Annotated in this window: 48 protein-coding genes (2 of these 48 cut by a window edge); 25 read left to right on the forward strand and 23 right to left on the reverse strand. The window is 57.7% G+C overall.

Features of this window, described 5'->3' with window-relative positions:
• The 5 genes from NUW46_RS14055 to NUW46_RS14075 form a co-directional block, all read right to left on the reverse strand.
• Positions 1-1,938, reverse strand: the 5' portion of a protein-coding gene (locus tag NUW46_RS14055) for a S8 family serine peptidase (RefSeq protein WP_418140402.1). 555 nt of this gene lie to the left of the window's left edge; 1,938 of the gene's 2,493 nt are visible here — the first part of the coding sequence; the start codon lies at positions 1,936-1,938; its stop codon lies beyond the left edge, outside the window.
• Between the two features lie 274 nt (positions 1,939-2,212).
• Positions 2,213-4,264, reverse strand: a complete 2,052-nt coding sequence (locus tag NUW46_RS14060) for a TRAP transporter large permease subunit (protein WP_418140403.1) — start codon at positions 4,262-4,264, stop codon at positions 2,213-2,215.
• Between the two features lie 15 nt (positions 4,265-4,279).
• On the reverse strand, positions 4,280-5,290 hold the full coding sequence (locus NUW46_RS14065; RefSeq protein ID WP_069182999.1) for a putative solute-binding protein: 1,011 nt from the start codon (positions 5,288-5,290) through the stop codon (positions 4,280-4,282).
• Between the two features lie 58 nt (positions 5,291-5,348).
• Positions 5,349-6,413 carry a hypothetical protein gene (locus tag NUW46_RS14070; protein WP_418140404.1) on the reverse strand — a complete coding sequence of 355 codons (1,065 nt, stop codon included), beginning with the start codon at positions 6,411-6,413 and terminating at the stop codon, positions 5,349-5,351.
• A gap of 203 nt (positions 6,414-6,616) precedes the next feature.
• Positions 6,617-7,228, reverse strand: coding sequence for a TetR/AcrR family transcriptional regulator (locus tag NUW46_RS14075; RefSeq protein WP_418140405.1), 612 nt, complete (start codon positions 7,226-7,228; stop codon positions 6,617-6,619).
• A 165-nt stretch (positions 7,229-7,393) separates the two neighbouring features.
• Between NUW46_RS14075 and NUW46_RS14080 the strand changes: the two genes are divergently transcribed.
• The 8 genes from NUW46_RS14080 to NUW46_RS14115 all read left to right on the forward strand — a co-directional run bounded on the left by NUW46_RS14080 (position 7,394) and on the right by NUW46_RS14115 (position 19,309).
• Positions 7,394-9,187, forward strand: a complete 1,794-nt coding sequence (locus NUW46_RS14080) for an acyclic terpene utilization AtuA family protein (protein WP_418140406.1) — start codon at positions 7,394-7,396, stop codon at positions 9,185-9,187.
• A 152-nt stretch (positions 9,188-9,339) separates the two neighbouring features.
• On the forward strand, positions 9,340-10,206 hold the full coding sequence (locus NUW46_RS14085) for an SDR family oxidoreductase (RefSeq protein ID WP_418140407.1): 867 nt from the start codon (positions 9,340-9,342) through the stop codon (positions 10,204-10,206).
• A gap of 10 nt (positions 10,207-10,216) precedes the next feature.
• Positions 10,217-11,833, forward strand: coding sequence for an acyl-CoA carboxylase subunit beta (locus NUW46_RS14090; protein WP_153633740.1), 1,617 nt, complete (start codon positions 10,217-10,219; stop codon positions 11,831-11,833).
• 484 nt (positions 11,834-12,317) lie between these two features.
• Positions 12,318-13,478: a citronellyl-CoA dehydrogenase gene (gene atuD, locus NUW46_RS14095; RefSeq protein WP_069182993.1), complete on the forward strand. Its 1,161-nt coding sequence runs from the start codon at positions 12,318-12,320 to the stop codon at positions 13,476-13,478.
• A 160-nt stretch (positions 13,479-13,638) separates the two neighbouring features.
• Positions 13,639-14,460, forward strand: coding sequence for an enoyl-CoA hydratase/isomerase family protein (locus tag NUW46_RS14100; RefSeq protein WP_418140408.1), 822 nt, complete (start codon positions 13,639-13,641; stop codon positions 14,458-14,460).
• 152 nt (positions 14,461-14,612) lie between these two features.
• Positions 14,613-16,595 (forward strand): acetyl/propionyl/methylcrotonyl-CoA carboxylase subunit alpha, encoded by a 1,983-nt coding sequence (locus NUW46_RS14105; protein WP_222465010.1) that lies wholly within the window; start codon positions 14,613-14,615, stop codon positions 16,593-16,595.
• Positions 16,592-17,419: an SDR family oxidoreductase gene (locus NUW46_RS14110; protein ID WP_418140409.1), complete on the forward strand. Its 828-nt coding sequence runs from the start codon at positions 16,592-16,594 to the stop codon at positions 17,417-17,419. The genes NUW46_RS14105 and NUW46_RS14110 overlap by 4 nt, the downstream gene beginning before the upstream one ends.
• A 63-nt stretch (positions 17,420-17,482) precedes the next feature.
• Positions 17,483-19,309: a long-chain-acyl-CoA synthetase gene (locus NUW46_RS14115; protein WP_418140410.1), complete on the forward strand. Its 1,827-nt coding sequence runs from the start codon at positions 17,483-17,485 to the stop codon at positions 19,307-19,309.
• A gap of 347 nt (positions 19,310-19,656) precedes the next feature.
• Here NUW46_RS14115 and NUW46_RS14120 read toward each other — a convergent pair whose 3' ends face one another.
• Both NUW46_RS14120 and NUW46_RS14125 read right to left on the reverse strand, forming a co-directional pair.
• Entirely contained in the window at positions 19,657-20,637 is a 981-nt protein-coding gene (locus tag NUW46_RS14120; protein WP_418140411.1) for an NADPH:quinone oxidoreductase family protein, read from the reverse strand.
• A gap of 144 nt (positions 20,638-20,781) precedes the next feature.
• Positions 20,782-21,348 (reverse strand): BLUF domain-containing protein, encoded by a 567-nt coding sequence (locus NUW46_RS14125; protein WP_418140412.1) that lies wholly within the window; start codon positions 21,346-21,348, stop codon positions 20,782-20,784.
• 192 nt (positions 21,349-21,540) lie between these two features.
• On the opposite strand from NUW46_RS14125, the gene NUW46_RS14130 reads away from it, so the two are divergent.
• The 5 genes from NUW46_RS14130 to NUW46_RS14150 all read left to right on the forward strand — a co-directional run bounded on the left by NUW46_RS14130 (position 21,541) and on the right by NUW46_RS14150 (position 26,245).
• Positions 21,541-22,158 carry a trimeric intracellular cation channel family protein gene (locus NUW46_RS14130; RefSeq protein ID WP_069182986.1) on the forward strand — a complete coding sequence of 206 codons (618 nt, stop codon included), beginning with the start codon at positions 21,541-21,543 and terminating at the stop codon, positions 22,156-22,158.
• Between the two features lie 151 nt (positions 22,159-22,309).
• Entirely contained in the window at positions 22,310-23,608 is a 1,299-nt protein-coding gene (locus NUW46_RS14135; protein ID WP_418140413.1) for an NCS2 family permease, read from the forward strand.
• 30 nt (positions 23,609-23,638) lie between these two features.
• Complete coding sequence (locus tag NUW46_RS14140) at positions 23,639-24,181, forward strand: adenine phosphoribosyltransferase (protein ID WP_069182984.1); 543 nt, start codon at positions 23,639-23,641, stop codon at positions 24,179-24,181.
• 23 nt (positions 24,182-24,204) lie between these two features.
• A complete protein-coding gene (locus tag NUW46_RS14145) occupies positions 24,205-24,867 on the forward strand; it encodes a fumarylacetoacetate hydrolase family protein (protein ID WP_418140414.1) in 663 nt (220 codons plus the stop codon).
• 49 nt (positions 24,868-24,916) lie between these two features.
• Complete coding sequence (locus NUW46_RS14150; protein WP_418140415.1) at positions 24,917-26,245, forward strand: ABC1 kinase family protein; 1,329 nt, start codon at positions 24,917-24,919, stop codon at positions 26,243-26,245.
• Between the two features lie 18 nt (positions 26,246-26,263).
• Here the strand turns inward: NUW46_RS14150 and NUW46_RS14155 are convergent, their stop codons facing one another.
• Both NUW46_RS14155 and NUW46_RS14160 read right to left on the reverse strand, forming a co-directional pair.
• A complete protein-coding gene (locus NUW46_RS14155; protein ID WP_418140416.1) occupies positions 26,264-26,941 on the reverse strand; it encodes an SIR2 family NAD-dependent protein deacylase in 678 nt (225 codons plus the stop codon).
• Positions 26,941-28,344: an FAD-binding oxidoreductase gene (locus NUW46_RS14160; RefSeq protein WP_418140417.1), complete on the reverse strand. Its 1,404-nt coding sequence runs from the start codon at positions 28,342-28,344 to the stop codon at positions 26,941-26,943. The genes NUW46_RS14155 and NUW46_RS14160 overlap by 1 nt, the downstream gene beginning before the upstream one ends.
• A gap of 190 nt (positions 28,345-28,534) precedes the next feature.
• On the opposite strand from NUW46_RS14160, the gene serA reads away from it, so the two are divergent.
• Positions 28,535-29,764: a phosphoglycerate dehydrogenase gene (gene serA, locus NUW46_RS14165; protein WP_209400783.1), complete on the forward strand. Its 1,230-nt coding sequence runs from the start codon at positions 28,535-28,537 to the stop codon at positions 29,762-29,764.
• Between the two features lie 67 nt (positions 29,765-29,831).
• Here the strand turns inward: serA and NUW46_RS14170 are convergent, their stop codons facing one another.
• A complete protein-coding gene (locus tag NUW46_RS14170; RefSeq protein ID WP_222465019.1) occupies positions 29,832-30,488 on the reverse strand; it encodes an OmpA family protein in 657 nt (218 codons plus the stop codon).
• 38 nt (positions 30,489-30,526) lie between these two features.
• On the reverse strand, positions 30,527-31,534 hold the full coding sequence (locus NUW46_RS14175; protein ID WP_069182978.1) for an alpha/beta hydrolase: 1,008 nt from the start codon (positions 31,532-31,534) through the stop codon (positions 30,527-30,529).
• Positions 31,535-31,611: 77 nt separating this feature from the next.
• On the opposite strand from NUW46_RS14175, the gene NUW46_RS14180 reads away from it, so the two are divergent.
• Positions 31,612-32,505 (forward strand): alpha/beta hydrolase, encoded by an 894-nt coding sequence (locus tag NUW46_RS14180; RefSeq protein ID WP_418140418.1) that lies wholly within the window; start codon positions 31,612-31,614, stop codon positions 32,503-32,505.
• Here the strand turns inward: NUW46_RS14180 and NUW46_RS14185 are convergent.
• Complete coding sequence (locus tag NUW46_RS14185) at positions 32,483-32,737, reverse strand: GIY-YIG nuclease family protein (RefSeq protein ID WP_083231791.1); 255 nt, start codon at positions 32,735-32,737, stop codon at positions 32,483-32,485. The two genes, NUW46_RS14180 and NUW46_RS14185, sit on opposite strands and share 23 nt — an antisense overlap.
• A 13-nt stretch (positions 32,738-32,750) precedes the next feature.
• Positions 32,751-33,656, reverse strand: a complete 906-nt coding sequence (locus NUW46_RS14190) for a DMT family transporter (RefSeq protein WP_418140419.1) — start codon at positions 33,654-33,656, stop codon at positions 32,751-32,753.
• A 168-nt stretch (positions 33,657-33,824) separates the two neighbouring features.
• Between NUW46_RS14190 and dctP the strand changes: the two genes are divergently transcribed.
• Positions 33,825-34,904 (forward strand): TRAP transporter substrate-binding protein DctP, encoded by a 1,080-nt coding sequence (dctP, locus tag NUW46_RS14195; RefSeq protein ID WP_418140420.1) that lies wholly within the window; start codon positions 33,825-33,827, stop codon positions 34,902-34,904.
• A gap of 9 nt (positions 34,905-34,913) precedes the next feature.
• On the opposite strand, the gene NUW46_RS14200 is transcribed toward dctP, so the two are convergent.
• Positions 34,914-35,753, reverse strand: coding sequence for a 23S rRNA (adenine(2030)-N(6))-methyltransferase RlmJ (locus NUW46_RS14200; RefSeq protein ID WP_418140421.1), 840 nt, complete (start codon positions 35,751-35,753; stop codon positions 34,914-34,916).
• Between the two features lie 180 nt (positions 35,754-35,933).
• On the opposite strand from NUW46_RS14200, the gene NUW46_RS14205 reads away from it, so the two are divergent.
• The 5 genes from NUW46_RS14205 to NUW46_RS14225 all read left to right on the forward strand — a co-directional run bounded on the left by NUW46_RS14205 (position 35,934) and on the right by NUW46_RS14225 (position 42,190).
• A complete protein-coding gene (locus tag NUW46_RS14205) occupies positions 35,934-37,229 on the forward strand; it encodes an imelysin family protein (RefSeq protein WP_418140422.1) in 1,296 nt (431 codons plus the stop codon).
• Positions 37,230-37,231: 2 nt separating this feature from the next.
• Positions 37,232-38,638, forward strand: a complete 1,407-nt coding sequence (locus tag NUW46_RS14210) for a di-heme oxidoredictase family protein (RefSeq protein WP_418140423.1) — start codon at positions 37,232-37,234, stop codon at positions 38,636-38,638.
• Positions 38,639-38,647: 9 nt separating this feature from the next.
• Positions 38,648-39,682 (forward strand): imelysin family protein, encoded by a 1,035-nt coding sequence (locus NUW46_RS14215; protein ID WP_418140424.1) that lies wholly within the window; start codon positions 38,648-38,650, stop codon positions 39,680-39,682.
• 16 nt (positions 39,683-39,698) lie between these two features.
• On the forward strand, positions 39,699-40,793 hold the full coding sequence (locus NUW46_RS14220; RefSeq protein WP_418140425.1) for a DUF1513 domain-containing protein: 1,095 nt from the start codon (positions 39,699-39,701) through the stop codon (positions 40,791-40,793).
• A gap of 83 nt (positions 40,794-40,876) precedes the next feature.
• The gene (locus NUW46_RS14225; RefSeq protein ID WP_418140426.1) at positions 40,877-42,190 is read left to right on the forward strand and encodes an MFS transporter; all 1,314 of its coding nucleotides are present in this window, start codon (positions 40,877-40,879) and stop codon (positions 42,188-42,190) included.
• Positions 42,191-42,205: 15 nt separating this feature from the next.
• On the opposite strand, the gene NUW46_RS14230 is transcribed toward NUW46_RS14225, so the two are convergent.
• The 5 genes from NUW46_RS14230 to NUW46_RS14250 form a co-directional block, all read right to left on the reverse strand.
• Entirely contained in the window at positions 42,206-42,571 is a 366-nt protein-coding gene (locus NUW46_RS14230; RefSeq protein ID WP_069182968.1) for a DUF4870 family protein, read from the reverse strand.
• A 68-nt stretch (positions 42,572-42,639) separates the two neighbouring features.
• Positions 42,640-44,280, reverse strand: coding sequence for a methyl-accepting chemotaxis protein (locus tag NUW46_RS14235; RefSeq protein WP_069182967.1), 1,641 nt, complete (start codon positions 44,278-44,280; stop codon positions 42,640-42,642).
• A gap of 219 nt (positions 44,281-44,499) precedes the next feature.
• Positions 44,500-46,503, reverse strand: a complete 2,004-nt coding sequence (locus tag NUW46_RS14240) for a PhoX family protein (protein WP_418140427.1) — start codon at positions 46,501-46,503, stop codon at positions 44,500-44,502.
• A 179-nt stretch (positions 46,504-46,682) separates the two neighbouring features.
• Entirely contained in the window at positions 46,683-46,979 is a 297-nt protein-coding gene (locus tag NUW46_RS14245) for a hypothetical protein (protein WP_418140428.1), read from the reverse strand.
• Positions 46,980-47,070: 91 nt separating this feature from the next.
• A complete protein-coding gene (locus NUW46_RS14250; RefSeq protein ID WP_069182964.1) occupies positions 47,071-47,322 on the reverse strand; it encodes a hypothetical protein in 252 nt (83 codons plus the stop codon).
• Between the two features lie 183 nt (positions 47,323-47,505).
• Between NUW46_RS14250 and NUW46_RS14255 the strand changes: the two genes are divergently transcribed.
• Positions 47,506-48,774, forward strand: a complete 1,269-nt coding sequence (locus tag NUW46_RS14255; protein ID WP_136631939.1) for an alkane 1-monooxygenase — start codon at positions 47,506-47,508, stop codon at positions 48,772-48,774.
• Between the two features lie 236 nt (positions 48,775-49,010).
• Here the strand turns inward: NUW46_RS14255 and NUW46_RS14260 are convergent, their stop codons facing one another.
• The gene (locus tag NUW46_RS14260; RefSeq protein WP_418140429.1) at positions 49,011-49,790 is read right to left on the reverse strand and encodes a crotonase/enoyl-CoA hydratase family protein; all 780 of its coding nucleotides are present in this window, start codon (positions 49,788-49,790) and stop codon (positions 49,011-49,013) included.
• Between the two features lie 184 nt (positions 49,791-49,974).
• The gene (locus NUW46_RS14265; protein ID WP_418140430.1) at positions 49,975-51,777 is read right to left on the reverse strand and encodes an acyl-CoA dehydrogenase; all 1,803 of its coding nucleotides are present in this window, start codon (positions 51,775-51,777) and stop codon (positions 49,975-49,977) included.
• Positions 51,778-52,034: 257 nt separating this feature from the next.
• Here NUW46_RS14265 and NUW46_RS14270 point away from each other — a divergent pair, with 257 nt between their 5' ends.
• Positions 52,035-53,030, forward strand: coding sequence for a GlxA family transcriptional regulator (locus tag NUW46_RS14270; protein WP_418140431.1), 996 nt, complete (start codon positions 52,035-52,037; stop codon positions 53,028-53,030).
• A 110-nt stretch (positions 53,031-53,140) separates the two neighbouring features.
• Entirely contained in the window at positions 53,141-53,305 is a 165-nt protein-coding gene (locus NUW46_RS14275; RefSeq protein ID WP_167352690.1) for a hypothetical protein, read from the forward strand.
• Between the two features lie 15 nt (positions 53,306-53,320).
• On the opposite strand, the gene NUW46_RS14280 is transcribed toward NUW46_RS14275, so the two are convergent.
• Entirely contained in the window at positions 53,321-54,343 is a 1,023-nt protein-coding gene (locus NUW46_RS14280; RefSeq protein WP_069182959.1) for a CNNM domain-containing protein, read from the reverse strand.
• Entirely contained in the window at positions 54,340-56,394 is a 2,055-nt protein-coding gene (locus tag NUW46_RS14285; RefSeq protein WP_418140432.1) for an FAD-dependent oxidoreductase, read from the reverse strand. Before NUW46_RS14285 ends, NUW46_RS14280 begins: the two co-directional genes overlap by 4 nt.
• Before the next feature lie 353 nt (positions 56,395-56,747).
• Here NUW46_RS14285 and NUW46_RS14290 point away from each other — a divergent pair, with 353 nt between their 5' ends.
• Positions 56,748-57,671 carry the start of a monovalent cation/H+ antiporter subunit A gene (locus NUW46_RS14290; protein ID WP_418140433.1) on the forward strand. 1,878 nt of this gene lie beyond the right edge of the window, so 924 of the gene's 2,802 nt are visible here — the first part of the coding sequence; its start codon is at positions 56,748-56,750; its stop codon lies off the right edge, out of view.

Raw genomic sequence — 57,671 nt, forward strand, 5'->3', positions numbered from 1 at the left:
CCCAGCTGAAAGTGCGGGTTCGAGACTGATCAGATCGGAATTGAAGGAAACACCGTTTACCAAAACCGATTCGCCGTCGGGATACACTGAAAAGTCGAGATCACGACTGAAACGTGCAATATCAAACTCGAGTGCTGAGGGCGAAGGCAAGACAATGGTACTGACCGAACCTTCAAGGGCGGCGTCAACTGACTTGAGAGCATTCATCAGCCCGGCGCCGTATTCAACGCTGCTTCCGACGCTTTCTGTCAGCAGACCGGCTGCGAGCCAGGCGCGAAAGTTTGAGGGGCTGACAGTTTCACTATTCGCAGCTTTCATCAAGGCATAGATACCCGCGACGTGGGGAGCAGCCATCGAAGTACCCTGCAATCCCGCGTATGAGCGGATAAATTCGCCGCCATCGTCGACACCCCAGGTGCTAATGACAAGATCGGCATTACCATCCAGATTCGCATCCCTGGTGGCATCCCCGCCAGGGGCAACAAGATCCACTGACCCGCCGAAATTAGAGTAAGAGGCTCTCACCTTGCCCGCATCAACTGCGCCGACCCCAATCACTCGTTCAAAGGCTGCCGGGTAGGTCAATTCATCGGTTCCCTGGTTGCCTGCGGCTGCGACGACCAGCTTTCCGTTTGAATCCGCCCGGTTTATGGCCGCCTCCAACACGGTGCTTGGACCAACGCCTCCCAGACTGAGATTGATGACGTCGATATCCGGATTGGTTGCAGCCCAGTTCATCGCCGCCACCAGATCATCCAGAGTTCCTGCTCCGTCCCGGCCCAGTACCCGGACTGGCCACAGAGTGACATTGGGAGCCACTCCATCTACACCCTCGCCATTTGCCAGTGCCGCAACAATGCCGGCAACGTGAGTTCCGTGGAAGTTACTGCTCTGAGGTTTTCCGTCTCCCGGATCTGCGGGATTTCTGTCTCGACCTGGATCATTATCAATGTCGAGGTCTCCTGAGACGTAATCAAGAATCTGATTTGTATACGGAATGACGTTGGCATCAATGTCCAGATGCCAGTCTCCGTATGTCGATGGCGAAGAGCTGAACAACCCCGTATCCATAACCGCAACCCCCACACTCCCCCCCAAATCTGGCGCGGCCTGCCAGGCAAGTGGAAGACTGATGAGCGGCAGATTCCATTGCAGAGATGAGAGATCCCGATCCGCCTGAGCGCGATAGATGTAATTCGGCTCAGCAACCTCAACCCCGGGCTGCGTTTTCAGGTCAGCGATCCAGCGAAGCGTCTGATCACGCAAGCCTCCCGGCGTGCTGGAAGATTGAGAAACAACGACACCGACGGGGTCGCGCCGGATTAACCAGGCGCCCCGCCCCAGTGATTTCGCGGAGGAGGCTGACAAAGCGCCGGCGAGGCCCTGCGAACTGAAACGACCCTGTTCTTCCGGCGACATCAACACAATGGCCTCGTCGGGCACAAACTCTGGCTGGCTGTATTGAGCATTCTGGAAACTGGTAACGCCGGTAGTCGAAACAGACAGAACGTATCGAAAAGGACCACCACCTGCCGTTCTGACGCTGATTTCCGCCGGTCCTTCGGCAGGCGCACTCACCATCAGAGGCGTATCGCCTGCCCCCGAGTCTGAATCTGAGACACCGCCCTGCTCAACGGAAAGTGTAATCGTAGGCTCGGCAAAACCTGCATCTTTGAAAACCTGTACGGCAATCGTGCTGCCCGCTGCCAGATCTGTGCGAAATGTATCCTGGCCGTCGATGACATACTCAAATATAAACCCGTCAGGATCCGGGTAGATGCCAGAGGTGGCACTCAGATAGCCTCCCAAAATACCGGTTGAAGGGATTAACTGCGCGGTGCTCGACGAATCATTGGATACTGCTTCGTTCAGGCGGCTGTCATCAGCAGTATCCGAGTCCACCCGTGTTCCACTTTCGATCGTAATGGTGCCACTCAACCCGGGTTCCTGAGAATCCAGGCTGTCACCGCTACCTCCTCCCCCACAACCCACCAGGGAAAGCGCAGCGAGGAAAAGCGGGACTGATTTTGAAAGTGCAAGAGAATTCATAGGTCAGGCCACTGGCAGCAGGTCAATGTTGATTCCTAGGTTATACCAAACACGCTTCTCTCAAGTGTTCGGTTTCGTTCAAACTACGTTTCCCCTTGTATTCCAGATGCAAAAAAACCGCCTGAAGTTTCCCTCAGGCGGTTCTGTTTATCTCATTGCAACGTTACAGCGCGTAGAACAGCATCGGCACGAACGCCACAAACAGCAGTGTCGGCCCCATCACGGCCAGAGGCAGCAGCAGCCGCTCATAGCGATGCCAGAAGGAACCGGTGCGCTCTGCCGCCAGCACTTCGGTCTCGCCCACCACCTGGCGGGTTAGCAGGTGGTTCAGCGCCACTGGCGGGCTCAGATAGCCGAGCTCGAATGCCACCAGGCACACAATCCAGAAGTGAAGCGGATCAATACCCAGCTGGATCGCCGGCTGGGCAATGGTGGCTGAGACCAGGATCACCGCACCGAATGGGTCCATGACCATACCAATCACCGTGAGCATCACCACAATCACCAGCATGGCGACCCAGGGACTGGTTAAATCCTCCGGAAAGAGCGAATGAACAATATCCGAGCGCTCGAGGATACCCCCCAGACAAATGGAAAACCCGATCAGCGCAAGCAGTGCTCCAATATGAACCGCTGAATCGCTGGCCGCGGCGGAGCTACGGCTCCAGAATACCTGAGAGAGGGTCTGGCCCTGCTCCTCAGTACGGCGGCCGGAATCCAGCAACACCACGGCGAGCATGACCAGCGGCAGAATCAACGGTGCGCTGTACTCGTTAAACTTCAATCCGAGAACCACCCAGATAGACACGATGACCAGGGCCGCCACTGCCACATAAGGCAGCAAAGCCCGGCTTTCAGCGAGGGCGGCGCGAAAGGCCCCCGGCGCCGGACGGGGCTTCCAGTTGCCCTGGGTCTTGCAGACAATCAGCGAAAACAGCGTCGCTGACATGATGAAAACCCAGAAGCCCCAACTGTACATTTCGGTGGTCGTGACTTCTTTATTGAGGGCTGCGACAACGACAATCAGCAGGCATGGATTGAGAACCACCCCGAGACTGCCCGACATGGCGGTCGTTGCCAGAGACAGCTGGCGCCCTGCGCCGGCGCGGCGCAGTTCGTCATAGACCACCCCACCCACGGCCAGGATGAATATACCGGATGCGCCGGTAAATGCGGTCGGAAAGGCCGTGGCGAAGATGATTACCGAAGCCAGCAGCGGTGCAGGCAGATTGAAAGGCTTAATAAGATTCAGCAGAAGTTCGGGAATCCGGGTCTGCTTGAGCATCATGCCCACCAGCACGTAAAGGCCAATGTTGATAAACATGGACGACAGGTTGGACATCATTCCGAAATAGATGGCTAGGCCCGAGGCATACCCGTCTACCAGGAAGAAGTAACTCATGGCGATCAGGCCCATGGCGCAATACAGCGGAATTACCAGGCCCGAGGAGGCGGAAAGTCCGCCGGGACGAATCCGTTCCGGGACGTTCAGAAACCGGACCGCATTGATCACCATGAACAGACCGAAGACCCCGCCCCAGGCATATTGGAGGCTCATGGTGTCTTCCGATCCGGGCGATGTCGCCAGCTTGCCCAGGTAAGCGTTCAGGGACAGCACCATCAGACCGTTAACCACAAACTGCACACACTGGCTCAACCGCCATTCGGCACGATTGCGGGGCAGGCGCAAGGCTATGTGGTCCGTGTCCAGTGCCGCAATGGCGGCGGCCATCGCGAACATTGCGATGAACAGGTACTTGGTAAGCTCAATGTTGTCCAGAAGGAAATCCGCCAGCCCCTGCTCTACCGCCTTGAAAGCGCCGAGAGCCGGCGTGGCATGGGCAAGGTTCTGCTCGTAGACATCGTATTGCTGCTGGCAGAGTTCCAGATTGCTCTGCAGCGATTTACGAATGGCTTCCGGATTGGGCGGTGAACTGAACAGGTCGTCCGGATCCGGCTTATAGTTGGCTACCCGTCGGGCCACCTCAGCATCAATGTCCATCGCCAACTGACACGATGGCTCCGTGGCATCCGGGTTGAGCAGGTAATAATTTGGCCAGGTCTGCTCACCAACCCAGAGCAGACGGGAATGGAGAGAATTGCCCATGCCCAGCAACAGGGTGAATAGCAGCAGGAGCAGCAGAACGGCCCCGTACACGCGATGTACGGGGTACAGGGTTCGTGCGGCCGGGGCGGTGATGGCTCGCCAGTTCATGATGGTTTTGCCCCGTTATTCGCGGTTGGCCGCGGTGCATTCGGCAGCAGCGGGGTTACTGGCGCAACGAATCTTGCTGAGCAGCCCCATCATCTTCGGATGATACACATCCGGGGCACCGTTCAATCCATCACGCATCTCGATCCGGTTCTCCCGAAACATTTCCTGATAACCACGGATATCTTTTTCAGGGATGCGCACCCATTTTTCTTCAGGAATCGCCGCTTCCTGGCCTTCGATCAGGCCCATGGCCTGCGGGAACATATTCCAGGCTACTTCCCGGGCTTTCTGGGCGGTTTCATCATCGAGCACGTCATCCCGGGCGACCATCTGAAGCGTCAGCTGGGCCAGCGGATAGTCCACCACACCCCCGCTCTCGCCGATGCCTTTATAAAGTTCCAGGGCCTCGTAAGCGAAGGCCGGCGCATAGGCGGTATCCACAGAACCGTTGTTAAATTTGCCGGCGAAATTGGTGATGTCGGAAGGCACCACCGTGGCCTTGACGAAGTTCACCATGTGAATGGCGTCTTTCTGGTAATCGAGAGTCGCCATCCGCTTGCCCGCCAGCTCGCCGGCGGTATCGATGCTGCGATCGTTCACAAACAGATAACCGGCACCGACCGGAATGATTCCAAGCACTTCGTAGCCATTATCCTTCATCAACGGCGCTGCTTTGGGCTGGGCCAGCGTGGCCAACAGGGTTTTCAGGTTGTCGTAGGTGGGAAGGGCTCCCACGGCACTGATGCTGCCCGTGAACTTGTTGAATGGACGAATCCGGATGTCGGTGGCGGCAACCGCATCGCACTGCCCGGCATTGAAATCGCCTATGGCTACACCCTCGTCGGTGTAAGGTTTCAGCTGGAAATCCACGCCGTGACCTTTCATCTCCAGGGCATAGTCTTTGACAAAGTTGTAGAAGTCTCCATTGGCGCCGATGACATCGAATACACACATGGAGACAGACTGCGCCGATGCCAGAGGAGCGGCAGCGACAAGAGCCATAGCAGTCAGGGATTTGCGGATCATAACGACCTCCGGGTCATTCTTGTGTTTGTCAGTTTTCAGAGGATGTCGGCCACCTGCCTTACAGCAGGTCGTCCAGATTCATGGTTTCGACGTTTTCGGTTTGCCGCTCAGGGCTCATCCTGCCGAAGTAGGATTGCGGCGTCCGATAGCCGTAGTTGGCGGTCCAGTGCTTGTCCGAAGAAAAGCGAACCACTCCGGCAGCAACTTCATCCACGAGACGGTAGTCGTCCCAGACCTCAATCGTTGCATCGGCCTCGGCGAAAGTGGCGATGGCTTCTTCAAGTTTTTCGGGCCGGCCAAAGGTTTCGGCGGCAACAGCCTGGAGCGCGTGCGGAACCCGCATGCCTTTTTCGACGCCCAGCTTCCTGCTGTGCTCCAGCACCTGCCAGGGATCCGGCGCCAGTGCCGGCCGGGTATCCGGCAGCAGCAGCCAGACCAGCGCCCGGATGGCATTGGGCATTCCGCCCCACTTTTCATTGTCCAGACAGGTAGCTGCACGCTCGGCCTGAGGCGCAATGTTCCTGGGTACGCCGGCCATAGCGCCGGAATTGGCATCGTTTACGATAGCCTGCATGCCGGTCAGCAGGCCCAGCAGGAAGGTGATTTCGTCCTGCTCGGTGAACAGGAACGGGCATTCAAGGGGTTCGGCGGCGGGATCAAACTCATAGGCTGCCATCGCTCTCTGAAAGGAGGCGTACCGGCGTTTCGCGGTCAGCGCATTCAAGCGCTTGGCGACTTCTCTGGCGTCCTTGGCCGCTGCCACATCACCCTCATAGTCTGCCCTGAGATAGGCAAGCTCAGCCTCCCAGGCTTCATACTCGGCGCAATTGCCTGCCAGGAGCATCAGCAAGGAGCCGGTGCTGTCAGGGGCGTCGGTCACCCGTGAAAAGGAATAGAGCAACGGATCAACGCCCTCACCCAACGCACAGGCCATCTGGGCATCGGACATCTGCAATACGTAAGGCGTGGCTTCGCCTTCGGAGTAATTGGAGAGTACAACGCCAGTGGTGGTGTAGATGGGATTTGCCGAGCAACCTGCGAGTGCGGCAACCGCCGCCAGCGAGAGAGTCTTGAGGCGAGCCGCGAAAAGGCGCGGTCCGAGCCTTGCCAGAGAGGAGATCATATTTCACCCTGCATCACGTTGTTTTTGTTTGCCCGATCTGAACTCGGTTTTTGTCAACGGGTGCAAGAATGCGGTGAAAACTGTCCTACAAAAATGGCTCGAATGCCGATTTTGTTATGCCGATCGGGCCAATGGCCTCCAGGGAATGGAATTGCTCTGGGTTTTATTGATTTAAAACAAAGACTTTCGAAAATGACACCGATTCAGAGAGACATCATGGCCATGACCTGATCGGTCAAACCATCCAGCGTCAGGCCTCCCCGCTCCGGCTTGTACCAGGTTACGGTCCAGCTGAGAGCACCGGTCAACATCCTTCGGACAACGAAGGGATCCGCCTTCAGAGCGCCTTCGCGTTGCAGCGATTCCAGGACATCGAGCCAGAGCTTCTCATAGATATCCCGAAGTTCCAGCACTTCCACCTGGGAGGCGGCCGATAGACTCCGCCATTCGAAGACCAATACCGCCATGGCCTCGCCGGTCTGGCCGTTGATTGACTCCAGCTCGGCACGGACAAGACCCCGCAGCTTTTCTCTGTTGGTATCTGCAGCCTCCAGCGCCGCCTGCATGAGTGCGGTGTTCAAACGGATGGTTTCAACCATCACTGCTTTGAGGATCTCTTCCTTGGTCCGGAAGTGATGGAACAGGCTGCCAGACTGAATACCGACGGCGGCGGCCAGATCGCGAACCGTGGTGCGCTCATAGCCTTTTTCCCGGAACAGGCGGGCCGCCTCTGTGAGCAGGCGGCCGCGGGCACCATTGGGATCAGACACGAGGTTCTCGGCGATCAGGGACTGGAGGATCTTGTTCTGGCTCACTGAGGCTTTCCGGTTGGCAAAAGAGGCCTTTAATTCTACCTGAAACTTGCCTATTTACAAACCAAGCGCTTGCTTGGTATTGTCAATTCCATGTTAGACAAAACCGCGATTGCCCCGGGCATCGAATCGGTAACCATAGACAGGGCTTAAACAGGGCACAGGAACATGGCTGAATCTCAAAAAACTGTTCGCATCGGATGCTCCGCCGCTTTCTGGGGCGATACCGAGACCGCCGCCGCGCAACTGGTTCATCAGGGCAACATTGACTACCTGGTGGCCGATTACCTGGCCGAAATCACCATGTCGATCATGGCCGGGCAGAAGATGAAAGATCCGTCCCAGGGCTATGCACGGGATTTCGTCCAGACGGTCATGGCTCCCCTGCTTGAGGACATCAAGAAAAAAGGCATCCGCGTACTGGCCAACGCTGGCGGCGTGAACCCGGTAGCCTGTCGCGACGCCCTTCAGGCCCTCTGCGAGAAGGCAGGCGTAGACATGAGGATCGCCCTGGTTCTGGGCGACGACCTTCAGATGAAAAAGAAAAAGCTGGCCGATATGGGCATCACCGAGATGACCTCCGGCCAGCCAATGCCTCCCATGATGGTCAGCCTGAACGCTTACCTCGGCGCGCCGGGCCTGGTTGCTGCCCTGGAACAGGGCGCCGACATTGTCATTACCGGCCGGGTTGCGGACAGCGCTCTGGTGCTGGCGCCTCTGGTCCATGAATTCGGTTGGAGCTGGCAGGATTACGACAAGCTGGCCCAGGGTAGCCTGGCCGGGCATCTGCTGGAATGCGGCGCCCAGGCTACAGGTGGCAACTTTACCGATTGGGAAGAGGTGGCCGGTGGCTACGCGAACATGGGCTTCCCGATTGCCGAAGTGAGTGCCGACGGCAGCTTTTTTATCACCAAGCCCGAGGACACCGGCGGCCTGGTGAGCCGGGGTACGGTGGCCGAACAGTTGGTCTATGAGATTGGCGACCCCAGGGCCTATCTGCTGCCGGACGTTACCTGCGATTTCACGGGCGTTGAATTGGAGGAAACGGGCAAGGACCAGGTTCAGGTTCGAGGCGCCCGGGGCCTTGCGCCCACGGACAGCTACAAGGTGTCGGGCACCTGGCCGGACGGCTTCAAGTGTACTGTCACATTCCTTCTGGCTGGTATGAACGCCAGGGCCAAAGCCCAGACCGTGGCCCAGGCCATCCTCGCCAAGACCTCTCGCATGTTCAGTGAGCGTGGTTTGCCCGATTACAGTGAAACCAGCATCGAGCTTCTGGGTACCGAAACCACTTATGGCGCTCACGGCCGGGGTGAGGATTGCCGGGAAGTCGTGGTCAAGATCAGCACGGCCCATCCCAAGAAAGAAGCGCTTGTGCTGTTTTCCCGGGAAATTGCCCAGGCGGCAACGGGCATGGCACCGGGAATTACCGGAATTGTCGGAGGGCGTCCGACCGTGTGGCCGAAAATCCGGCTGTATTCCTGCCTGGTGCCTAAAACAGAAGTCGAGGTATCCGTGGATCTGGGTGGCGAGCGGCAGGCGGTTGAAGTTGAGACCAGCGGCGGCTTCGATAGTGCCGACCTTCCGCCACAGTCGTTCACTCATGACACCAGCGCCACCGATACCACTGTTCCTCTGGTGAAACTTGCCTGGGCCCGCAGTGGCGACAAGGGCGACCACACCAACATTGGCGTGATTGCCCGCAAGCCGGAATTTTTGCCGTTCATTGAAACCGCACTGACGGAAGCGGCCGTTGCGGAATGGATGGCACATACCCTGAATCCGGAAAACGGTCGGGTCACCCGCTGGGCCATGCCCGGTTTGCAGGCCATCAATTTCCTGCTGGAGCACAGTCTTGGTGGCGGGGGTGTCGCCAGCTTGCGGATTGATCCCCAGGGGAAGGCGTTTGCGCAGCAGCTATTGGAGTTTCCGGTGCCTGTCCCTTCAAAGATCATCAACTAATGGACCATGGAGCAGGCGCTCGGGCCGTTGGCCCCTCCCGGGACACGCTGTGAATACGTCCCTGTACGCTTGATCGCAGCATCCATGCTGCTCACAGTCCCGGGAGGGGCCAACGGCCCGAACGCCCGAACATTTGGAAAGGTTTTCGAGATATGAGCTATCAGTCTGTTTTTCATCCCGACTTGTTTAAAGGCCAAGTGTTTATTGTGACCGGCGGCGGTTCTGGCATCGGCCGGTGCACCGCCCATGAACTTGCTGCCCTGGGCGCGCGGGTTGCTCTGGTGGGTCGCAAGTCCGAGAAAGTGGAATCTGTGAAAGCTGAGATCACTGAGGACGGCGGCATTGCGTCCTCCCATGTCTGCGATATCCGTGAGGAGGAATCAGTCAAAGCCACGGTGAAAGCGATCATTGCCGAACACGGCGGTCTGAACGGACTGGTAAACAATGCCGGCGGGCAGTTCCAGGCGCCCCTGACCGGGATTAACCAGAAGGGCTGGGAAACCGTCGTGCGAACCAATCTGACCGGCGGTTTTCTGATGGCTCGGGAAGCATACACTCAGGCGCTGTCGAAGACCGGGGGGGCCATCGTCAATATCGTCGCAGATATGTGGGGCGGCATGCCCGGCATGGGGCACTCCGGTGCTGCCCGGGCCGGGATGGTGAACTTTACTCAAACGGCCGCTGTTGAGTGGGGTGCATCGGGCGTTCGGGTGAATGCCGTTGCTCCGGGCTGGATTGCCTCCAGCGGCATGGACAACTACCCCGAACACATGAGGCAGTGGATTCGCAGCCTGGGCGATAACGTGCCTATCAAGCGGATGGGTACCGAATCCGAAGTCAGCTCGGCGATCTGTTTCCTTCTCAGCCCTGGCGCAGCGTTTATCAGCGGCGACTGCCTGCGGATCGATGGCGGCGCCTCCCAGGGTGGCCGGGTGTGGCCGTTGCCGAAGGCCAAGAATAACGATCCCTACAACGGCTTTCACCGGGCCGTTACCCCGAAAGTTCTGAGCGACGACTGAGGAGCCTACCATGCAGGTACTTGAATCCACCGTAAGCTCCCAGTCCGAGGATTTCCGCACCAATGCTGAGGCCATGGACGCCCACATCACCACGTTCCGGGATGTGGAACAGAAGGTGCTGGATCTGGCGGAAGCGGCCCGGGAGAAGTTCACCAAGCGGGGCAAGCTGCTTCCGAGGGACCGTATCAACCGGTTGCTGGACCGGGGAACACCCTTCCTGGAGCTCTGCTCGCTCGCCGGCTACAAGATGCACGATGACAAGGACGGGAGCATGGCCGGCGGCGGGATCATCGCTGGTATTGGTTATGTCAGTGGCATTCGTTGCCTGGTAGTAGCAAGCAACAGCGCTATCAAAGGAGGCACCATTACCCCGGCCGGCCTGGACAAGACTCTGCGGCTTCAGCAGATTGCCATGGAGAACAAACTCCCCGTAGTTTCCCTGTCCGAAAGCGGCGGCGCCAACCTGAACTACGCTACCGATATTTTCGTGCTCGGCGCCCGGGGCTTTGCCAACCAGGCGCGCATGTCCGCCGCCGGCATTCCCCAGGTTACCGTCGTCCATGGCAACGCCACCGCCGGCGGCGCCTATCAGCCGGGGCTGTCCGACTATGTGATCGTGGTGCGTGAGCAGGCCAAGATGTTCCTGGCCGGCCCCCCGCTTCTGAAAGCCGCCACCGGCGAAGTTGCCACTGACGAGGAACTCGGCGGTGCCGAAATGCACGCCACTGTGGCAGGAACCGCCGAATACCTGGCCGAAGACGACGCCGACGGCATCCGCCAGGCCAGAAATATCCTCGAGGCCTTGCCCTGGAACGAGCAACTGCCGCCGAAGCGAGAACTGAAATGGGAGGAACCACTCTACCCGGCCGAGGAACTCCTGGGCGTGATCCCGGCAGATTCTAAAAAACCCTACGACGTTCGCGAGATTCTTGCCCGAATCGCCGACGGCTCGAAGTTCATGGACTTCAAGAACGAGTTCGACGACCAGACCGTCTGCGGCACCATCCGTATCGAAGGTCACTCGGTTGGCATCATCGGCAACAACGGCCCGATCACCCCGGCCGGATCCGCCAAAGCGGCCCAGTTCATCCAGCTCTGCGACCAGGCCGGAACGCCGCTGCTGTTCCTGCATAACACAACCGGTTTCATGGTGGGCACCCACTCGGAGCAGAACGGAATCATCAAACACGGATCAAAAATGATCCAGGCCGTGGCCAATTGTCGGGTGCCAAAGGTCGCAATTGTCATCGGTGGTTCCTATGGTGCAGGTAACTACGCCATGTGCGGACGTGGTCTGGACCCACGGTTCATCTTTGCATGGCCCAACAGCCGAACAGCAGTCATGGGCCCTGCACAGGCTGGCAAGGTGATGCGTATTGTGGCCGAAGACAAGCAGCGTCGCGGCGGCATGGAGCCGGATCCGAAGACACTTGATTTTCTGGAGCAGGCGACGGCCAAAAAACTGGAGGAAGGCTCAACGGCGTTGTTCGGAACGGCCAGATTATGGGATGACGGGCTAATCGATCCGCGGGATACGCGGCGCGTTCTGGCCCTGGTTCTGGACGTTTGCCGGGAAGCCGAGGCGAGGCAGTTGCGGCCCAATACCTTTGGTGTGGCCCGCCTGTAGGCTTTTTGGGTTTGGTGGGGCCCGCCTATGGGATTGCTTGTTTTGCGGGATGAACCGGTTGGGGCACCCTGTCCAAAAACCGCTACGAGCACATCCATGTGCGCTTGGCGCCGGCCATCCTTGGCCGTCGACATTTTTGGACAGGGTGCCCCAACCGGTTCTTCGGAATTCAGAGTTAACGCTTAAAACCAGCATGCTTTTCAGCGGCAGCATGCAAAAAACAACGGTAGGTCGGATTACGCCTTCGGTTAAGCCGACCTACAAAAACAAATAGCTGCCAGCGGGCAGCAACCAGTTTGCAGACGTAAGCGGCTGTGTGGGATCGGTTTCAGAAAATGTCGGCGGCCATGGATGGCCGACGCCAAGCGCACATGGATGTGCTCGTAGCGGTTTTCTGAAACCGATCCCACACAGCCGCCACCCAAGTTAAAGAACGTGCACTAGCAAACAGAAGGCACGAACTAACAATCAGGAGAACAAGAACGTGAAATTCACAGCCGAACACGAAGCCCTTCGAAAAACCGTCCGCGATTTCGTGGAGAAGGAAATCAATCCTCATTGCGACGAATGGGAAGCCGCCGGGGAATTCCCGATTCATGAGCTTTTCAAGAAACTCGGCAACCTGGGAATTCTGGGCATTCAAAAGCCGGAAGAATATGGCGGCATGGGTTTGGATTACAGCTACAACCTGGTGGCGGCGGAAGAATTGGGCATGGCCCATTGTGGCGGCGTGCCGCTGGCCATTGGGGTTCAGACTGACATGTGTACCCCGGCGATATCCCGGTTTGGTTCCGATGAGCTGAAGCGCAGCTTCCTGGCGCCGGCCATTGCCGGTGACATGGTCGGGTGCATCGGTGTCAGTGAAGTGGGCGCAGGTTCGGATGTGGCGGGGATGAAAACCACCGCCAGAAAAGACGGTGACGACTACATCATCAACGGCTCCAAGATGTGGATCACCAACAGCCCCAAGTCCGACTTCATCTGCCTGCTGGCCAACACCTCGGACGACAAGCCCCACAAGAACAAATCCCTGATTGTGGTGCCAACAAAAACTCCGGGCATCTCCTTCAGCCCGCACCTGAATAAGCTGGGTATGCGCTCTTCAGAAACCGCACAGATTTTCTTTGACGACGTGCGCGTGCCCCAGCGCTACCGCATTGGCGCCGAGGGCACCGGTTTCATGATGCAGATGCTGCAGTTCCAGGAAGAGCGCCTTTGGGGTGCCGCCAACGTCATCAAGGCGCTGGAAAATTGCATCAACAAGACCATCGAGTACTGCCGCGAGCGCAAGACCTTTGGCCAGCCACTGATCGATAACCAGGTGATTCACTTCCGTCTGGCCGAGCTGCAAACCGAAGTTGAGGCCCTCCGTGCCCTCACCTACCAGGCCTGTGAACTGCACGTTGAAGGCAAGGATGTGACCCGCCTGGCGTCCATGGCCAAGCTCAAGGCCGGGCGTCTGGGACGTGAGGTTACGGACAGCTGCCTGCAGTACTGGGGTGGCAACGGTTACATGTGGGATAACCCGATTTCTCGCGCACACCGGGATGTAAGACTGGTGTCCATCGGCGGTGGTGCCGATGAAATCATGCTCGGGATTATCTGCAAGATGATGGGGACGCTTCCGGGCAAAAAGCGCGACTAAGTGCCTTAGGCTTCGGTGGCAGGGCTATCGGGCCGGATCAGGCGTCCCGGACACGCCGTGAATACGTCCATGTAGGCTTGATCGCAGCATCCATGCTGCTCACAGTCCCGGACGCCTGACCCGACCCGATAGCCCCCAGACAAATTTCGTGGAGTCAGTTATGGATCAGCTACCACATTGCGAAACCCTCATTCTGGAGAAACAGGGCCCCACCCTGTTCATCACCATTAACCGCCCGGACGTCCGCAACGCCATGAGCCTGGAAATGGTGGCGGAGCTCTCGGCCGTATTTACGCAAATCGAGAGCGACCTGCACATCCGCGCCGTCGTTATCCGGGGTTCTGGTGGTCATTTCTGCGCCGGCGGTGACATCAAAGACATGGCCGGTGCCCGGGGGCAGAAGGCGGCCGAAGGCGAGGCCGATCCGTTTTACCGCCTGAACCGGGCATTCGGCCAGATGATCCAGCAGGTGAACGAATCCTCGAAAGTAGTCATCGCGGTCACCGAGGGTGCCGTCATGGGCGGCGGATTCGGCCTCGCCTGCGTTTCCGACGTTGCCATTGCCGGGCCAACAGCGAAATTCGGCATGCCGGAAACCTCACTCGGCGTGATTCCCGCTCAGATTGCACCCTTTGTGGTTGAACGCATCGGCCTCACACAGGCCCGCCGGCTGGCTTTGCTTGGTTTGAGAATTGATGCAGAGGAAGCATGTCGCCTTGGAATCGTTCACCAAGCGGCCACTTCTGGTGATGAACTGGAAGAGATGATGGCGAGCGCCCTGGACCGTGTTCACCAATGTGCCCCGGTTGCCACCGCAGAAACCAAGGCGTTGTTGCATCGGGTTGGTCATGAGCCGATGAGCGGTTTGCTTGACAGCGCGGCTGAAAAGTTTGCTGAAGCCATCCGGGGCAGCGAAGGAACAGAGGGCACCATGGCTTTCATGCAAAAGCGGAAGCCAGCGTGGGCAGGCGAATTGGACTGATGCGGAGCGAGGGTGAGTGCCGTCTGGCTTCCAGAAAATGTCGGCGGCCATGGATGGCCGACGCCAAGCGCACATGGATGTGCTCGTAGCGTTTTTCTGGAAGCCAGACGGCACTCAGCCTCGCGGCCTACTCCAAAGGAGAGAATAAGAACATGTTAAAGAAACTATTAGTAGCCAACCGAGGCGAAATCGCAGTCCGGGTCATCCGAACCGCGAAATCAATGGGTTACCGCACCGTGGCCGTCTACTCCGAGGCTGACGCCAAAGCCATGCACGTGGAACTGGCTGACGAAGCCGTTTGCATTGGCCCGGCCCAGGTATCTGCTTCCTACCTGAACAGCGACGCTATCCTCGACGCTGCCCGCAAGACCGGCGCCGACTGCATCCACCCCGGCTACGGCTTCCTCTCCGAGAACGCCACCTTCGCCAACGCCTGCAAAGACGCCGGCCTGGTGTTCGTTGGCCCGCCCGCCTCGGCCATTGAGCTGATGGGCAGCAAACGGCGCTCCAAAATTGCCATGCAGGAAGCCGGCGTACCCGTCGTGCCCGGATATGAGGGCCCTGTCGAAGGTAACAATGCCAGCGACGACGAACTGATCGCCGCCGCCAAAAACATCGGCTACCCGCTGATGATCAAAGCCTCAGCCGGCGGCGGTGGCCGCGGCATGCGCCTGGTTGAAAGCGAATCCGAACTGGCCGACAACATCAAAAGGGCCCGGTCTGAATCCAAGCAGGCCTTCGGCGACGACGAATTGATCCTCGAAAAAGCCGTGATTGAGCCCCGGCACGTGGAAATCCAGGTGTTCGCCGACCGACACGGCAACGCCGTCTACCTGGGCGAACGAGACTGCTCGGTCCAGCGCCGGCACCAGAAAGTGGTCGAAGAAGCGCCCTCTCCCTTTGTCACACCCGAACTGCGACAGGCCATGGGCGAGGCCGCAGTGAAAGCGGCGCTGGCCTGTAACTACGAAGGCGCCGGCACCGTCGAGTTCCTGGTCGATAAACACCGGAACTTCTACTTCCTGGAAATGAACACCCGCCTGCAGGTGGAGCACCCGGTCACCGAGCTGATTACCGGCCAGGACCTGGTGGCCTGGCAGCTCACCGTTGCTGAAGGCCGTGAACTGCCACTCACCCAGGACGAAATACAGCTCAATGGCCACGCCATTGAAGTGCGGCTCTATGCGGAGGATCCCGCTCACGGATTCACCCCCCAGACCGGACCACTGTATGCCTTTGAACCAGCAGAGGGAGAAGGCCTTCGATACGATACGGGCGTTCGCTCCGGAGACACCATCACACCCCACTACGACCCCATGCTGGCCAAAGTCATTGCCTGGGGCCAGAACCGGGACGAAGCCCGTCGCCGCCTGATCCGGGCCCTGGAGGACACCACCGTATTCGGCGTGACCACCAACCGACATTTCCTGAGCCGGATTATCGCGGACGACACCTTCGGGGCTGGTGAGGCTACCACCGCCTTCCTGCAGCAGGCGTTCAGCGAAGATCCATCCCTGCAGCCCCAGACTCTGGATATACGCCAACTGGCGCTGGCCGCCTGCGTGCTTGACCATGGCATTGCCGGACAGAGCGCCTGGAGCAATGCACCGGCCACCATGACGCCAATCAAGCTCGAAAGTGGCGACGCCACTGTGGAGTTACTGGTGACCCGCAGCGGTAACCGGTTGACGTTCAACATGGGCGAAACCCGACACACTCTGGTGCTTGAAAGCCAGCGGGATGGCCTGTTGTGCATTATCGACAATGGTGTTCGTCAGACTTGCCAATATCACCGCCAGGGCGATTCCTTATATTTGCAGGCGTTCGGGCAATCCTGGTCGGTTCGGGATGTTACCCATCAGCCTGCGCAAGGCGCAGGTGGCGCTGGCAGTGGAAGAATCCAGGCAACCATGGATGGCGCCATTATTGATGTGTTGGTAGAGACTGGTCAGAGCGTTCGCCAGGGCGATACGCTGGTGATACTGGAAGCCATGAAAATGGAGCATCCGGTAAAAGCCGATCGAGACGGCATTGTGGGCGAGGTTCATGCCGGCAAGGGCGACCAGGTCAAACGCAGTCAGTTGTTGGTTGAAATCAGCGCCAGCGAGACAGCCGAACAGGAGAGTAACGCATGAGTACATTGCGTAACCGCACCGTTTTTATCACGGGCGCCAGCCGGGGCATCGGCAGAGCTATTGCCCTCGCCTGTGCCCGCCAGGGCGCCAATGTGGTGATTGCCGCCAAATCGGACACTCCACACCCGAAGCTGCCTGGCACCATTCACACCGTGGCCGAGGAAGTGCGCGAAGCCGGCGGCCAGGCACTGCCACTGCTTTTGGATGTGCGGGACGAAAAACAGATTCGCCAGCGCATCGACGAAGCGGGCGAACATTTTGATGGCATCGACGCCCTGGTGAACAACGCCGGTGCGATTCGACTTACCGGCGTTGAGAAACTCAAGGTCAGCCGGTACGACCTGATGCATCAGGTCAATGCCCGGGCGGTCATGGCCTGCAGCCAGGCGGCTCTGCCCTGGCTCAAAGAGTCGGACCAGGCCCACATACTGAGCCTTTCGCCGCCCTTGAACCTGAATACCCGGTGGTTCGCCCAGTATGGGCCCTACACCACTACGAAGTACGCCATGACCATGCTGAGCCTGGGCATGGCCGAGGAATTCAAGCGATATGGCATAGCGGTAAATACCCTGTGGCCGAAAACCCTGATCGCCACGGCGGCCATCGAGTTCGAAGTGGGCGGTCCGCAACTGATGGCCCAGGGCAGAAAGCCGGACATTATGGCCGATGCCGCCGTCAGCATCCTGGGCCGGTCGCCTGACAGCATGACCGGCCAGAACCTGATCGATGAAGACCTGCTGAGGCAGGACGGTATGACCGACTTCGAGCACTACCGGTACGAGCCAGGCGACAAGCCGCTAATGCCGGATCTGTTTCTGGACTGAGGCCGCGACATGCGTTGTTACAGGCTCTCAGCTCGCACAATAAAAGGGACCAACGGAAAACACATGAGCCAAGACAACGTATCCGCACTGGACATTGCCCGCAGCCTGCCCGGCGTGCTTCGGCGCCTGCCGTCAATCACGCGGGGGCTTTATTACTATTCCCTCAAGAACGAGAAGCGAGAGCTCACTCTGGGCACGCTGATCGAGAATAACGCCCGGTCCTTCGGCAATCGACCAGCCATCCTGTTCGAGGATCGAACGATCACCTGGAGCGAGCTGAATTCGTGGGCCAATCGTATCGCACGCTATCTGCAAGAACAGGGACTCACCAAAGGCGATGCCATTGCGGTATTCCTTGAAAACCGGCCGGAGCTGCTGGCCGTGGTGGCCGGCGCCGCCAAGCTCGGCGTCGCCTGCGCCATGCTCAATACCTCCCAGAAAGGCAAGGTGCTGGAACACAGCATTAACCTGATTGAGCCGAAGATGACAATTGTGGGCGAAGAGCTGGTGGAGGCCTTTGACGGTATCAAGGCAGAACTCAAGACTGACCACCCGCAGCCCTTCCAGTTTCTGGCAGACACCAATACCCTGAACGCCTTTGGCGATGCCCCGTCCGGTTACGCCAACATGGCCGAGCAGGTCAGCACCTTCAACAGCGATAGTCCGGTGGTGAACACTCCCCCGAAAATGGGGGACAACGCCATTTACCTGTTTACTTCCGGCACCACCGGACTGCCCAAGGCGGCCCCGGGCTCGCACAGGAAGTTTATCAAGGCCTACGGCGGATTCGGCCTGATGTCGCTGGCCATGGAGACAGAGGACGTTCTCTACTGCACCCTGCCCCTTTACCATGGCACCGCCCTGCTGGTGTGCTGGGGCTCAGTGCTGGCCGGCGGCTCGGCCATTGCCCTGCGCCGTAAATTCTCTGCCAGCGCCTTCTGGGACGATGTGCGCCGTTACCATGCCACCACCTTCGGTTATGTCGGCGAACTCTGTCGCTATCTGCTGAACCAGCCGCCTGGCGAGCAGGACCGCAACCACAGCCTCACCAAAATGATCGGCAACGGCCTGCGCCCATCCATCTGGAAAGAGTTCAAGGAACGCTTCGGCATAGAAACCGTGGCGGAACTCTATGCCTCAAGCGAAGGCAACATCGGCTTCAGCAACTTCTTCAACATGGACAACACTGTCGGTTTCTCCACGGCGCCTTACAAGCTGGTGAAGTTCCACGAAGGCACGCGGGACCCGGTGCGTAACGAAAAAGGCTTGATGCAGGAAGTGGCAAAAGGTGAGCCCGGCCTGTTGATCGGGGAGATCACCAAGAAATGGTCATTCGAAGGCTACACCCAGAAGGAGGCCACGGAAAAATCCATCCTCCGCAACGCATTCAAAAAAGGCGATGCCTGGTTTAACACCGGTGATGTACTGAAGGAAATCGGCTGCGGCCATCTGCAGTTCGTTGACCGCATGGGTGATACCTTCCGTTGGAAAGGCGAAAATGTCTCCACCACGGAAGTCGAGAACATCATAGACGGCTCTGGCATGGCAGAGGAAGCCATTGTCTACGGCGTCGAGATCCCCGGAACCAACGGCAAGGCCGGGATGGTGACGCTCGTGCCCCAGAGCAACGGCCGGGCCTTCGATATAAATCGCTTGTTCCGCTATCTGCAGGACAATTTGCCAGCCTATGCGGTACCGGTGTTCGTGCGCGTCACCCACGCCATAGAGAAAACCGGCACCTTCAAGTACCGCAAAGTGGACATCCAGAAGCTTGGTTATTCACTTCGGGAAAGCGAGGAGGTTTATGCCTGGTTGCCGGGGACTGACGGGTATTCCCTGCTGACTTCGGAGCTGGTTTCGGAGATTAACTCGGGCTCGGTTCGGTTTTGATGATTGGCCGTTTGTCTGGGCCCTAGCCTTTTGGGTTAGCGGAGTGGTGAGGGTGGGTGCCTCCTCCCAAAAACCGCTACAAGCACGTCCGTGTGCGCTTGTTTCGGGCCGTCCTTGGCCCTCTACATTTTTGGGAGGAGGCACCCACCCTCACCAACGGGCTATAGCGATATAGTCTCTGCAACCTGAGATATAACTGATGTCAGAAGTTGCCGGTTGGAGGCACTTCCCAAAAATGTCGGCGGCCAGGGATGGCCGACGCCAAGCGCACATGGATGTGCTCGTAGCGGTTTTTGGGAAGTGCCTCCAACCGGCAACCTCCTCAGACTCGCAGGCTACGATATAACTCAGGAGCCGACCTTGAGCACAACCTTGCCGGTGGCCTTACGACCAGTCAGAGCCCCCAGAGCCTCGGCGTAGTTCTCAAAGTCGTAGACGGCGCTGATCTTCGGATCGATCTTGCCTTCGGCATAGAGCTTCATCAGCTCCATCATGTTCTGCGCGCTCGCCTCCGGCTCGCGCTGGGTGAAGCTGCCCCAGAACACGCCAACCACGGAGCAGCCTTTCAGGAGCGTCAGATTGGCGGGGATTTTCGGTATATCACCGGCAGCAAAGCCGATGATCAGGTGGCGGCCGTTCCACCCCGTGGCGCGAAGGGCCTGTTCGGTAAAGTCACCGCCGACCGGGTCGTAGATCACGTCCACGCCCTTGCTGTGGGTGAGCTTCTTTACCGCATCTTTGAGAGGCTCTTCGGTGTAGTTTATCAGCTCGTCGGCGCCGGCCTCTTTGGCCACAGCCAGCTTCTCGGCAGAACTGGCCGCTGCGATGACCTTGGCGCCCATGGCCTTGCCCAGTTCGACCGTGGCGAGGCCAACGCCACCACTGGCGCCAAGAACGAGTAGCGTTTCGCCAGGCTGGAGGTTGCCCCGCTGCTTCAGGGCATAATAGGAAGTGCCGTAAACCATGGTGAAGGCGGCCGCCTTCTCGTCTGACATGCCATCGGGAACGGGCAGCAGGTTCTGCTCCGGCACGATGACTTCTTCTGCAAAAGCGCCATAACCGGTCAGGCCTGCGACACGGTCCCCTACCTTGAAGCGCGTGACTTTGTCACCAACTTCGATAACCTCACCAGCCATTTCACCACCGGGCGAAAACGGAAGACTTGGCTTCAACTGATATTTGTTTTCAATAATGAGGGTGTCGGGGAAATTCAGGCCGGCGGCTTTTACGCGGACTTTTACGCCTCGGCCTTTCACCTCAGGACTGGGAACATCTTCGATGACCAGCGTCTCAGCGGGTCCATATTCCTTGCAGAGGATGGCTTTCATGAACTCTCCATTTTTGTTTGATCGGGCTCCAGGCAGTGCACGCCTGTGATTGTTATCCGTCAAGCTAAACAGAGTCTTATCATGAAGCAAATAAAGTTCTTTTATCCAACCGCATAAGCAAGGCTTATTTTTACAGCAATTCCATCAGAGCATGGTCCCGCCAATCACCAGAGCCCCTACCAGCACCAGACCGGCCACGATCAGGCCCATCTTCATTCCGGACGACAACACCTGGGGGACGTCGCCGACGGATTTATTGTCGTCCCGGTTGACCAGATTCTGATCCTGGCTGGAGTTGCGTATTAGCTCGATCATTTTCTCGCACTGATCCGATGTAAAAGAGGACGGCTCGAAGGATTCCAGCCCCTCTTCATCGAGAAAGTTCCGGACATCCCGGGAGAGAGGCACATACTTCATAGACCAGTTGCTAAAGGTCCGGCTTGTGAGCGGCTCTTCGATGAGGGTCACGACATTCTTATGGCGCTCATCCTTCAGAATGCGATCGAAGGTCCTGCGCACCGCATCTTCATCTCCTTCCAGATACTGGAAAAAGCGGTCGTTGCCGTAATAAAGACCACCCACCAGTTGGTCTCTGGCGTTGTTTTTTCGGGAGGTCATCAGGATTCGCGCAACGTGTGGCTCTACACCTTTTTCCACCGGCTTGGCTTCGAACGTGGCTTCACTGGCATAGGCCAGACGCATCAAGGACATAGCAACTCCGTACAACAGGATAGACGTAAGATGAATCCAAGATACGTCTGAACGTGTCGTTATGGATCACAGTTCCGGGTGGCCACAAACCTGACAGGCCCGATCCGTAGATGAAAGGAGGCGCTTTTTCCGCTATCCTCGGCGCTCAAAACCAGGCCATCAGGCCATTCTCCGCCTCTCCCGGGTTTCGCCATGCTCGACATCATCTACGTACTTGAAATGATAGGAATCGTCGCCTTCGCGATTTCCGGCATGATCGTGGCGCGCTCCAAGAATATGGATCCTGTGGGCGTGTTTACCATCGGATTTATCACGGCGCTAGGTGGCGGTACCCTTCGGGACCTGATCATGGACAACCACCCGCTCTACTGGATCAAGCATGAGGAACAGCCCATGCTGATTCTGGCGATGGCAATTGTCTTCAGTTACTGGAAACGGGCGGAGCGGCTTCGGGAGTCCAGAATCGTCTTTCCGGATGCCATCGGACTGGGAGTTTTTTCCATTCTGGGCGCCCAACTGGCCCTCGACCTGGGACACTCGTGGTTTGTAGCCTCTCTTCTCGGCGTCATGACCGGTACGTTTGGCGGCGCACTGCGAGACACTCTGTGCAACGAAGTGCCCTACATTTTCCGCAAAGACCAGATCTACGCATCCATTTCGTTTGCCGGTTGCTGGCTGTATTTCGTCTGCCAGTGGTTCCTGGACAACGAGGCCCTGCCTCTGACCATCGGACTGCTTTTCATCGTGATCGTGCGCATGCTGGCCGTGCGGTTTGATATCCGGCTCCAGCGGGATCCACATAACAGCTAGCCCCATCGGCTGGTTGACGAACTGTCAATCATCCCTTGGCCTGAGGCGCATGAGTCGGTAATATTGCCGTTTTTTCACGCAATCCACGAATTCCACTCAAACCAGATTCCCAAATACTAACTTTCAGCATCCTGTGAGGCAGACACCCGTCATGCTTGAACGACTGTTCCAACTCCAGGCCCACGGCACCACCGTTCGTAAAGAAGTGGTTGCGGGCATTACCACCTTCCTGACCATGGCATACATCATTGTGGTCAACCCGAGCATCCTGTCGTCTACCGGCATGGATTTCGGGGCTGTCTTCGTCGCTACCTGCCTTGCAGCCGTTATCGGCACGCTGATCATGGGGTTGTGGGCCAACTACCCCATCGCCCTGGCGCCGGGTATGGGACTGAACGCTTTCTTCTCCTTTACGGTCGTTGGCAGCATGGGCTACAGCTGGCAGATGGCGCTGGGGGCGGTGTTCATATCCGGCTTCCTGTTCTTCCTGCTGAGCATTTTCAAGGTCCGTGAATGGATCATTAACAGCATCCCGATGTCCTTGCGGTTCGGCATTTCTGCCGGCATTGGTTTCTTTCTGGCCCTGATTGCGCTCAAAAACGCCGGCATTGTGGTGGATCATCCTGCAACTCTGGTTGGCCTTGGTGAAGTGAAGGTTGCCGAAAGCCTGCTGTTCTTCGGCGGCTTCGTGCTGATCTGCGCACTGTCGTTCCGTCAGGTAACCGGCGCTGTCATGATTGGTATCATCGCGGTTACCGGCGTTGCCATGGCGCTGGGGATGGTGGAATACAAAGGCTTTGTTTCCGCGCCGCCCAGCCTGGCTCCCACTTTCATGCAGCTGGATCTGGCGGGCGCCCTGAACGTGGGCATGATCAGCGTTATTTTTGCGTTCCTGTTCGTTGACCTTTTCGACACCTCCGGCACGCTCATAGGCGCTGCCCAACGTGGTGGACTGCTGGACAAGGACGGCAAGCTGCCGCGCCTGGGCCGGGCCCTGATGTCCGATTCGGTCGCCACCATGTCCGGTGCTGCCCTCGGCACCTCGACCACCACCAGCTACATCGAATCAACGGCGGGTATTTCCGCTGGCGGGCGTACCGGCCTGACCGCTGTGGTTGTTGCCGCACTGTTCCTGGCGTGTTTGCTGCTGTCGCCCATTGCCAGCATCATTCCCGCCTACGCAACCGCTCCGGCGCTACTCTACGTTGCGGTTCTGATGGCCAGCGGCCTCAAACTGGTTGACTGGGATGACGTTACCGACGCGGCTCCGGCTGTGGTCACAGCCCTGATGATGCCGCTGACGTTCTCCATCGCAAACGGCATTGCCCTCGGGTTCATTACCTACGCCATCCTGAAGGCTCTGAGCGGCCGCTGGGCGGATTTGAACGCCAGCGTTGTTATTATTGCTGTCGTCTTTGTTCTGAAATTCATTTTCCTGGATGCGGCCTGATCCGCATCCAGAGCATTAACCGGAACGTTTATGGATTATTTTTCTGAGAGCATCAAAAAGGCGATTCGTACGGTGCCGGACTGGCCAAAGCCCGGCGTAGCCTTTCGTGATATCACCACGGTACTGCAGGACAAGACTGCATTCCGGAAGCTGATTGATGCCTTCGTACACCGCTATCACGGCCACAAGATTGATGCGGTGGCAGCTGTGGACGCGCGCGGTTTCATCATCGGTTCAGCACTGGCCTACGAGCTCAACGCGTCCCTGGTACTGGTGCGAAAGAAGGGCAAGCTGCCATTCGATACCCTGGTGGAAGACTACGAGCTTGAGTACGGCACCGCCTCCGTCGAGCTGCACAAAGATGCCTTCAAGCCGGGCGATAATGTGGTACTGGTGGACGACCTGATTGCCACCGGTGGCACCATGCTGGCCGCGGCCCGGCTGATCCGCCGGATCGGCGCCGAAATTGTGGAAGTGGCCGCCATGATTGATCTCCCGGATCTCGGCGGCTCCCGCAAGCTTCAGGAAGAGGGTCTTCAGGTTTATACTGTCTGCTCGTTTGAAGGGGATTAACCGAACGTGGACAGGGGGCAGCCATGCCGGATTACCAACATCACTGGAAAGACGGAACTTCGATTCACCTGCCGTTAGGCAAAATCGTCTGTATTGGCCGCAACTACGCGGAGCATGCAAAGGAACTGAACAATCCGGTGCCCGACGAGCCCCTGCTGTTCATCAAACCCTCCACCTCGGCCGTCCATATCACCCGCCCCCTGAGAATTCCGGCAGACCAGGGGGAGGTCCACTATGAAACCGAACTGGCCGTTCTCATTGGCCGCCCTCTGACCAACGTATCCGCCAGCCAGGCCGAAGCCGCAATACTCGGGTATGGCCTGGCGCTGGACCTGACCCTCCGTGATCTGCAAACCCGGCTCAAAGAGAAAGGGCAGCCATGGGAGCGCGCCAAGGGGTTCGATGGAGCCTGTCCCCTGTCACCGTTCATCTCGGCTGACAAACTCGCCGTGGACAACATTCACTTTACCCTGGATATCGACGGGCACCGCCAGCAAACCGGTGACACCCGGGATATGCTGAATCCCATTGTGCCGTTAATTGCCCACATCAGCGGCCAGTTCACCCTGCTTCCCGGCGATGTCGTGCTTACGGGTACGCCAAAGGGCGTTGGCCCGTTGGTCTCGGGCCAGACCCTGTCACTTGAACTGGAAGACCTGCTGTTCGTGGAGACCAAAGTGGTTTAACGTGCAGGACCGGCTAAACCCAAATCCGGTCAAAGGCGTAATGGTATTTATGGCAAAGAAACCGGTTACCTCCCGACGTGGTCGCTTCTTCAAGCTCGCTGGCATGACTGCTTCCGTGGCAGGCCAGTATGCGGGCCAGCGCGCTCGCAGGCTTTTTCGCTCGGAGAACGACGAGGGCGCTCAGAGTGAAAGCTATACCCGCATGGCCGGGCAGATAGCCGACACCCTCGGGGAGCTCAAGGGTGCCGTGATGAAGGTCGGTCAGATTGCCTCCCAGACGCAGGATTTTCTGCCCAGGGAATTCTCGGAAGCCCTGGAAAAACTGCAGAAAGAAGCGCCACCAATGCCGTTCGAGGTAATCGTGGGGCAGATCGAATCCGAGCTCGGGAAGCCGGTCTCCGAATTGTTCGAGTACCTCCAGGAAAAACCTTACGCGGCCGCATCCATCGGTCAGGTGCACCGCGCCCGCCTGCAAGATGGCACCGATGTGATCGTCAAGGTCCAGTATCCCGGCGTAGACGAATCCTGCGACTCGGACCTGAAACAGCTGAGAATGACGCTCAAACTCGGCGGCCTGCTGAAAATGCCAAAGGAGTCCGTGGATAAGCTGTTTGCAGAAATCCGGGAACGCCTGAAAGAAGAGCTGGATTACGAAAACGAGGCCCGGAACATCGAGCTGTTCCGCAAGTTCCACGAACAACAGCCCTGGGTCCTGATCCCGGCGGTCATTCCCGGCCATTCCACCCGGCGGGTGCTGACCATGGAACTGGTGGAGGGCGATCACGTCAGCAAGGTCACCCGGGAGCAATACGATCAGGACACCGTCAACCTGATCGGCCATCGCATCTTCACCCTCATGGCGGACCAGCTATTCCGGTTCCAGTGCATCCACGGCGATCCCCACGCCGGCAACTTCGCCTACCGACCGGACGGCTCCATCATCATGTACGACTTCGGCTGCGTGAAAAAACTCAAGCCGGAGATCGTCGAAGCCTACCGCAACGCCCTCGTGGCCGCGCTTGATGAAGACTATGAGGCCCTGGACCGCTACCTGATCGATCTTGGCGCGCGGGTGGGAAGCCAGCCAGCCGTGGATGAAGCGTATTACGCGATGTGGCGGGACATACTCGTGGTGCCTTTTGAGCAGCGCGACCAACCATACGATTTCGCGGAAGCCGACATTCATAAACGCGTCGCCGAAAAAACCAGCACGGTGTTTAAATACCTCGACTATTTCAAACCACCTGTGGAGAGCATTTTCATTGACCGAATGATTGCTGGCCACTACTGGATGCTGAAAAGACTGGGGGTTCAGGCGGCATTTCGGTCAGAGCTCGAGAAATACCTTAAGGCTTCAGAGACCGCTGCGCCAAGATGAGCCTCGAGAAATGGAGAATTACTTCAGGCTATCAGCCCACTCGGCCACACCCTCGGCAGCCCCCTTGCGAATGACCCGGGCACGGGACACTGAAGCGGGCTCTCCCGGGTCGACGACCGTGATGGGCACATCCATGTCCACCTCATACACCAGCCCCGCCGCCGGATAGACCTGGAGCGACGTCCCTACGATCAGCAGATGATCGGCGGTGCGCACAATGTCGGCGGCCTTTTCCAACATGGGAACTTCCTCACCGAACCAGACGATATGGGGGCGAAGCTGGGCGCCGCGGTCGCAGGTGTCGCCCGGATTGATATCACGATAACCAATGTCGTAAACCAGCTCCGGATACCGTGAACTGCGGGCCTTGGTGAGCTCGCCGTGAAGATGAATGACGTTGCTGGCGCCACCCCGTTCGTGGAGATCGTCCACGTTCTGGGTGATCACCGTTACCCGGTACCGCTTTTCCAACTCTGCCAGCAGGCGATGGGCCCGGTTGGGCTGGGCGGATTCCAGCTGGCGCCGGCGGTCGTTGTAGAACCTCAGCACCAGCTCCTGATTCCGGGCAAACGCCTCGGGCGTGGCCACATCGTACACACTGTGCTGCTCCCACAGCCCGCCGTTGTCACGGAATGTGGAGAGACCGCTCTCGGCGCTGATACCTGCGCCTGTCAGTACAACGATGTGGTCCTGCATCAGTCGAAAATCTTGCCTGGGTTCATGATGCCGTTGGGATCGAATACCTTTTTAATACCTCTCAGGTAAGCGATCTCCGCCTCACTGCGTGTATATTGAAGATAGGGCTTCTTGGTCATACCCACACCGTGCTCGGCTGACACACTGCCCTGGTAGCGCTCGACAATCTCGAACACCCATTTGTTAACCTGCTGGCACTTCTCGAAAAAGTCCTCGTTGGCCATATCTTCCGGCTTGAGGATATTGAGATGCAGGTTGCCATCGCCGATGTGCCCGAACCAGATAATCTCGAAATCCGGATAGTGCTCGGTAACCACGGCGTCGATTTCCTGCAGGAAACCCGGCACCTTGGAGACCACCACGGAGATGTCATTCTTGTAGGGCGTGCGGGGCGCGATGGATTCGGAGATGCGCTCGCGCAACTGCCACAGGTTCTGGGCCTGGGTTTCGCTCTGGCTGATCACACCATCGAGCACCCAGCCGTTCTCCACACATTGCCCAAACAGGGTCATGGCGTCGTCCATCACCTGGTCTGAGACAGATTCGAACTCGAGTAGCGCATAGTAAGGCGCTGCGGTTTCAAACGGCGCCTGCACCTGGCCATGGGCCAGCACGTGCCCCATGGCCTGATGAGAGAAAAACTCATAGGCGGTGAGATCAATTTTTTTCTGGAAAGTCTGCAGCACGTCCATGGTGTTGGTCAGATCGTTCAGCCCCAGCACCAGTACGGTCAGGTTATCCGGCTTGCGGGACAGCTTCATGGTCGCTTCCGTGATAAAGCCTAGCGTGCCCTCTGCACCGATAAACAGGTGGCGCAAATCGTAACCGGTGTTGTTCTTTTCCAGATCCTTGTTCAGATCCAGGATATCGCCCTTGCCAGTGACTACCTTGAGCCCAGCCACCCAGTCCCGGCTCATGCCATAACGGATCACTTTGATACCGCCGGCGTTGGTGGAGAGGTTGCCCCCCAGTTGGCTGGAACCGGCGGAGGCAAAATCTACCGGGTAATACAGATCATTTTCTTCAGCAAAATTCTGGAGCTGCTCGGTCACAACGCCCGCCTGACAGCGAACCACTCGATCACTGGCGTTGAAATCCAGGATCTGGTTCATGTTGTCGAACGCCACAACCACTTCACCATTGGCGGCCACGGCACCGGCACTCAGACCTGTCCGGCCGCCGGAAGGCACCAGCGCCACCTGATTCTCATTGGCGAACTTCACCAGCGCCTGCACCTGCTCAGTGGTTTTGGGCAAGGCAATCGCCAAAGGTTTGGGTGGGTAGATCTTGGTCCAGTCCTTGCCATAGGTATCCAGATCTGCCGGGTCGGTCAGCACCTTGCCGGGTGCATCGCCAGTAGCCATCAGGTCTTTGAGGGAAGCAATGATCTGTTCAGAATTCATGGGCTATTCGGTCTCGTCAGGTTTTGGCCGGAGCATCCTGCAACAGGAGTCACAGACAGTTGATTCAGGCAAACCGGCGCGCTGTGAAAATCTGCGTTTATGGTATCATACCGGCCCTGTTCTGTGAGCCAGCCCCGACGATCACTGGCCACAGGTCATTTCACGTGACGAAAGGTTCGGAAGCAAGCCCATGTCAAATACGTCTCTTGAGAAGAGCAAAATCCGTATCCTGCTGCTGGAAGGCGTCCATCAATCTGCCATTGATACCCTGAACGCTGCGGGCTATACCAACATCGAGTACCTGTCTCACTCGCTGGCCGAGGAAGAGCTGATCGAGAAAATTGCCGATGCGCACTTCATCGGCATCCGCTCGCGCACCCAGCTGACAGAGAAAGTATTTGAAGCCGCCAACAAGCTGGTGGCCGTGGGTTGTTTCTGTATCGGTACCAACCAGGTGGATCTCCAGGCAGCCACCCGGCGCGGCATTGCCGTATTCAACGCGCCCTTCTCCAACACCCGGAGCGTTGCCGAACTGGTTCTGGCCCAGGCCATTCTGCTCCTGCGTGGTGTTCCAGAGAAAAACGCCAAAGCCCATCGCGGCGAATGGCTGAAGTCCGCCAAGGACAGCTATGAAATCCGCGGCAAGAAGCTGGGCATCATCGGCTACGGCAACATCGGCACCCAGTTCAGTGTCCTGGCCGAGGGCCTGGGCATGGATGTGTATTTCTACGATGTAGTGTCAAAGCTGTCGATCGGTAACGCCACTCAGGTGGGCACGCTCCAGGAGCTGCTCAACATTGCCGACGTGGTCAGCCTGCACGTGCCGGAAACACCGGCCACCAAGTACATGTTCAAGGCCGAGCAGTTTGCCCAGATGAAGCCCGGCAGCATTCTGATGAATGCCTCCCGTGGCACGGTTGTCGACATTGATGCCCTGGCCGACGCTCTGCGCAGCGGCAAACTGCTGGGCGCCGCCATCGACGTATTCCCGGTGGAACCCAAATCCAACGATGAGGAGTTTGTGTCTCCTCTACGGGAATTTGATAACGTGATCCTGACCCCGCACGTGGGCGGCTCCACCATCGAAGCCCAGGAGAACATCGGTCGGGAAGTGGCGGAAAAGCTGGCCATGTACAGCGACAACGGCACGTCCGTTTCGTCCGTGAACTTCCCGGAAGTGGCGCTGCCATCCCACCCCAACCAGCACCGCCTGCTGCACATTCACGAGAATGTGCCGGGCGTGATGTCCGAAATCAACCAGGTATTCTCGGAGAACGGCATCAACGTCTGCGGTCAGTACCTGCAAACCAAGGAAGACATTGGTTACGTGGTTGTGGACGTGGACAAAGAATACGGCGAGTTGGCGCTGGAAAAGCTGCTCAAAGTGAAGGGAACGATTCGCTGCCGCGTCCTGTTCTGATTCATGGCCTGAGACAAAAAAACCGGAGCATTTGCTCCGGTTTTTTTATGGCGGTAGAACAGCCTGCTTACTGCATGGGCACCAGCGTCAGTTCAACGCGACGGTTCTGCTCACGACCAGCCGGGGTATCGTTGGACGCCACGGGATAGCGCTCACCATAGCCCACAGCACGGGTGCGCTTGGGCTCAATGCCCTGATTCAGCAGGAAGTCACGTACTGAGGAGGCGCGACGCTCGCTGAGCAGCTGGTTGTAGCTGTCCGAACCGGAGCTGTCGGTATGGCCTTCAATCTGAATAATCGTTTTGTCGAATTCCTTCAGTACCAGAGCAACTGATTCGAGAGTGCCGCTGAATGAAGGCTTGATCGTCGATTCATTCAGGTCAAAGGTGATGTTGCCCGGCATGATCAGCTCAATCTCGTCGCCGTTACGCACTACGCGAACACCGGAACCCTCCAGCTTGCGACGCAGCTCGGCTTCCTGCTTATCCATGTAGTAACCAACGCCACCGCCGATAGCAGCACCACTGGCCGCGCCAATCAGGGCGCCTTTGCCGCGGTCGCTGCTACTGGAAGTTGCAGCACCGATTGCCGCGCCGCCAATCGCGCCAATGATACTTCCCTTGGTCGCATTCGACGTTTTCTCTTCACCCGTGTACGGGTCATAGGTCATACAACCACCAAGACCAAACGTTGCCACCGCAAATGCAAGAATCGTCTTCTTCACAGCTTTCTCCTGTGCCTTGTTTCTTCAGCAAACCCGATTCAACGGGTCCTTTCTGCCGAATTCGTGAATGTATCAATGATGGTATTGAATACGGTTGCCTGTAAATCCTGAGCTTCGTTCACAAGATGATGACGTCCGTCAGGGATTTTCAGTTCCTCCACCGCCGAAAATTTATTCCGGATAATGCGCAAATTGTGTTGCCAATCGACTGTCAGGTCCTTTTCACCTTGCACGACGGTCACTGGAAAGTCGACAGGCCGGGCCGATTCGATATGGGGCACCCACTTTCGCAACGCACTCACCCAATCTACGTGTACGGCCCTGGCCTGGAGCGGATCGTGTTCACGCAGAAACCTCAGAAAACGGCTATTACCGCTGTTCTCCGCAAACACCCGGCGCCAGCGGGAAATGAACGGTTTGGCGATGCTATGGAGTACCTTGGCTCCTAACCAGCCCGCCGGCCTTACCAGTGGCGCCAGCAGCACTACTTTCCGAAAATCCGAGGTCTGCTGATTGTGCTGATTGGACAACAGATAGTCGATCAGGATCGCGCCACCGGTGCTCTGGCCCACCGCAAACCAGGGCTGGCGTACCTTGTCTCTGACCTTGGCCATCACATCTGTCAAGACACCCTGGTATTCGAGAAAACTTCCAATCGCCGCCGGCGTGCCGCTGGAAAGACCATGTCCCGGTTGATCATAAGCCAGCACATCAAAGCCGGCGCCCAGACAGCGGTCAATCAACTGGCTGTAAAGCCCAACATGATCGAAGTAGCCATGCATAATAAACACTGTGCCGCGTTCACCTGCCTGCTCCGGCAACCGGAAATAATGCACCATGACCTCGTGATCACACGCGTTGACGTACCCCTGATGGTAAGCAACGTCCGGGTGCTCCACCCAGAGATCCAGACCGTAAAAGCGGCAGTAGGCGACCATTTCGTCGCTGAGATCCCGCGCGCAGGCCGGATCGAAGGGTTCGAGCCTGTCCAGAAGCGAGTGCCTGTCCCAATCCGGTATTTCTATGGTATCTGTTTTCCAGTACACGTAGAGTTAAACGCCTGTCATGAATAGATTATAAATTTTGGCCTCCAATCCTAACCCATAGCAGGGGAAAGACACAGATGTTGCAACACCTTCTGGAGAGTGCGTTGCGCCAGACCATGAACCGGCTGGTAAGACCGGTTCTCAACCCGACGGTGCCGGTTCCGCTTCAGCGACGCATTGTGCGCCAGGCTTACAGGAGTTCGATACCGCCCAAGGGTGCAAAATTCGAAGCCACCACGGTTGGCGGTATTCCCGTTACCCGAACCAGTTTCAGCATCAAGCCGCACGGCGCTGTTCTCTATCTGCACGGCGGTGGCTATATCATTGGTTCTTCGAGTACCCACCGCGGCATAACCGGGCACCTGGCAAAAACCAGCAATTGCAGCATTGTTACGCCTGATTACCGGCTGGCACCCGAGTTCCCCTTTCCCGCAGCTCTGGACGATGCGGAAGCTTGCTGGAACGGCCTGCTGGAGCAGGGCCTCAAGCCAGAGCAGATCGCTGTCGCAGGGGATTCCGCCGGCGGCGGCCTCGCCGTTGCCCTGGCCATGCGGCTACGCGACAAGCAGCAGTCCCTTCCGGCATCGCTAACAGTATTTTCACCCTGGGTAGACCTCACTCAGGAGCAGCTCTATGAACCCGAATGTGAGCCGGTACTCCAGTCAAGCTGGACCAGTAAGGCAGCAAAGCTCTATGCCGGAAAGGAGTCCCTGAGCAATCCGCTGATCTCACCGGTATTCGGCGACCTGAGCGGCCTGCCGCCCCTGCTGATCCAGGTGGGTAGCCAAGAGATTCTGTTGAATGATGCCGAGCGGCTGGCTGAAGCGGCGAACCGTCAGGATGTGGAAACCCGCCTGGAGATATACAACAGCCTCTGGCACGTTTTTCAGGTGCACAGCGGTCAGCTCGACAGGGCCACAAAGGCGATGGAAACCGCTGGCGAACACATCAAACGTCATCTGGCAGGCTGAGTTCACCCCGGGCAAGGGCCTCTTTCCTTAGCCGGGGCCACTGCTTGATGTGCCACTCCAGACGGGAAGCCTGGCTTCTGTCGCCAGCGGCGGCGCTGAAGACCAGTTCCAATGGCCCCTTTCCCCTCAGACTACGGGCGCCCCTGGGCGCGCCCGCCTGATGCTCCCGGAAACGTCGTTCAACGTCGGTCGTGATTCCGGTGTAGAGCGCTCCACTGGCGGTTCGAACCATGTAGACAAACCAGCTAGCCAAGATTTAACGCCTCTTCCCTGTCTTTGACTTTTTTCTGCTGGATCCAGAGCCCCATCATGATAAGAACCAGGCCAATGTAGGTGGAGGGCAGAATATGCTCCCCCAGAATGAAATAGATGAACACCAGTGAAAGGAAAGGAGAGATGAAAATCAGATTGCTGACTTTCGACGTGTTCTCTGCCTTTTTCATGGCGTAGGACCAGAGCACAAAGGCAATACCCATCTCAAACACACCAACGTAAACCGCAGCGGCGAGCGACGTTCCCGAGGCGAAGTCCAGACCTTCCGTCCACCAGCAAATCAGCAGAATCACCGGGAGCCCACACAGAAAATTCAGGAACAGGCCAACCACCGGATCGCGGGTATCCCGGGTGGCAATAATCCAGTAGGACGCCCAGACCACGGTACTGCCTAGGGCGAGAGATACACCCAGAGGATCCTCGAAACTCAGTGAAGTCACCGCTCCACGGGTGGCAATGACCACTACGCCGGCGTAACAGATCAGGCCCGCCACAATATCGAGCTTGCGCAGCCGGTGCCCAAGAAACGGTACCGACATGTAGGCCAATACCAGCGCCCAGGTGTAATTCAGCGGTTGCGCTTCCTGGGCCGGCAACCTGTCAAACGCCCCGAACAACAAAAAATAGTACAGGCAGGGATTGATCAGCCCCATGCCGAACGACTGGGCGTACTGTTTGCGACTGAGAGAAAACACCAGATGCCAGCGCCCCTGCAGCATCAGAATAACGGCCATGACGACCACAGACGCACTACAGGCAATCAACAGCATCTGAACGGGCGCCAGGTCTCTCAGGGAGAGCTTGAACGCGGTTGCCACCGTTGACCACAAAAGCACGGTGCCAAGGCCATAAAGCATCGCCTGCTTCTGGTTTTTCATTCACGGCCTCCTGCCAGCCACTGGAACTCCATCGATTTTCTCCTCTACCCGCGGGATCGTCTGGCCGACAGTGTAATGCAATCGAACCCTGTTACCCACGGCAGGGCGCATTCTTGTGTTACCTTGTCTACCAATGTCGAAAAGGATTGAGAAAACTGGAGCCCCGTTATGCCCGCTGCCCGTATCAGGTTCTGGCCATTAAGCATCGCCTTGGTCATTGCGCTGGCCGGCTGCTCAGACAGCCAAACCGACCAAGGGCCCGAGGCCGCCAAGGCACCGGAAGCGCCCGAATATCCCGTCACCTGGCGCTTCGCCCTGGAGGAAATCGAGAGTAGCGTTCAACACGCCTATGCCGAAGCCCTTAAAGAACGCATAGAAGAGCGTTCTGAAGGCAAGATTGAAGTCGATATCTTTCCCTACGGCTCTCTCGGCACCTCGGCGCAGCTCACCGAACTCGTCAGGAACGGTTCGGTCAGTCTTGCCTTCGCCTCTCCCGGGCACCTGGCCAACACCATCCCGGAAGTGGGCCTTTTCACCTTGCACTACGTTCTGCCGGACGACGCTGAGGTGACCCGACAGCTTCTGGCGAGTCCGGAACTCCTTAATCTGTTTGAACAGCCCTATGCCGACCAGAACATGAAATTGCTTGGCTTCGTGCCAGAGGGCTGGATGGCCTGGACGGCCAACAAGGCGCTGCGCACACCGGACGATTTCAATGGCCAGCGGATACGCACCATGACATCCGACATGGCCGAGGAAGCCTTTCGAGCCTACGGCGCCGAACCGAGTCAGATCCCCTATTCCCAGGTCTACAGCGACCTCCAACTGCGTAAGATTGATGGCCAGAGCAATCCCGTTTTTGCCATCGAGGAAATGGATTTCTATGAAGTCCAGAGCACCATGACGCTTGCCCGGCCGGCACAATTCGTTGCCTCTGTGGTCTCAAATCTTGATTGGTACAACGCGTTGCCGGAAAACCAGCAACAATGGCTTGATAACGGCCTCAACGATGTTGCGCAGATTGCCTGGGAGACCCAGGAGGAACTGAATCAGACCCGGCTGGAAAAAATGTTGGAAGAAGGACACCTGAAAGTTGTCCGCCTGACAGATGCAGAGCGGGAGGCATTTCGGCAAGCCAGCATGCCTGTGCGTGACCTCTATCTGGAACGAACCGGCGAGAGCGGCCAGCGTATTTTCGAGCGTTTGCAACAACTGATCGAAGAGCTGGACGCCAATAAGCCGGAGTAGACTGCCGGACTATTCCGGCACCAGCCATCCAATATCATGGGTCAGATTCAGAACATCTGGCCCGGCTACATCACTCATCATCGCCGATAAACGGGAATCAAAGCCCCAGGGCGGATTCACCACCAGCATGCCCGATCCGACCATACCCCGCTCCGGCGGCTTTCTGAGATGCACCTCGCTGCACAGCACCTTGCGCACGCCGGTACGCCCGACAGCGTCTTTCAGTTGCTGCTGCAATCCGCTCGTCAGTATCGGATACCAGATAAGATAAACCCCGTGACGGCATTTCTGCCATGCTTTGCCAAGAGTTTCAGCAACCTCAATGTAATCCGATTTGATCTCGTAAGAAGGATCTATGAGCGTGAGCAACCGTGGCTGTTTCGGTGGCAGCTGCTTCAGAAGGCCGGCCAGGCCATCCTGTTTGAGCACGCGGACGGGGGCTTCGGCGGCCCATCCCGTCAGCTGTTCGCTCTCGGATGGATGGAGTTCGAACAACGTCAGAGCATCCGCGGGCCGTAGAAAATGCCGGAACCACACCGGAGACCCCGGGTAAACAGAGAGCTCTCCATCACCGGCATTGAATCCTGCCAGCACGTCCAGAAACGGCTTCCAATCCCCGGACCTTAGCCTATCTCTTCCGCTCCATACCTTTTGAACGCCGTAATCAGCCTCTCCTGTCTTTCGGGCACGCTCACTGCGCAAATCGTATATGGCGCTGCCGGCGTGGGTGTCGAAACAGGCAATGCCGGATGTTTTCGACTGCATCATCGCAAGGGCAAGCGCCAGTGAACTGTGTTTCTGGACATCGGCAAAGTTGCCGGCGTGGAAGGCGTGTAGATAGCTCAACATACAAAAATAGCTCCCTGGTAACGGAGCCATTAAGCCCGATCACAGTTGCCAAGAGCAAGAGACCCGACACGCATCATGGTCACACCCCTATTCCCGCTTGCCTTTTCATCAGTCGGCAACCATAATCGTGAACGCTAATTTTTCTCATTTTCACCACGATTACCAAAAATGGAGAAAGGAATGAAATCCATGTTTCGTCCGGCCCCACTCGCGCTGACAGTGGCCGCCATGCTAACTGCGGGATGCGCTTATACTCCCTGGACCTCAGAGAAGTCAGAACCCGCTACCAAGGCTTCCGTAGTTGATCACTATGCCGACCTTGCTCACGCCAACTATGAAGATGCCCTGATTACCGCCCGCGCGCTGGACTACGCTACCGATCGGCTGATTGCCAACCCGACCGAAGAGAACCTTGCAGCCGCAAAAGAAGCCTGGCTCGCCGCGCGAATCCCCTACCAGCAAACTGAAGTATTCCGGTTTGGCAACGCTATTGTCGATGACTGGGAAGGACAACTGAACGCCTGGCCGCTGGATGAGGGCCTGATCGATTACGTCAAGGCTGACGGCTACCAGCACGAGTTGGGCAACTCCGGGGCCACCGCCAATATCATCGCGAGCAACAGCATCAATGTGGGCGGTGAAACATTGAATGTGGCTTCTCTGTCCCCTGCACTGCTGGCCGATCTGAACGAAGTAGGCGGATCTGAAGCCAACGTAGCTACCGGCTACCATGCAGTTGAATTTTTGCTCTGGGGCCAGGATCTGCACGGTTTCGAAAGCGGCGCCGGTGAGCGCCCGGTTACGGATTACGCCGAGGGCGCTGATTGCACCAATGGCAATTGTGAACGTCGCGGGGAATACCTGGACGCGGTAACCGACCTTCTGGTCTCAGATCTGGAGTGGATGGTGGCCCAGTGGGCACCCGGTGCCAACGACAATTATCGCGCCCAGCTGACTGCCGCCGACGCCAATGAAGGTGTTCAGAAAATGCTGTTCGGAATGGGCTCCCTGTCCCTGGGTGAACTGGCCGGTGAACGGATGAAGGTTGCCCTGGAGGCCAACTCCTACGAAGATGAGCACGACTGCTTCAGCGACAATACCCACAATTCCCATTACTACAACGGCCAGGGCATCCAGAATGTCTATACCGGCACCTACCGTCGTGTCGACGGCAGCCTGGTGACTGGACCCTCTCTGTCTGACCTTGTCCAGCAGAGCAACCCTGAACTGGATGCGCGCCTGAACAACCAGTTGGATGCGTCCATGGAAGCCCTCGCCCTGATGAAGGCTCGTGCAGAGAGCAGCGAGAACCCCATGGCATTCGATACCATGATCGCACCGGGGAACGCCGAAGGTACCCGGATCGTCAACGGCGCGATCATGGCGCTGGTCGCTCAGACCGGATCCATTGAGCAGGCTGCGCGGGACCTTGGCATCGAAGCCCTGTCTCCGGATGACGCCGGTCACGCGTTCTGAGCATGATGAGACCGTTCGCCTTGATCGGTGCGCTGGCAATTGCCAGCGCACCCGTCTCCGCCCAAACCCACGCGGGTTACCCTATTCAGACCACTCCCGCCACCGGTGGCGAGGGGACGGTTCAGCAGTCAGATACCAACGCCTATTCGCTGCCCCAGGGCAATCTGTCCATGACCAAGCGTCTGGATTTCAGCGTGGGCAACAGCTTCTTCCGGAACCCCTGGGTCGAGGCACCGGCGAGCACCGATGCCCGTGATGGTCTTGGCCCGCTGTTCAACACCAACTCCTGCCAGGGATGCCACATCAAGGATGGTCGCGGACATCCCCCCGGTGTTGATGAACCGCCAGTCTCCCTGTTTCTGAGGCTGGCAGTGCCTGCTGACCCGGTACGGGACGCCGAACTTCTGCGCAAGCACGGTTTTAAACCGGCACCGGTCTACGGCAGCCAGTTGCAGACCGCTGCACTTCCCGCGGCAAAGCCCGAGGCCGATCTCGTCATTGAATGGACGCCGGTGAAAAAGACCCTGGCCGACGGCACTGTTGTGGAATTGCGCAAGCCTGTGTATCGCATCGAAAACCCAAACTACGGTCCGTTGCCCGACGACCTGCTGGTTTCACCCCGGGTAGCACCGCAGATGATCGGAATGGGCCTGCTGGAAGCCATCCCCATCGAAAAGCTGCAAGCCCTTCATGACCCTGACGATGCCGACGGCAATGGCATTTCCGGAAAACTCAACCAGGTCTGGGATCTGGCAACGGAACAGACGCGGCCTGGCCGATTTGGCTGGAAGGCGGCGGAGCCGGATGTCCACCAGCAAAGCATGGGTGCCTTCGCCGGAGATATGGGCCTGACCTCGACCCTGAAACCCACGACCGACTGCATGCCCGAGCAGAACTGTGAGCGGTTCGCCCATGGCGGCGAACCGGAAGTAAGCGATAAGGTTGCCAACTTTGTGACCTTCTATGCCAGGAGCCTTGCCGTTCCGGCACGCCGAAATCTTGAGTCCGGTTCGGTTCAACAAGGAGCAAAACTGTTCAACGAAATTGGCTGCGCTGGTTGTCATACTCCCCGACACCAGACGGGTGAGGTAGCCGAACGCCCGGATCTCAGCAATCAGACTATCTGGCCCTACACAGATCTGCTGCTCCATGACATGGGCCCGGCTCTGGCGGATGGACGTGATGAATTCCTGGCCAATGGCAACGAATGGCGAACACCCCCGCTGTGGGGCATTGGACTGGCGCAAGTAGTGAATCCTCAGGCCGGGTTCCTGCACGACGGTCGCGCCCGCACACTGGAAGAAGCCGTGCTCTGGCATGGTGGTGAGGCAGCGACAGCCACCGATCGCTACCGCCAGATGTCATCCGGGGATCGTTCGGCCCTGATTGATTTCCTGAATTCACTCTGAGGATCAGCCATGCAACCGATCACCAGACTGCTGTGCACATTTATCCTCGCAGCAACATCGCCCCTGGTGTGGGCAAGCGATGCCACCAGCCAGGCCCGCCAGCAATGGTATGAGGGCATTGCGACTGGCTATCAGTCGCTGAAAAAAGAAACGGGCGCTTTGGCTGAACGCGCCCGGGACTACTGCCGGAATCCTGCCCCGCAAAGCCGGGAACAACTGGAAGCCGCCTGGCTGGATGCCTTCCTGGCCTGGCAGCGGGTGCGCTTTGTCGATTTCGGACCGGTCGAAAACAACAATCTTTCCTGGCAGTTCCAGTTCTGGCCCGACCCGAAGAATCTGGTCGCGCGGAAAGCAGCTTACCTGACCGGCGACGAGGAACCGATCACTCCGCAGGTGATCAGCCGATCCGGCGTGGCCGTTCAGGGCTTCCCGATGATTGAATACCTGCTGTTCGATCAGACAATTAATACCGGGGATAACAAACTGCCCGCCCCCCGGACCTGCGAACTGCTGACCGGCGTGGCTGCCCACGTAGAGAGCAACAGCGACGAATTAATGACCCGATGGCAGGGCTTCAGGCCTCACTACTTGAAGAGCGAACAGTACTTCGACACTACCGTCCGCGCTGGGATGGCCGCACTGGAGATCCTCGAGGAGCGCCGACTGGCCCAACCAATGGGTCTGCGCGGGAATGGAAAGCGCAATCCTTACATCACGGACGCCTGGCGCAGCGGCGAAACACTGAAGACCATAGAGGCCACAGTCGATGGCCTGGACCAGTTCTTTTTGCCAGGGCTCACGACAGCGCTTGAAGGCAACGAAGAGAAGCACCTTGCTGAGCGCATTCGTAATCAGTTCAACGAAGTTCAGCAAAACTTTCCTGGTGCCTATCTTCCCATGGCAACGGCGCTCGACGAAGAAGACCAATTCCGGGTCCTTCAGGGCCTCTACGTGGACGTTTCGCAGTTGACCATTCTGGTGAATGACCAGGCCGCGGTTGCTCTCAACGTCGTAAGAGGCTTCAACTCGAGCGATGGCGACTGAGGAGGCGGCTGTTCCTATGCGTTTGCACCGGCGGACCTTTCTCAAAGCATCCGTTGGCGGTGGTATTGCACTCGCCCTGACCGGCTGTTCAATGCTTCCGCGAAAAGCCTCGGGCGAACCAGACCACTATGCCGGCGCCATCGGCTTACCGGATGGCAGCTTTGGCGTCAGCGCGTTCGATCGCACCGGTAACGTCCTCTGGCAAACGCCGGTTCAAACACGCTGCCACAGCGGGTGCAACCGGCCTGCCAGGGGCGAAACCCTTTTCTTTGATCGTCGCCCCGGGTGGTCGTTTTATGTGTTCGATACAACGACCGGAGCTTTCAAACACCGCATAGACGCGGCAGCCGGCGAGCACTTCGTCGGCCACGGTGTTTTTTCCCTGGATGGCCGCTGGCTATACGTAACCGCCAGCCGGTACGAACAGGGCGAAGGCATTATTGCGGTATACGACGCGGAAAAGGAGTACCAGCGAACCGATACCTTCGATCTTAACGGCATTGGTCCCCACGAGCTGACCATGCACCCGGACGGCGAAACCCTGGTGATCGGACTCGGGGGTATCCTGACCCACCCGGACTACGACCGTATAAAGCTGAATCTAGATACCATGGATCCTGCCCTGCTTCTGATGAATCGTCATTCCGGCAAAATCGTTGGACGTTTCAAGCCGCCCCATCATCAGCAAAGTGCCCGCCATGTAAGCGTCAGCGGGAGTGGCCGAGTGTACGTGGCCTTTCAGCATCAGGGTCCGCAGTACGAAACGCCGCCCCTACTGGCGCGCCTTGAACAGGGAAAACTGCGCGAATACCGATTCGATGCGGACACCCAGAAAGCTATGGCCAACTACATAGCCAGTGTCGTTGCCCATCCAGAGAACGACCTTGTTGCTGCCGCCTCACCTGTTGGCGGCACAGCCATTATCTTCAGGGCCAGTACCGGTGAACTTATGAACCGCGCCTCCATCGCCGATTGCGCCGGTGTCCAGGCCCTGGCCGGGGGCGACTTCCTGATCTCCTCCGGCCAGGGCAAGCTGGTTCGGATGGGCGCTACCACACCGGCCAGGGAACTGGCAGACCTTCCTGTTTACTGGGATCACCATCTGGTCTGATTAGCGGCAACCACCGTACTCCGCACTTAAGGATACCGGTCCACACTGGTATCCTTCTGACTCATTTTCCGGAGGACAGCGGTTTGCCCGAGAGCAGAAAGGACACCATCGACCAGCTTTACAGCCTGATTGCCAACGAAGAAGACGCACGGGTCTGCAAAGACATTCCGGAGGAAGCCTGTCGCGAGGTACCCCGAAATTTCTTCCTGATTCTCGCCAGCAACGTCCTGACCAAGCTGGGCGATCTCCTCATCAGTCCGAAAACCGTCCTGGCCTGGTTGATGAGTGCCATAGGTGCTCCTGCACTGGTGGCCTGGCTGGTTCCGATCCGCGAATCCGGCTCTCTCGTTCCACAAATGGTCATCGCAGCCTGGGTGCGCCGCAAACCCGTTCGCAAGTGGTTCTGGACCCTCGGAAGTTTCGGCCAGGCTGCCAGTGTGGTGGCCATGGCGGCGAGCATCTGGTTTTTCGAAGGCTATGTCGCAGGTTCCGGGATCATAGCCGCCCTCATTGTGTTTTCCCTGGCCCGAGGATTCTGCTCGGTATCCATGAAAGATGTTCAGGGCAAATGCATTCCGAAAACCCGCAGGGGGAGACTTGGCGGACTGGCCTCTACCATTGGCGGCACGGCCACCGTTGTGCTGACCGCCCTCCTGTTCTGGGAACGCGGCGACCCGACCATTGCGTTCTATACCGTGCTACTACTTCTCGCCGGTGTTCTCTGGGTCATTGCCGGATTCCTGTTTGCCGGAGTAGAAGAGTACGAAGGTGAAACCGGAGGTGGCGGTAACGCCATCACCGAAGCGTTCCAGAGCCTTTCCCTGCTCCGCGATGACGCACCGTTCAGACACTTCGTGATTACCCGGGCGCTTTTACTGTGCTCGGCCCTGGCGTCGCCCTACTTCGTGGTGCTTGCACAGAAGGAGTCCGACATTGGCTGGATGCTGGGCATCTTCCTGTTGGCCAGCAGTCTGGCCAGTTCCCTCAGTGCCAGCTTCTGGGGCTGGGCCGCGGACACCTCAAGCCGTAGAGTCATGATCCGTGGCGCTGCAATGGCCAGCGGCGTGTGTCTGCTCGTCGGTCTTACCGCGCTGTTTATCGGGACGGAAATCGGCAGTGTGTGGTTCTACCCGGTCGCCTTTTTCGTTCTGAGTATCGCCCACGCCGGCGTCAGACTGGGGCGCAAAACCTATCTGGTGGATATGGCAGGCGGCAACAAACGCACCGATTACACGGCGGTGAGCAACACGGTCATTGGTGTTCTTCTGCTGGTTACCGGCGGTCTGACCGCCCTCGTATCGATGATCTCAGAGGTAGCAGTCATCATTGTTCTGGGATTGATGGGGCTGGCAGGGATGTTCAGCGCAATCCGCCTGAAGGAAGTCACCGAAGACTGATCAGGGGCGCCCTCCTCAGGAGGGTGCCTTGCCATCGTTCAGAGCCAGAGCGCCTTTGACGATCCGGTAGATGATCCAGATAGAAATACCAAGGAGAATGAACCAGCCGATAATAATCGGCGTGGTCACAATGCCAATCACCGTCCAGAGCAGGCCAATCCAGAAGGTGCGGATCTGCCAGCGGAAGTGCTGCTCCACCCAGGTATTGCGAACGTCGTCCAGCTTCACGTAATTGATAATTACACCCACCAGACCGGTAATGCCTCCCACGAAAAAAGACAGTGCCTGAAGGATATAGACCACCACCGCCAGGTTACGCGCCGGGTCACTGCGGCGGGAAGCGGGATCCGTGTCGGCAGGTATAAACTCCGGTTCAGCCAAGACAACTCTCCTATCGATTGGACAATTGGAGTCTAGCACAGCCTCTAGAGTCGATAATCCCGACCCGGTCAGTGATTATCCGGACGGTAGCCCAGGCGGAAACCGCCCCAATGCTTGCCATTCACATAGATCGGCACCGAGAGATCATGCATGATTTCGCCGGTATCCCGTCGATAGGTCTGCAAAAGCATGTTCTCGGTGTGCTGACCACAGCGGATACCCGTGCGATCGTTGAACAGCCGCTTGCTTCGGCTTTTAACCAGATCCACCTTCGGATCTCCGGTTGGTGCGTGTGCAAAATCCCGGTTATGGGTCGGTACATACCCGTCGGGCGCAGCCGCTATGGCAAAGACAATGGCCTCATGGGCGTTCTTCACCTGTTCCTGAATGGCCGGCAGGTACTGATCAGTAAACTTGTCAAAGCTGCTGGAGTATTTCGGCGGATGCGTGTTCGGGATGGGAGTCCGCGTCTTGTCGAACAGAGCGCTTTCCGAAAGCTTGCCGTCCCGTATGGCCTGCTCGAACATCTGGCCAATCTGGTCAGCGCCGGCTTTTGCCTGATCGAAAAAGGGCCGGTGATAACTTGCTTCGCTGTTCAAGGCGAATGAAGCATTGGCTTTTTCTGCCAGTTCCATCAGCGTCGCAGCCTGCTCTGCCAGTGAAGAAACGCTGGTATCACTCTCCGAGATCTGGTCACGCACCGTTTCAATGGCGGAGAACACCTGGGCCAGACTCTGCTCGTTGTTCTGGTCGATCTCGGCAATTCGGGCTACTTGCTGCTGAACCCGGTCCGACTGGGAACTGATCTGGTCCAATCGCTCGCCCACGCTCTCAACTGAGGCGAGTCCTTCCTCGATGCTGCGGGCAAGGTCTTCAATGCGAGACACGATCAACGTGGTATCGGACCGTATTTCTTCCAGCGTTTCAGCCACTTCCCCCGTCGCCTGGGCTGTTCGGCCCGCCAGTTGGCGCACTTCGTCGGCAACCACTGCGAAACCGCGCCCCTGATCACCTGCCCTGGCGGCCTCGATGGCCGCATTGAGAGCAAGCAGGTTGGTCTGTTCAGCGATTCCCTGGATTGTGGTGGTTACACCCTGGATCTTGTTGGATTTCTCGTTCAGCTCCTGGATCAGCCGCAGATTTTCCCCGGACTGCTGATGCACTGCCCTGACGCTGTCGATGGCGGAGACAAGGGCCTCACGTCCCTCGGTGCTGACCTGTTTGTTCTGCAAAGCCATGGTGGCCGCATCCGTGGCCTGTTCCGAGGACTCCCGGACCGTCTCGGTAATCTGGCCTGCGTAGTCGGCCATTTGAGCGGTTTCTTCAACCTGACGATCGAGCCGGAGCTTCAGTTGATCAGCGGCAAAAGACACCTGGGCCGCCGATATTGCGTTCCTGTCGGCGCTTCCAGACAGGGTTTCTACCAACGCGCGTCCGGCCCTGGCATCGGCAAGCAATTGGTGACACTGGGCATGCAGCGGATGATTGTCAGACAGGGTGCCGTCATTCAGAGCCTTGAGGCCCCGTTCAGTTGGCTCCAACACCCGGACAATGAGGAAACCGCCAGCGGCCGCGAGGCCGACGACGAGCCCGATCAAAGTGGACGCAGGTTCCAGACCTAACAAAGGCGCCACCACTGCACAGACGACCGCAAGAACAACGGCAACCGCCAACCCCCATAGAATTGAAGCCCGATCCAGTAAGCCCATAGAAACCTCTTCTTTTTCGTTGCTTCTGCAAACATTTTGTTATTAAAGGCCATTGTGGAGACTAAAGAATTGACATGAGTTTATAACTCATACTTTAGTGTATTTAATATACATATCGGCGGGGAATAGCATTTCTGAAACAAAAAACCGCAAACCCGACTCACTCTGTTACCGAGCAGGCCGGGTTTGCGGTGTTCAGATTATTACTTCAATGTTGGCTCAGGCGCCAATCACGCCTCCATCGTCCTTGGTGACGATGACGGTTGCGTCACGCGGGCGCGGATCACTGGAATCTGGCCAGTTGCCATCGGGGTGCTGGATGTTGACGAACATGGTCTTCACATCAGGAGTGGAGACAACGCCGGTAACCTCACAACCTACGGGACCGACGAAGAAGCGCTTGATTTCGCGGGTCTCGGGGTTGGCAGCCAGCATCATGTTGTTCTGGTAGGGCGCTGCATCGGAGCCATCGGTCTGGATCCAGAGGCGACCGTTATAGTCGAACCACAGGCCATCCGGGCTGTTGAAGATGTTGTCGTCAGTCAGGGATACGATCACCTCGTCATCCACCACGGTTTCCGTACCCTGCTCACCGGCAAAGACGAAGATGTCCCAATCGAAGCTGGTGGCAGTATGGTCATTGCCTTCTTCACTCCAGCGGATGATATGACCGGTGCGGTTGTTGGCGTTCGGGTTAGCCGCGTTAACCTGTTCTTCCGTCCGGCGAGAGTTGTTGGTCAGCGTGAAATAAACCTGGCCCGAATTCGGGTCGACAGCCCCCCACTCCGGGCGGTCCATCGGGGTTGCACCGGCGATATCGGCGGCCAGACGAGTGTTCAGAAGAACGTCAGCCTGGCTTTCGAAACCGTCAAACTGGACATCACCCACCTGAGTGCCCTCGGCTGCAGCAACCTTGGCTGCAAAGTCCGCGTCGTCGAGATCCAGTGACAACCAGTCGCCGGAGCCGTCGTCATTGAACCGGGCTACGTACAGAGTACCTTCATCCAACAGATATCCACCGGCGGTGGCGGCGTAGTAGGGCTTCGACGATACGAACTTGTAGATGTACTCAAAACGGGAGTCATCGCCGGAATAGCAAACCACCGGCTCGCCTTCCTTTGCCGGTGCGAAGATGACGCCCTCGTGACCGAAACGGCCCAACGCAGTTCGTTTTTGCGGCTTGCTTTCAGGAGTAAACGGATCGATCTCGACCATATAGCCGTACGTGTTGGCCTCGTTGCGATAGTCATCCGCAGCGGTTGCGCCGATCGTGCTCACGTTGAATCGAACGTACTGGTCCGCGGCGCTATCCGCCAGTTCCCAATCATATCGGCTGGAACTGCCTACACCATGGCGGGTCTGCTCACGTGGCTGCGTGGCATCGCCATTGGCGAAGTAGCCGTGCCAGTTTTCTTCTGCAGCGAGGTAAGTTCCCCAGGGCGTCGGACCCATCGCACAGTTGTTGAGAGTGCCGCGGGTCTCGGTGGCATCCGGGCTGTACTTGGTGATCAGCTTGCTGTAGCCACGAACCGGGCCACGGATATCCATTTCGGTGTTACCCGTAATACGACGGTTGAACGGGCTGCCAAACACGATGTCCCACTTGCCATTGGTGTCGCGTTTAATGTGAACGACAGAAACACCGTGTGCTGCGATTTCCTTGCGCACTTCGTCCGCAGGGCGCATATCGTTTACATAGGTTGCGCCGTTGGCATGCAGGGCACCCTGGTTGATGTACTCGTGGTTCATCACGAGCAGACCTTCACTGGAGCTGTTGCCGCCCGCTTTCAGATCGATGGGGAAGAAATGCACACCGTCATGGTGCATACCCATCTGCTGTTCCTGCTCGGCGCCGGTATTGGTGCCATCCGGCTTGTAGGCAGGGTAAGACCCTGTAATGGGCGTGCCCCACGGCAGGAATGCCTCAGTAGAGTAACCTTCGGGAACAACTACCTCGTTGGCTGTAGATGTCGGTACCGCCTTGAAGCCGATATCGGTACTTGAAACATTGCTGCTGGTGGTGCCGTCGTTGCTGTCGCTGCCACAACCTGCCAGGCCCAGGCCCATCACACTGGCAAGGGCAGCTCCAACGCTGCCTTTCATCAGGGTGCGGCGCTGCATGCGCGCGGCCAGGACCTGGTGGAAGGGGGTGTTTTCAGTGTGGTTGACTACCGGCTCGTAGTTGGGATCCAGGTAATTGGGATCAAGGTCGTGCTTAGCCATGTTATTGCCTCTCTCAAAGAACAGCGGGTCAATGTTGTTGAGAGGCCAGTTTCGGCGGGAAATATGACAGTAAGCGGAAGTTAAAAAGACAAATTCGTTAACATTAGTTTACAAGCGCTCGAACCGGGGGACCGACCGCTCCGTGCAATCTGTTGCGGCGGAGCGGTCAGCTCACTCGGTTATTGCTGAGTGGCTTCTTCGTAGCCTTCCTCAATGGAATCGCCAGCTTCTTCGGCGGCATCAGTCATGGCATCACCAGCTTCCTCTGCGCCTTCCTGCAACTCGCCCATGGCACTTTCATCCTGGCCGGTAGCTTCTTCCAGGGTTTCCTCTGTGGAATCCGCAGCGTCTTCCATCATTTCTCCGGCGTTATCTGCTGCCTGCTCGACATCCACGCCTTCGTTGTCATCCGAGCTGCAGGCAGCCAGGCCAAGTGTCAGCACCATCAAAAGCGCACTCAGTGTGAGCTTGTTCATACCATATCCCTCTGTTGGTAAGTATTTACAACGGAGCACAGGGTACGGCGTGAACTCTGACAAACACAATTACCGGCCGATTACCCTTTCGTTAACCAGCGCTGTCGGAGAGCACCTGGCCATTGATGGTAATCACATGATCAAACGGCAACATGGTTCCCCGCCCGAGCAGAAGAAAATCCTGCCCGGCACGACTGAAAAGATCGCGAATGACATCGTGGACAAGACATACCTGACCGGCACTATCGCGGTAGACCACTTCGGTAAGCCTGCCGGTAGACAGGTATTCGCGAAGCATCCCCTGGACAGAGTATGAAGCAGTGGCAGACGAAGAGTTTGGCATGGCTGATTCTTCCTTGTGATCCAGCTCTTGTTGTCTATGTCAGTCTGGCCCAGAAACGGGGTTTGTGCCAAAGAAAAGCCATTTGTCATTTCGAGCCAAGGTTTGCTCTAAACCTGGACGCCCGTTGCATTGTTCGATTGTCCGACATAAATTGCAGGTACGCGCACCGAACGGGAGAAAACAATGAACGCCAAAACCCCAGACAATCTGCAATCACATCAGGTCTCATCGCCTGTCGAAAAGGAAGCCACTGGCAACTGGAAAGACCCGAAACGCTACATGTGGCTGCTCGGCCCTGCCCTGCCGGGAATCGGATTGGCCGCCCTGACCGGCTATGCCCTGGCTCCGAAGAAGCTGAAAGCCCTTGCCTGGACTGGTCCTGCTCTGGTGCACGGAATCATTCCCGCCCTGGACCGCGCTATTGGTGAGGATCAGAGCAACCCTCCGGAATCGGCGGTGAAGACACTGGAGCAGGACAAGTACTACGACCGGATTGTGAAGGCGTTTATTCCCACCCAGTACGCCATGACCTTTATGGGCGCCTGGCTTGCCAGCCGCAAAAGCACGCCCCTGGACGACAAGATAGGGCTGACGCTGACGGTCGGTGCCATCAATGGCGTGGGCATCAACACGGCCCATGAACTTGGCCACAAATCCAACAAACTGAACAAGCTGTTGGCTATGGCGGCGTTGGCCCCCACCGGCTACACCCACTTTGTTGTCGAACACAACTTCGGTCATCACAAACGGGTGGCAACGCCGGAGGATCCCGCCAGCAGCCGCATGGGCGAGAGTTTCTGGAAATTCCTGCCGCGCACGGTGCTGGGAGGCATCAAATCCTCCATCAAGATCGAGAAGGCGAGACTTGCCCGCAAGGGTAAAACCTTCTGGAGCCTGGACAACGAGCTACTGCAGGGCTGGGCCATGAGCGCTGGCTTCTTTGGCGCGACAACGCTGGTTTGCGGACCAAGAGCAGTGCCTTTCCTGGCGGCCCAGGCGGTGTACGGTGCCAGCCTGCTGGAAAGCGTAAACTACATTGAGCACTACGGCTTGCTGCGCCAGAAGGACAAGAACGGGAAGTACGAGCGGACCCAACCGGAGCACAGCTGGAACAGCAATCATATCGTGACCAACCTGTTCCTGTATCAGTTGCAGCGGCATTCAGACCATCACGCCCACCCCCAGCGCAGCTTCCAGGCCCTGCGGCATTTCGAGAAGGCACCCCAGTTGCCCGGGGGTTATGCTTCAATGCTTCTGCCGGCCTACCTGCCTCAGTGGTGGTATGAAACCATGGATAAGCGGGTAATTGATCACTACGAGGGGGATCTGAGCAAAATCAACTGGGATCCGGATCGGAAAGAGGAACTGATGGCCAAGTATGCGGACTACGCTGCGGAGGTGGCAGCAGAAGCTAAGGCCCGTCGCGAATCTCGGAGTTCCGAGGCAGCCTGAATTCGGGTGTGGGGGGTTGCCATCTTGGGGCCCCAGCCTTCGAGGTCTGGTGCTTGCAGCCAACCGGGGTCTCCCTCCCGGGAGACGCCGTGAACCCATCCATGGGGGCTTGATCGCAGCATCCATGCTGCTCACACTCCCGGAAGGGAGACCCCGGTCGGCTGCCCAGATTTCTGATGAGTTCGCCAGCTTCTTTTAGTTCCCGAGAGCAGGTTTTTCCCGAAGAAATTTAGAATTTACTTGCCTTTAAAAACAGCTTCGCGCCGTTCCAGGAAAGACTGGATTCCCTCTTTGACGTCCTCACTGGCCATCACCGGCTGCAGATCCGGGAACAAACGCTGCTTCGCAGCCTCCTGCCCTTCGCCGACGGCAATTTTTGACGATTTCAGGCTGCCCTGGACACCGAGAGGGGCGGCCTTGGCAATCTTTTCAGCGATTTCCAACGCGACGTTGAACTGTTCGCCAGGTTCCACCAATTCCTGGATCAAACCCCATTGATAGGCCTGATCGGCAGTCCACTCATCGCCGGTCAGCAGGTATCGCTGGGCATTGCCCCAGCCGATTTCCCGCTGCAGACGTATTGTGGCTCCGCCGCAGGCGAAGATGCCTCGTTTTACTTCCAGTTGGGCAAAGCGGGTGCCTTTAGCTGCGACGCGCACGTCCGTGTTTAACATCATCTCAACGCCGCAGGTGAAGCAGATCCCCTGGGCAGCAAAAACGACAGGTTTGCTCAGAGCCTGGCCAGTGATGTGAAACGGATCCAGTTCGCCTTCACCCGGCTCTATGCCTTTGCCGTTGGCAAACACCCCCGCCCAGTCGTCCAGTTGCAGGCCGCTGGTGAAGTGGTCGCCCTCGGCGTGCATCAATCCGACCCGAAGCTCCGGGTCGTTTTCCAACTGGTAATAGGCTGCCGCGATCTGGTGGTACATCTCGCGGTTCATGGCGTTCATTTTTTCAGGGCGATTAAGACCAATCAGGAGTATGTGGTTTTTCTTTTCAACGTTTACCAGAGCCATCGCTCTCACCTTTAATAGATTTCTCTTGTCTGCAGACTGCAGACTGCACCCGGCTCTGGGCGCAAGCGGCCGGGATCGCTTTCAGGGACCGCCTGTGGCCATGGATGGCCACAGCCGAGCGCACAGGGATGTGCTTGTAGCGTGTCCCTGAAAGCGATCCCGGCCGGTTGTGCCTACTCCAAAGTCAGAACCACTCAGATTTCATGTTCAGGCAGGTATCGTCTTGATTGCGCAACAGAACAAGATCCTGAGCCACAGTTGGCAGCTCCCAGTGAAAGAAATACTGGGCCGCCTGTAGTTTGCCCTGGTAGAAGTTGCGCTCGTCATCTGTGTTGGCGGAGCCCAGGGCGTGGGCTGCTGCGTTGGCCTGACGTAGCCACATCCAGGCAACGATAATATGCCCGAACAGGTGCAGGTAGCAGGACGCGTTGGCCAGAGTTTTATCGGGGTCGCCTTCCATCAGTGATTTACCCAGACTCTGGGTAACCTTCACCGCCTGCTGCAGGGTTTCACTCAGGGACAAGGCCCACTGCTGGCACCGATCGGTTGTAGCCGCCTGCAGGTCCACCTGCATTTCCTGCATCAGTAATTGCAGACCATGACTCTGATCCTGCCAGATCTTCCGGCCCAGCAGATCCAGGGCCTGGATGCCGTTGGTGCCCTCATGAATCGGGTTCAGTCGGTTATCGCGCCAGCATTGCTCCACCGGATATTCGCGGGTATAGCCCGCGCCACCGTACACCTGGATGGCCAGATCGTTGGCCTTGGGGCCATACTCAGACGGCCAGGCTTTGATCACCGGGGTGAGCAGGTCCAGCAGCTTGCCGGCTTCCTGGCGTTTCTGTTCGTCCGGATGGGTGTGCTGGTCATCCATCAGCCTGGCGCCATACAGGCACAGGGCAAGACCACCCTCACTGTAGGCTTTCTGGGCAAGCAGCATGCGCCTTACATCAGCGTGATCAATGATCGGCACCTGCGGGCTTTCCGGATTCTTTTCACTGGCCTTGCGGCCTTGCAGGCGATCTTTGGCGTATTCCAGGCTGTGCATGTAACCACGATAACCGATTACGGCAGCACCAAAACCAACACCAACCCGCGCTTCGTTCATCATCTGGAACATGTATTTCAGGCCCTGATGGGGCTCGCCCACGAGATAGCCATGGCACGGTGCATCATCACCGAAACTCAGTGCAGTCGAGGTGGTGCCGCGGTAGCCCAGTTTGTGGATCAAACCGGCCAGGCTTACACCGTTGCGCTCGGTGGGGTTACCTTCGTCATCCACCAGGAACTTGGGCACGATAAACAGGGAGATGCCCTTCACGCCCGCAGGCGCACCTTTGATTTTGGCCAGCACCATGTGAACGATGTTGTCGGTAATGGACTGCTCTCCGCCTGAGATGTAGATCTTGGCACCCTTGATCAGATAGTGCCCTTCGTCGGTGGGCGACGCGGATGTCCGGATATCTGCCAGGGAAGAGCCGGCGTGGGGCTCGGTCAGGGCCATGGTTCCGCTGAACCGGCCACTGAGCATGTTCGGCAGGAAGGTATTTTTCTGCTTCTCGTTGCCAAAAACCCGGATCAGGTTGGCGGCTGCCGTGGTGAGGAACGGGTACCCGGCAGTGCCCGGGTTGGCGGCTGTAAAAAAGCCATTGCAGGCGGCCATGACGGATTCCGGCAACTGCATGCCGCCCAGTTCATAGTCATAGCGTCCAGCAATGAAGCCCGCTTGCGCGTAGGCGTCGAAGGCTTCTTTTACCTGCGGCAGCATCTCGACCTGGCCATTGACGAATTTCGGCTCGTCTTTGTCGGCGGCGCTGTTGTGGGTGGCGAATTTCTCCCGGGCCATTTTGTCGGCGGTTTCGATGACGGCATCGAAGGTGTCGCGGTTGTGTTCGCTGAAGCGCTCGCGGGTGGTGAGCTTTTCGGTATCGAGTACTTCGTAAAGCTGGAACGCCAGGTCGCGGCGGTCGATCAGGGTGTCGGTCATGCTTGGTCTCCTGTTTGTTGTCGACAGCCTCTCACAACTGGTTTTTTCTGGGAACCGGCGTTTATGACATAATTATGGTCAATATTGCCATCGATAATCCTATCGTTATTAAAAACCGCGTTCGGCGGCCGGCCACCAGCGAGGCAGCGCCTCCCGGGACACGCTGTGAATACATCCCTGTAAGCTTGACTGCAGCATCCATGCTGCAGACAGTCCCGTAAGGCGCTGCCTCGCCGATGGCCTACTTTGGAGAATGCATGCGGAGAGTTTCTGTTATCGGTTTTGACGGGGCACTTGCCAGTGCCATCACCGGGATTATTGATCTTTTCCGTCTTGCCGGCGTTACCTGGGCGCGGATCAACGATGAACAGCCAGCACCCCAGTTTACGACTCGACTTTTGACGAAGGACGGAGCGCCTTGCCGCTGCATAAACGGGCTGACCATTCAGCCAGACGGCGCCTGGAATGATCTGCTGCCAGGGGGCGACGACAGTGATCTGGTGGTAATCCCGACAATTGGCGGTCCGATCGATGTTGTGCTGGCAGGGAATTCGGAGCTCATAGAGTGGCTTGGCGCCTTTCGGTCGTCAGACGCCGGGCAGGTCCGGGTGGCCAGTAACTGTACCGGGGCGTTCATGCTGGCAGAGGCGGGGCTGTTGGATGGTCGGCAAGCGACGACACACTGGGGGTTCAGCCATCAGTTTCGGCAGCGTTTCCCGGCGGTGAACCTGCAGCCGGACAAGCTGGTAACGGTGGACGGCGACGTTGCCTGTGCCGGGGGCGGGATGGCCTGGTGGGATCTGGGGATCTATCTGGTGGAAAGGTACGCGGGGGCGCAAGTTGCACGGGAGCTGGCGAAGGCGTTTGTGATTGATGCAGGGCGGACCAGTCAGGCGCCCTACAGTGCACTCCAGGCCCGGCGCTACCATTCCGATGCTGCCATTCTGAAGCTTCAGGACTGGCTGGATAGCAATTACAGTGAACCCGTCACCCTCCACCGAATGGCTTCTTTGGGCGGACTCACCGAGCGTTCCCTGATTCGCCGGTTCAAGGCAGCCACCGGCGATACGCCCACTGGGTACCTGCAGCTTCTACGGATCGAGGTCGCACGTCAGCATCTGGAGAAATCGCGGTTACCGATTGATGAAATCACGCAGTTGGTAGGCTATGAGGACGTGAGCTCGTTCACTCGTCTGTTCCGCAAACATACGGGGCTATCCCCGGGTGCTTACCGGTCCCGCTTTGTCAGGTAATGTTGCCAAACCCCCGACTGGCCCGGGTTATGCATCGGTTTTCAGCGAAGGCCAACATCCGGTCTTGAACGTAAAGAATACCGACAGGTGTCACTTTGGGGAGGCCCGCCATGAACGCACCGATCAGACAAAGCCAGGCAGATATTTTGAGCAAGCTGTACGACATGAAACGAAAGCAGATCGAGCAGGCGATGCAGCAGGGAAACAGCCTTCGGTGTCAGGTACTTGAAGCAGAAGCCGAAGCAATTTCCAATGCGCTGAAAGCCGCCCGTTAAACCTCACATCCCTGTTTATCCGGAGCCATACTTCTTCAGACGACGGCTCCAGCGCTGCTTCGCGTACCGGCGGAGGTTAGAGACATTGTCGGTTTCATCCATGATTTCCGTGCCCAAAAGTGTCTCCAATATGTCCTCCAGCGTCACTATCCCCAACCAGGTCCCCAGTTCGTCATAGACCACGGCCAGGTGTTGCCGTTCTCTCAGCATGTCCGAGAACAGGAATTCAATGTTGGTATTGCCTTTCACGCGCTTGATCTTGCGCATGTGCTCCAGGAGGTCGACGTCGGCATCGAGGTTGATCAGATCGGCCCGGTGCAGGTAGCCAAGTGCCTCCCCGTCTTCGTCTATCACCGGATAACGGGAGAAGGGTGATTTTCTGACCTGGTCGCGGAATTGTTCGTAGGTAACGTCCGGATCGACGTATTTGCAAACCGTCCGCGGTGTCATGACCGAACTGACCTTGATTTCGTGGAAGCGCAGAACGTTGTGAATCATCCGCCGCTCATCTTCATCCAGCGCCTGTTGGTCTTTTCCTATTTCTGCCAGGGCGCTGATCTCGGCGCGGATGTCCGTATCTGCCTCACCCGAGGCAATGCGCCGAGTGACCTGTTTGGACAACCAGATGAACGGCAACAGCGCCTTGATCATGAAGCCCAGAATGGCAGGCAATCGAGGAGCGATGCCCCGCCAATACTTTGCCCCGATGGTTTTGGGAATGATTTCCGAGAAAATCAGGATGGCGAGGGTCATAACGGCCGAGGCGATACCGAGCCAGGCCTCACCAAAGACCACGGTGACCTGGGCGCCGACACCGGTGGCGCCGACGGTGTGGGCAACGGTGTTCAGTGTAAGGATTGCAGACAGGGGGTCGTCCACATCGTCTTTGAGTTTGCGCAACCTGGAAAACAGCTGCGGTTTCTCTTTCTTCAACGAGGCGATGTAGCTCGGCGTCACCGACAGCAACGCCGCTTCGAGAATGGAACACAAGAAGGAGAAGCCAATCGAAAGAACTGCGAAGGCAATAAGTAATGTCATAGTTTGGCTGCGACTTCCGTTCCCTGCCGGATGGCCCGTTTTGCGTCGAGTTCTTCGGCAACGTCTGCGCCGCCGATAAGATGTGCGTTAACCCCAGAGTCCGACAACTGATCGAAAAGTTCCCGGAACGGCTCCTGACCGGCGCAAATTATCACATTATCCACCGGCAGCACCCGGCTTTCCGTCACCTTGCCCTCTTTATCGGTGACTGAAATATGCAGTCCCTGGTCGTCGATGCGCTCATAGCGACACCCACGAAGCATTTCCACTTCGCGATGCTTCAGGCTGTTGCGGTGCACCCAGCCCGAGGTCTTGCCCAGGCCCCCACCGACCTTGCCGGTTTTTCGCTGCATCAGATAAATTTTACGGGGTGACGGGGTCGGTTGTCGTTCCGCCAGGCCACCGGAACCATCAAAATGGGGATTAACGCCCCACTCCGCCTGCCAGTCGGCAACGCTGACCTGCTCGCCTTCGGGATGATGGCTGAAATCATGGGTCAGGAATTCGCTGACATCGAAACCGATGCCGCCGGCGCCGATAACCGCCACATTCTTGCCAACGGGTTTGTTATGGCGAAGTACATCGAGGTAGCCGAGCACCTTGGGATGGTCAATACCCTCAATGGACGGAGTTCTCGGCTTCACGCCGGTGGCGATCACGACATCGTCGAAACCCTGCGCCTTAAGTGACTCGGCATCCACACGAGTGCCGAGCTTGAGGTCAATCTCAAGCAGCTGGATCTGGCGCTCGAAATACCGAAGGGTTTCATAAAATTCTTCCTTGCCCGGGATGCGCTTGGCGTAGTTGAACTGGCCACCAATCTGGTCATCCGCTTCGAACAGCGTCACTTTGTGGCCGCGTTTCGCGGCTGTTGTTGCTGCCGCCAAACCGGCAGGTCCGGCACCTACCACCGCGACCCGGCGCACAACAGGCGCTACCGTCAATACCAGCTCGGTTTCGTGACAGGCTCGGGGGTTCACCAGGCAGGAAGCCCGCTTGGCCTGGAAGGCATGGTCCAGACAGGCCTGGTTACAGGCAATGCAGGTGTTGATTTCATCACTGCGCCCCTGCTCGGCCTTGCGCACAAACTCGCTGTCCGCCAACAGAGGCCGGGCCATGGACACCATATCCGCCTTGCCGGCCGCCAGAATCTCCTCCCCTTTCTCCGGAGTGTTGATTCGGTTGGTGGTGCACACCGGGATATCCACTTCGCCATAGAACTTGGCGGTGACATCGGCGAAGCCGCCACGGGGCACCGAAGTAACAATGGTGGGCACCCGCGCTTCGTGCCAGCCGATGCCGGTGTTGATAATAGTGGCACCTGCCTGCTCGATGGCTTTGCCCAGGGTTACGATCTGATCCCAGGTCTGTCCGCCCTCAACGAGGTCCAGCATTGACAACCGATAGATAATGATGAAGTCGGGCCCCACGGCTTCGCGCATCCGGCGAACAATTTCCACGGGCAGGCGCATACGGTTCTCATACGGCCCGCCCCACTTGTCTGTCCGCTTGTTTGTCCGTTCGCACAAAAACTGGTTAATGAAATAGCCCTCGGAGCCCATCACCTCAACGCCATCATAACCGGCAAACTTGGCAAGTTTCGCGGCACCGACAAAGTCGTTGATCTGCCGCTCAACGCCCTTCGTGGATAGAGCGCGTGCCTTGAATGGGCTGATCGGCGCTTTGGTGGCCGACGCAGAAACAATAAGTGGCTGGTAACCGTAGCGTCCCGCGTGCAGGATTTGCATGCAGATCTTTCCGCCCGCCTCATGAACCGCGCCGGTCACATGGCGATGCAGCAAGGCCGTGGCACGGTTGTTCATGGTTGAAGCAAGCGGAGCCAACTGCCCGACCAGATTGGGCGAAAAGCCGCCCGTTACCATGAGCCCGACGCCACCTTCAGCTCGCTCAGCGAAATAGCGGGCAAGCTTGTGAATGTTCCAGAACCGGTCTTCAAGGCCCGTATGCATGGACCCCATCAGCACCCGGTTCTTCAGTTCGGTGAAGCCGAGGTCCAGCGGTTTCAGAAGGTTGGGATAGCTATCGGTCATGGGACTCTCTCATAAAATATTTATCGGGAGTATACACTTGATCAATGGCAAGTTGACTTGACCTTCCAGACGGGCCACGTATCATCGGCAATCAAGTTTGACTGACGGAGCAACCATGACCGCAAGGTCCTTCGGCTGCACAAGAGTTACCCGCCCACCTGTTACCGCTGACATCGCGCGGCACCGGGGACGTCTACCGTACTTCCCGGATCCGCCTGGTCTCTGCTGATCCACGCCACCTCCTATGCCGTACTGGCAACGTTGCCCGATGTGCAGGGTGGCCGGCCTGAGACTAGACTCAGGCAAACATGCCTTCAATACTCACGTAAAAGAAAACCAATAACGAGGTTGCGATGTCGCTACCGCTGGTTGTTTTACTGCCTTTTCTGGGTGCCATAGCCGCACCCCTGTTCGCCCAGGGCGGCAGAACGGCGATAGCCGTTGCATCTTCAGTACCCGCGCTGATCGCTCTTGCAGCCCTGTTCCCTCACTGGGAAACCCTCGCCGATGGCGGCGTGGTTCTGCACAGCTACGAATGGCTCCCTGCCCTGGGCCTTTCATTCAGTTTCCGACTGGATGGACTGTCGCTGCTGTTCGCCCTGCTGATCCTGATTATCGGGCTGCTGATCATTCTTTACGCCCGCTATTACCTGAAGGCTCACGAGAACGTCGGCAAGTTCTACGCCCTGCTGCTCTGCTTCAAAGGCTCGATGTTGGGCATTGTGCTCTCCAGCAACCTGTTGCTGATGATGATCTTCTGGGAACTGACCAGCCTGACCTCGTTCCTGTTGATCAGCTTCTGGACACACAAGCAGGACGCCCGTCGCGGCGCCCGGATGGCCCTAGCAGTCACCGGTGGCGGCGGCCTCGCGTTATTAGCCGGCATACTGATCATTGGCAACATTGTCGGCAGCTTCGAGCTCGATGAGGTGCTGGCAGCCGGTGACCTGATCAAGGCCCATGCCATGTACCCGGTCGCCCTGACCCTGATTCTGCTGGGAGCGTTCACCAAATCAGCCCAGTTCCCGTTCCATTTCTGGCTACCCCACGCCATGCAGGCGCCTACCCCGGTATCGGCCTACCTGCACTCGGCCACGATGGTAAAAGCCGGCATCTTCCTGATGGCCCGGCTCTATCCGGCGCTGGCAGGCACCGAGCAATGGTTCTATATGGTCAGCTTTACCGGTATGGCTACCCTGCTCATTGGCGCCTATGTCGCCATGTTTAAGCATGACCTTAAAGGCCTTCTGGCCCATTCAACGGTCAGCCACCTGGGC

The sequence above is a fragment of the Marinobacter sp. MA genome, from assembly GCF_048298425.1.
In the GTDB taxonomy this organism is placed as follows: Bacteria; Pseudomonadota; Gammaproteobacteria; order Pseudomonadales; family Oleiphilaceae; genus Marinobacter; species Marinobacter salsuginis.

Excerpts from the sequence above, each read along its gene's own strand:
- NUW46_RS14060 (WP_418140403.1), bottom strand. The coding sequence starts at position 4,264 with ATGAACTGGCGAGCCATCACCGCCCCGGCCGCACGAACCCTGTACCCC.
- NUW46_RS14065 (WP_069182999.1), bottom strand. The coding sequence starts at position 5,290 with ATGATCCGCAAATCCCTGACTGCTATGGCTCTTGTCGCTGCCGCTCCT.
- NUW46_RS14070 (WP_418140404.1), bottom strand. The coding sequence starts at position 6,413 with ATGATCTCCTCTCTGGCAAGGCTCGGACCGCGCCTTTTCGCGGCTCGC.
- NUW46_RS14080 (WP_418140406.1), top strand. The coding sequence starts at position 7,394 with ATGGCTGAATCTCAAAAAACTGTTCGCATCGGATGCTCCGCCGCTTTC.
- NUW46_RS14085 (WP_418140407.1), top strand. The coding sequence starts at position 9,340 with ATGAGCTATCAGTCTGTTTTTCATCCCGACTTGTTTAAAGGCCAAGTG.
- NUW46_RS14090 (WP_153633740.1), top strand. The coding sequence starts at position 10,217 with ATGCAGGTACTTGAATCCACCGTAAGCTCCCAGTCCGAGGATTTCCGC.
- NUW46_RS14100 (WP_418140408.1), top strand. The coding sequence starts at position 13,639 with ATGGATCAGCTACCACATTGCGAAACCCTCATTCTGGAGAAACAGGGC.
- NUW46_RS14105 (WP_222465010.1), top strand. The coding sequence starts at position 14,613 with ATGTTAAAGAAACTATTAGTAGCCAACCGAGGCGAAATCGCAGTCCGG.
- NUW46_RS14110 (WP_418140409.1), top strand. The coding sequence starts at position 16,592 with ATGAGTACATTGCGTAACCGCACCGTTTTTATCACGGGCGCCAGCCGG.
- NUW46_RS14115 (WP_418140410.1), top strand. The coding sequence starts at position 17,483 with ATGAGCCAAGACAACGTATCCGCACTGGACATTGCCCGCAGCCTGCCC.
- NUW46_RS14120 (WP_418140411.1), bottom strand. The coding sequence starts at position 20,637 with ATGAAAGCCATCCTCTGCAAGGAATATGGACCCGCTGAGACGCTGGTC.
- NUW46_RS14125 (WP_418140412.1), bottom strand. The coding sequence starts at position 21,348 with ATGTCCTTGATGCGTCTGGCCTATGCCAGTGAAGCCACGTTCGAAGCC.
- NUW46_RS14130 (WP_069182986.1), top strand. The coding sequence starts at position 21,541 with ATGCTCGACATCATCTACGTACTTGAAATGATAGGAATCGTCGCCTTC.
- NUW46_RS14135 (WP_418140413.1), top strand. The coding sequence starts at position 22,310 with ATGCTTGAACGACTGTTCCAACTCCAGGCCCACGGCACCACCGTTCGT.
- NUW46_RS14140 (WP_069182984.1), top strand. The coding sequence starts at position 23,639 with ATGGATTATTTTTCTGAGAGCATCAAAAAGGCGATTCGTACGGTGCCG.
- NUW46_RS14145 (WP_418140414.1), top strand. The coding sequence starts at position 24,205 with ATGCCGGATTACCAACATCACTGGAAAGACGGAACTTCGATTCACCTG.
- NUW46_RS14150 (WP_418140415.1), top strand. The coding sequence starts at position 24,917 with ATGGCAAAGAAACCGGTTACCTCCCGACGTGGTCGCTTCTTCAAGCTC.
- NUW46_RS14155 (WP_418140416.1), bottom strand. The coding sequence starts at position 26,941 with ATGCAGGACCACATCGTTGTACTGACAGGCGCAGGTATCAGCGCCGAG.
- NUW46_RS14160 (WP_418140417.1), bottom strand. The coding sequence starts at position 28,344 with ATGAATTCTGAACAGATCATTGCTTCCCTCAAAGACCTGATGGCTACT.
- serA (WP_209400783.1), top strand. The coding sequence starts at position 28,535 with ATGTCAAATACGTCTCTTGAGAAGAGCAAAATCCGTATCCTGCTGCTG.
- NUW46_RS14180 (WP_418140418.1), top strand. The coding sequence starts at position 31,612 with ATGTTGCAACACCTTCTGGAGAGTGCGTTGCGCCAGACCATGAACCGG.
- NUW46_RS14185 (WP_083231791.1), bottom strand. The coding sequence starts at position 32,737 with ATGGTTCGAACCGCCAGTGGAGCGCTCTACACCGGAATCACGACCGAC.
- NUW46_RS14190 (WP_418140419.1), bottom strand. The coding sequence starts at position 33,656 with ATGAAAAACCAGAAGCAGGCGATGCTTTATGGCCTTGGCACCGTGCTT.
- dctP (WP_418140420.1), top strand. The coding sequence starts at position 33,825 with ATGCCCGCTGCCCGTATCAGGTTCTGGCCATTAAGCATCGCCTTGGTC.
- NUW46_RS14200 (WP_418140421.1), bottom strand. The coding sequence starts at position 35,753 with ATGTTGAGCTATCTACACGCCTTCCACGCCGGCAACTTTGCCGATGTC.
- NUW46_RS14205 (WP_418140422.1), top strand. The coding sequence starts at position 35,934 with ATGAAATCCATGTTTCGTCCGGCCCCACTCGCGCTGACAGTGGCCGCC.
- NUW46_RS14210 (WP_418140423.1), top strand. The coding sequence starts at position 37,232 with ATGATGAGACCGTTCGCCTTGATCGGTGCGCTGGCAATTGCCAGCGCA.
- NUW46_RS14215 (WP_418140424.1), top strand. The coding sequence starts at position 38,648 with ATGCAACCGATCACCAGACTGCTGTGCACATTTATCCTCGCAGCAACA.
- NUW46_RS14220 (WP_418140425.1), top strand. The coding sequence starts at position 39,699 with ATGCGTTTGCACCGGCGGACCTTTCTCAAAGCATCCGTTGGCGGTGGT.
- NUW46_RS14235 (WP_069182967.1), bottom strand. The coding sequence starts at position 44,280 with ATGGGCTTACTGGATCGGGCTTCAATTCTATGGGGGTTGGCGGTTGCC.
- NUW46_RS14240 (WP_418140427.1), bottom strand. The coding sequence starts at position 46,503 with ATGGCTAAGCACGACCTTGATCCCAATTACCTGGATCCCAACTACGAG.
- NUW46_RS14245 (WP_418140428.1), bottom strand. The coding sequence starts at position 46,979 with ATGAACAAGCTCACACTGAGTGCGCTTTTGATGGTGCTGACACTTGGC.
- NUW46_RS14250 (WP_069182964.1), bottom strand. The coding sequence starts at position 47,322 with ATGCCAAACTCTTCGTCTGCCACTGCTTCATACTCTGTCCAGGGGATG.
- NUW46_RS14255 (WP_136631939.1), top strand. The coding sequence starts at position 47,506 with ATGAACGCCAAAACCCCAGACAATCTGCAATCACATCAGGTCTCATCG.
- NUW46_RS14260 (WP_418140429.1), bottom strand. The coding sequence starts at position 49,790 with ATGGCTCTGGTAAACGTTGAAAAGAAAAACCACATACTCCTGATTGGT.
- NUW46_RS14265 (WP_418140430.1), bottom strand. The coding sequence starts at position 51,777 with ATGACCGACACCCTGATCGACCGCCGCGACCTGGCGTTCCAGCTTTAC.
- NUW46_RS14270 (WP_418140431.1), top strand. The coding sequence starts at position 52,035 with ATGCGGAGAGTTTCTGTTATCGGTTTTGACGGGGCACTTGCCAGTGCC.
- NUW46_RS14275 (WP_167352690.1), top strand. The coding sequence starts at position 53,141 with ATGAACGCACCGATCAGACAAAGCCAGGCAGATATTTTGAGCAAGCTG.
- NUW46_RS14280 (WP_069182959.1), bottom strand. The coding sequence starts at position 54,343 with ATGACATTACTTATTGCCTTCGCAGTTCTTTCGATTGGCTTCTCCTTC.
- NUW46_RS14285 (WP_418140432.1), bottom strand. The coding sequence starts at position 56,394 with ATGACCGATAGCTATCCCAACCTTCTGAAACCGCTGGACCTCGGCTTC.